This window comes from Gardnerella sp. Marseille-Q9185 (genome assembly GCF_046508745.1).
GTDB lineage: Bacteria > Actinomycetota > Actinomycetes > Actinomycetales > Bifidobacteriaceae > Bifidobacterium > Bifidobacterium greenwoodii.
The window spans coordinates 1-46390 of sequence record NZ_JBKFWK010000008.1; the positions used below are offsets into that span (position 1 = coordinate 1).

General features: G+C 40.4%; 53 protein-coding genes and 1 pseudogene. 52 read left to right on the top strand and 2 right to left on the bottom strand.

The genetic code is table 11. The annotated features are described in order from the left end of the window. The 3 genes from ACLD5M_RS05870 to ACLD5M_RS05880 all read left to right on the top strand — a co-directional run. Positions 1 to 500 (top strand): ABC transporter ATP-binding protein (locus tag ACLD5M_RS05870; protein WP_410314792.1); only part of this gene is annotated, 500 nt, incomplete at its 5' end. Positions 501 to 697: 197 nt separating this feature from the next. Then, a complete protein-coding gene (locus tag ACLD5M_RS05875; protein ID WP_410314793.1) occupies positions 698 to 967 on the top strand; it encodes a type II toxin-antitoxin system RelB/DinJ family antitoxin in 270 nt (89 codons plus the stop codon). Beyond that, entirely contained in the window at positions 960 to 1235 is a 276-nt protein-coding gene (locus ACLD5M_RS05880; protein ID WP_012913985.1) for a type II toxin-antitoxin system YafQ family toxin, read from the top strand. The genes ACLD5M_RS05875 and ACLD5M_RS05880 overlap by 8 nt, the downstream gene beginning before the upstream one ends. A 39-nt stretch (positions 1236 to 1274) precedes the next feature. On the opposite strand, the pseudogene ACLD5M_RS05885 reads toward ACLD5M_RS05880, so the two are convergent. After that, positions 1275 to 1793, bottom strand: a pseudogene (locus tag ACLD5M_RS05885) (IS3 family transposase); the annotation flags it as partial. Between the two features lie 611 nt (positions 1794 to 2404). Between ACLD5M_RS05885 and ACLD5M_RS05890 the strand changes: the two are divergent. The 13 genes from ACLD5M_RS05890 to ACLD5M_RS05950 all read left to right on the top strand — a co-directional run bounded on the left by ACLD5M_RS05890 (position 2405) and on the right by ACLD5M_RS05950 (position 16947). Continuing rightward, positions 2405 to 3037: a sigma-70 family RNA polymerase sigma factor gene (locus ACLD5M_RS05890; RefSeq protein WP_410314794.1), complete on the top strand. Its 633-nt coding sequence runs from the start codon at positions 2405 to 2407 to the stop codon at positions 3035 to 3037. A 59-nt stretch (positions 3038 to 3096) separates the two neighbouring features. Then, positions 3097 to 3318: a hypothetical protein gene (locus ACLD5M_RS05895; protein ID WP_016815920.1), complete on the top strand. Its 222-nt coding sequence runs from the start codon at positions 3097 to 3099 to the stop codon at positions 3316 to 3318. Between the two features lie 26 nt (positions 3319 to 3344). Beyond that, positions 3345 to 3638 (top strand): hypothetical protein, encoded by a 294-nt coding sequence (locus ACLD5M_RS05900; RefSeq protein WP_410314816.1) that lies wholly within the window; start codon positions 3345 to 3347, stop codon positions 3636 to 3638. Further along, positions 3631 to 4761 (top strand): DUF2800 domain-containing protein, encoded by a 1131-nt coding sequence (locus tag ACLD5M_RS05905; protein WP_410314795.1) that lies wholly within the window; start codon positions 3631 to 3633, stop codon positions 4759 to 4761. The genes ACLD5M_RS05900 and ACLD5M_RS05905 overlap by 8 nt, the downstream gene beginning before the upstream one ends. A 1-nt stretch (position 4762) precedes the next feature. Further along, the gene (locus tag ACLD5M_RS05910; protein ID WP_410314796.1) at positions 4763 to 5311 is read left to right on the top strand and encodes a DUF2815 family protein; all 549 of its coding nucleotides are present in this window, start codon (positions 4763 to 4765) and stop codon (positions 5309 to 5311) included. A 226-nt stretch (positions 5312 to 5537) separates the two neighbouring features. After that, positions 5538 to 8441 (top strand): DNA polymerase, encoded by a 2904-nt coding sequence (locus ACLD5M_RS05915; protein ID WP_410314797.1) that lies wholly within the window; start codon positions 5538 to 5540, stop codon positions 8439 to 8441. A gap of 96 nt (positions 8442 to 8537) precedes the next feature. Continuing rightward, positions 8538 to 9335 (top strand): phage antirepressor, encoded by a 798-nt coding sequence (locus tag ACLD5M_RS05920; protein ID WP_410314798.1) that lies wholly within the window; start codon positions 8538 to 8540, stop codon positions 9333 to 9335. Continuing rightward, positions 9328 to 9702: a hypothetical protein gene (locus ACLD5M_RS05925; protein WP_410314799.1), complete on the top strand. Its 375-nt coding sequence runs from the start codon at positions 9328 to 9330 to the stop codon at positions 9700 to 9702. Before ACLD5M_RS05920 ends, ACLD5M_RS05925 begins: the two co-directional genes overlap by 8 nt. Beyond that, entirely contained in the window at positions 9695 to 12022 is a 2328-nt protein-coding gene (locus ACLD5M_RS05930; protein ID WP_410314800.1) for a VapE domain-containing protein, read from the top strand. The genes ACLD5M_RS05925 and ACLD5M_RS05930 overlap by 8 nt, the downstream gene beginning before the upstream one ends. 311 nt (positions 12023 to 12333) lie before the next feature. Next, positions 12334 to 12558, top strand: coding sequence for a VRR-NUC domain-containing protein (locus ACLD5M_RS05935; protein WP_410314817.1), 225 nt, complete (start codon positions 12334 to 12336; stop codon positions 12556 to 12558). Beyond that, on the top strand, positions 12539 to 13978 hold the full coding sequence (locus tag ACLD5M_RS05940) for an SNF2-related protein (RefSeq protein ID WP_410314801.1): 1440 nt from the start codon (positions 12539 to 12541) through the stop codon (positions 13976 to 13978). The genes ACLD5M_RS05935 and ACLD5M_RS05940 overlap by 20 nt, the downstream gene beginning before the upstream one ends. Continuing rightward, positions 13938 to 14366: a sigma factor-like helix-turn-helix DNA-binding protein gene (locus ACLD5M_RS05945; protein WP_410314802.1), complete on the top strand. Its 429-nt coding sequence runs from the start codon at positions 13938 to 13940 to the stop codon at positions 14364 to 14366. Before ACLD5M_RS05940 ends, ACLD5M_RS05945 begins: the two co-directional genes overlap by 41 nt. Before the next feature lie 142 nt (positions 14367 to 14508). Next, the gene (locus ACLD5M_RS05950) at positions 14509 to 16947 is read left to right on the top strand and encodes a glycoside hydrolase domain-containing protein (protein ID WP_020757790.1); all 2439 of its coding nucleotides are present in this window, start codon (positions 14509 to 14511) and stop codon (positions 16945 to 16947) included. Between the two features lie 59 nt (positions 16948 to 17006). On the opposite strand, the gene ACLD5M_RS05955 is transcribed toward ACLD5M_RS05950, so the two are convergent. Further along, positions 17007 to 17420, bottom strand: coding sequence for a hypothetical protein (locus ACLD5M_RS05955; protein WP_020757789.1), 414 nt, complete (start codon positions 17418 to 17420; stop codon positions 17007 to 17009). A 108-nt stretch (positions 17421 to 17528) separates the two neighbouring features. On the opposite strand from ACLD5M_RS05955, the gene ACLD5M_RS05960 reads away from it, so the two are divergent. The 36 genes from ACLD5M_RS05960 to ACLD5M_RS06135 all read left to right on the top strand — a co-directional run. Continuing rightward, positions 17529 to 17888: an HNH endonuclease gene (locus tag ACLD5M_RS05960; RefSeq protein WP_020757788.1), complete on the top strand. Its 360-nt coding sequence runs from the start codon at positions 17529 to 17531 to the stop codon at positions 17886 to 17888. 159 nt (positions 17889 to 18047) lie between these two features. Next, entirely contained in the window at positions 18048 to 18599 is a 552-nt protein-coding gene (locus ACLD5M_RS05965) for a P27 family phage terminase small subunit (protein WP_032819291.1), read from the top strand. A 10-nt stretch (positions 18600 to 18609) separates the two neighbouring features. Next, positions 18610 to 19113, top strand: coding sequence for an NUMOD4 domain-containing protein (locus ACLD5M_RS05970; RefSeq protein ID WP_004125754.1), 504 nt, complete (start codon positions 18610 to 18612; stop codon positions 19111 to 19113). Beyond that, positions 19106 to 19891, top strand: a complete 786-nt coding sequence (locus ACLD5M_RS05975) for an S-adenosylmethionine synthetase N-terminal domain-containing protein (RefSeq protein ID WP_410314803.1) — start codon at positions 19106 to 19108, stop codon at positions 19889 to 19891. Before ACLD5M_RS05970 ends, ACLD5M_RS05975 begins: the two co-directional genes overlap by 8 nt. 14 nt (positions 19892 to 19905) lie before the next feature. After that, complete coding sequence (locus ACLD5M_RS05980; RefSeq protein WP_410314804.1) at positions 19906 to 21141, top strand: site-specific DNA-methyltransferase; 1236 nt, start codon at positions 19906 to 19908, stop codon at positions 21139 to 21141. A 98-nt stretch (positions 21142 to 21239) separates the two neighbouring features. Further along, the gene (locus ACLD5M_RS05985; RefSeq protein ID WP_032819288.1) at positions 21240 to 21890 is read left to right on the top strand and encodes a hypothetical protein; all 651 of its coding nucleotides are present in this window, start codon (positions 21240 to 21242) and stop codon (positions 21888 to 21890) included. Beyond that, the gene (locus ACLD5M_RS05990; protein ID WP_020757783.1) at positions 21874 to 22038 is read left to right on the top strand and encodes a hypothetical protein; all 165 of its coding nucleotides are present in this window, start codon (positions 21874 to 21876) and stop codon (positions 22036 to 22038) included. The genes ACLD5M_RS05985 and ACLD5M_RS05990 overlap by 17 nt, the downstream gene beginning before the upstream one ends. A gap of 160 nt (positions 22039 to 22198) precedes the next feature. After that, entirely contained in the window at positions 22199 to 22483 is a 285-nt protein-coding gene (locus tag ACLD5M_RS05995; RefSeq protein ID WP_075523005.1) for a transcriptional regulator, read from the top strand. Between the two features lie 150 nt (positions 22484 to 22633). Then, positions 22634 to 22858: a hypothetical protein gene (locus tag ACLD5M_RS06000; protein WP_075523004.1), complete on the top strand. Its 225-nt coding sequence runs from the start codon at positions 22634 to 22636 to the stop codon at positions 22856 to 22858. Between the two features lie 126 nt (positions 22859 to 22984). Further along, positions 22985 to 24577 (top strand): terminase large subunit, encoded by a 1593-nt coding sequence (locus ACLD5M_RS06005; RefSeq protein ID WP_075523003.1) that lies wholly within the window; start codon positions 22985 to 22987, stop codon positions 24575 to 24577. A 9-nt stretch (positions 24578 to 24586) separates the two neighbouring features. Continuing rightward, positions 24587 to 25834 carry a phage portal protein gene (locus tag ACLD5M_RS06010; protein ID WP_410314805.1) on the top strand — a complete coding sequence of 416 codons (1248 nt, stop codon included), beginning with the start codon at positions 24587 to 24589 and terminating at the stop codon, positions 25832 to 25834. Positions 25835 to 26170: 336 nt separating this feature from the next. After that, on the top strand, positions 26171 to 26653 hold the full coding sequence (locus ACLD5M_RS06015) for a hypothetical protein (protein ID WP_112928567.1): 483 nt from the start codon (positions 26171 to 26173) through the stop codon (positions 26651 to 26653). 21 nt (positions 26654 to 26674) lie between these two features. After that, positions 26675 to 27442, top strand: a complete 768-nt coding sequence (locus ACLD5M_RS06020) for a hypothetical protein (protein ID WP_004104990.1) — start codon at positions 26675 to 26677, stop codon at positions 27440 to 27442. Positions 27443 to 27558: 116 nt separating this feature from the next. Beyond that, positions 27559 to 28302, top strand: coding sequence for a head maturation protease, ClpP-related (locus ACLD5M_RS06025; RefSeq protein ID WP_410314806.1), 744 nt, complete (start codon positions 27559 to 27561; stop codon positions 28300 to 28302). Between the two features lie 2 nt (positions 28303 to 28304). Next, entirely contained in the window at positions 28305 to 29489 is a 1185-nt protein-coding gene (locus ACLD5M_RS06030) for a phage major capsid protein (protein ID WP_410314807.1), read from the top strand. 26 nt (positions 29490 to 29515) lie between these two features. After that, positions 29516 to 29794: a head-tail connector protein gene (locus tag ACLD5M_RS06035; protein ID WP_410314808.1), complete on the top strand. Its 279-nt coding sequence runs from the start codon at positions 29516 to 29518 to the stop codon at positions 29792 to 29794. Next, entirely contained in the window at positions 29795 to 30127 is a 333-nt protein-coding gene (locus ACLD5M_RS06040) for a phage head closure protein (protein WP_410314809.1), read from the top strand. Further along, positions 30124 to 30504: an HK97 gp10 family phage protein gene (locus tag ACLD5M_RS06045; protein WP_410314810.1), complete on the top strand. Its 381-nt coding sequence runs from the start codon at positions 30124 to 30126 to the stop codon at positions 30502 to 30504. The genes ACLD5M_RS06040 and ACLD5M_RS06045 overlap by 4 nt, the downstream gene beginning before the upstream one ends. Further along, positions 30497 to 30835, top strand: a complete 339-nt coding sequence (locus ACLD5M_RS06050; RefSeq protein ID WP_103014101.1) for a hypothetical protein — start codon at positions 30497 to 30499, stop codon at positions 30833 to 30835. The genes ACLD5M_RS06045 and ACLD5M_RS06050 overlap by 8 nt, the downstream gene beginning before the upstream one ends. Further along, positions 30819 to 31391 (top strand): major tail protein, encoded by a 573-nt coding sequence (locus tag ACLD5M_RS06055; protein WP_014554473.1) that lies wholly within the window; start codon positions 30819 to 30821, stop codon positions 31389 to 31391. The genes ACLD5M_RS06050 and ACLD5M_RS06055 overlap by 17 nt, the downstream gene beginning before the upstream one ends. A 17-nt stretch (positions 31392 to 31408) precedes the next feature. Continuing rightward, positions 31409 to 31936: a hypothetical protein gene (locus tag ACLD5M_RS06060; RefSeq protein ID WP_410314820.1), complete on the top strand. Its 528-nt coding sequence runs from the start codon at positions 31409 to 31411 to the stop codon at positions 31934 to 31936. Positions 31937 to 32025: 89 nt separating this feature from the next. Then, on the top strand, positions 32026 to 34593 hold the full coding sequence (locus tag ACLD5M_RS06065) for a hypothetical protein (RefSeq protein WP_410314811.1): 2568 nt from the start codon (positions 32026 to 32028) through the stop codon (positions 34591 to 34593). Between the two features lie 11 nt (positions 34594 to 34604). Further along, positions 34605 to 35258 carry a hypothetical protein gene (locus ACLD5M_RS06070; protein ID WP_410314818.1) on the top strand — a complete coding sequence of 218 codons (654 nt, stop codon included), beginning with the start codon at positions 34605 to 34607 and terminating at the stop codon, positions 35256 to 35258. A 12-nt stretch (positions 35259 to 35270) separates the two neighbouring features. Continuing rightward, on the top strand, positions 35271 to 38078 hold the full coding sequence (locus tag ACLD5M_RS06075; RefSeq protein WP_410314819.1) for a phage tail spike protein: 2808 nt from the start codon (positions 35271 to 35273) through the stop codon (positions 38076 to 38078). Positions 38079 to 38190: 112 nt separating this feature from the next. Then, entirely contained in the window at positions 38191 to 38355 is a 165-nt protein-coding gene (locus ACLD5M_RS06080; protein WP_019260890.1) for a hypothetical protein, read from the top strand. Then, on the top strand, positions 38355 to 38687 hold the full coding sequence (locus tag ACLD5M_RS06085; protein ID WP_410314812.1) for a toxin: 333 nt from the start codon (positions 38355 to 38357) through the stop codon (positions 38685 to 38687). Before ACLD5M_RS06080 ends, ACLD5M_RS06085 begins: the two co-directional genes overlap by 1 nt. A 172-nt stretch (positions 38688 to 38859) precedes the next feature. Next, positions 38860 to 39279, top strand: coding sequence for a holin family protein (locus ACLD5M_RS06090; protein WP_410311444.1), 420 nt, complete (start codon positions 38860 to 38862; stop codon positions 39277 to 39279). Continuing rightward, positions 39272 to 40192 (top strand): GH25 family lysozyme, encoded by a 921-nt coding sequence (locus tag ACLD5M_RS06095; protein ID WP_410314813.1) that lies wholly within the window; start codon positions 39272 to 39274, stop codon positions 40190 to 40192. The genes ACLD5M_RS06090 and ACLD5M_RS06095 overlap by 8 nt, the downstream gene beginning before the upstream one ends. Positions 40193 to 40343: 151 nt before the next feature. Further along, positions 40344 to 40751: a LuxR C-terminal-related transcriptional regulator gene (locus ACLD5M_RS06100; RefSeq protein ID WP_410310414.1), complete on the top strand. Its 408-nt coding sequence runs from the start codon at positions 40344 to 40346 to the stop codon at positions 40749 to 40751. Next, complete coding sequence (locus ACLD5M_RS06105; RefSeq protein WP_004104948.1) at positions 40738 to 40950, top strand: SHOCT domain-containing protein; 213 nt, start codon at positions 40738 to 40740, stop codon at positions 40948 to 40950. Before ACLD5M_RS06100 ends, ACLD5M_RS06105 begins: the two co-directional genes overlap by 14 nt. Positions 40951 to 41011: 61 nt before the next feature. Continuing rightward, on the top strand, positions 41012 to 42607 hold the full coding sequence (locus tag ACLD5M_RS06110; protein ID WP_410314814.1) for a recombinase family protein: 1596 nt from the start codon (positions 41012 to 41014) through the stop codon (positions 42605 to 42607). Further along, positions 42577 to 42987 carry a hypothetical protein gene (locus tag ACLD5M_RS06115; RefSeq protein WP_019260896.1) on the top strand — a complete coding sequence of 137 codons (411 nt, stop codon included), beginning with the start codon at positions 42577 to 42579 and terminating at the stop codon, positions 42985 to 42987. The genes ACLD5M_RS06110 and ACLD5M_RS06115 overlap by 31 nt, the downstream gene beginning before the upstream one ends. 1 nt (position 42988) lies before the next feature. Then, positions 42989 to 44566 (top strand): recombinase family protein, encoded by a 1578-nt coding sequence (locus ACLD5M_RS06120; protein WP_410314815.1) that lies wholly within the window; start codon positions 42989 to 42991, stop codon positions 44564 to 44566. Positions 44567 to 45080: 514 nt separating this feature from the next. After that, on the top strand, positions 45081 to 45674 hold the full coding sequence (locus tag ACLD5M_RS06125) for a DUF4097 family beta strand repeat-containing protein (RefSeq protein ID WP_375168987.1): 594 nt from the start codon (positions 45081 to 45083) through the stop codon (positions 45672 to 45674). Positions 45675 to 45765: 91 nt separating this feature from the next. Then, positions 45766 to 46050 (top strand): hypothetical protein, encoded by a 285-nt coding sequence (locus tag ACLD5M_RS06130; protein ID WP_004114737.1) that lies wholly within the window; start codon positions 45766 to 45768, stop codon positions 46048 to 46050. A gap of 108 nt (positions 46051 to 46158) precedes the next feature. After that, positions 46159 to 46390, top strand: a 232-nt coding sequence (locus tag ACLD5M_RS06135) for an ATP-binding cassette domain-containing protein (protein ID WP_410314634.1), incomplete at its 3' end; no start/stop codon positions are given.

A 46390-nucleotide genomic window follows, 5' to 3' on the forward strand; every position in this document is an offset into this window, starting at 1 on the left:
TTGAAACCTATGATAAAGGTGAAATAAAGATTGCTGGCAAAAAACTTCCAGCTATTAATTCTGTTGCTGCTACTAAGTTACGTCGTTATCATATTAGCTATTTATTTCAATCGTTTGCATTGCTCAACAATCGAACTGTATTTGATAATTTGTGGATTGCAATGGCATATAATAAAGAGTCAAAGTCTGTTAAACACCAAATGATTGATGCAGTTCTTGCTGAACTCAATATTGAGTATGCTAAAAATGACCGTATTGCTGTACTTTCTGGTGGCGAACAGCAGCGAGTTGCGATTGCTCGCGCAATGCTGAAACCTGGCTCGTTGATTTTGGCAGATGAGCCGACGGGTTCACTTGATAGAGATCTTGCTGATAAAGTGTTTGCGCAATTGCAAGCGATGAATAAAGAATATAACAAGACATTGCTTGTAGTGACACATGATCCTTTGATTGCTCAGCGATGTGATCGTGTGTTGCATATTGAGGCGTTAGCTCGGTAGTTGCATTGCTTCTCTTCTCTTCGTTAAATTTCGGGTTATCGTGGCAAAATTCGCAAAATTGCCACGATAACTTGTGATTTAGTAATAATTGTGTACACAATGGTGCTACTTTGGTATTACGTTGGGTGCTACATGTCTGCTACAATAAAGCAAAGCATGAATAACAAATTTATGATTTTAAGCTTAAAGGAAACAACATGACTTCTACAAAAACAGCCAAAACAAGCAGATTAAGTGTAAGAGTTAACCCAGAAATACGAGATAGCGCATCGCAAGTTCTTGAACATTATGGTCTTGATATGAGTTCAGCAGTTAACCTATTTTTGTATCAGATTGTAAATACGCAACGTTTCCCATTTTCACTTGAAAGTTCTCCGTACGAGCGCGCTATTGATGAAGCTATGAAAGAAAAACCAATAGCTGCAGGTACTGTAGACGATTTTGCTGAGCTGATGCGCAATGCCTAAACCGCCATTTTATAGTCCAATCTATCTGCGAGATGTTAAGAAATATAAGCAGAAGCATTACGATATTGAGCAGGTAATCAATATTGTGAGACTTATTTGCAATGGTGCAGATTCTCGCGAGCTTGCAACTTATAGAGATCATATTCTTAAAGGCTCATACAAAGGCGTGCATGAATTGCATGTGTCTGCAGACGTTCTACTGTTGTATCAAGTTAAAGAAGATTGCATTATATTCCTACGCTTAGGATCTCACGACGACTTATTCTAGATAGCAAAAACTGCCACGATAACTTGCTTAAAAATATAGTTATACAAAAGGAATCACATTTTCAAGGGTAGTTGAAGAACTCTCTAACATTTCATCTACAAGACACTGATCTGGGTGGTTTGAAAGAGCGTAAGAGACCACTTTACCATCAAAACAGTCAATCATAGGGCTTAAATAGAGTTTTGACTCTTTTACTGAAAACTCAGTAATGTCTGTAAGCCAAATCTTATTAGGTGAATCTGCATGAAAATTATTGTTAACAATGTTACTACATGCAGGAGTAATTTCTCCTATGTAACTTGAATAGCGTCTTTTACGCCTGGCATATCTAACCTCAATTAACTCTTCTTTCATGAGCCGTCTTACTACTTTTTCAGATACTCTAATACCTTTAGTTCTCAACACTAACCATATTCTAAGAGAGCCATAAGTAAAGAAGTTTTCTTCTGCAATCTCGTGTATGCAGCCTCGTATATGTGCGTATTTGTCAGGTTTTTGAAGAGCCTTTTTAGCATAGTAATAACTTGAACGTTTTATCTGAAGTGTTTTAATCAGAAGCTCTAACGGTAATGCTAAAAGTAGTTAGGCCTATAACACTTTTTGCGGAGTGAGGATTTCTGATATTAATACGGTTGGGATTATATTAGATTTGTTGGGATTGTATTAAATACAGTTGGGACTTTATTAGCTACGGTTGGGACTCTATTAGAGCGTGGCTAATGCTCGTTTTGTTTTCTAAAACGAGTGTTGTTTAACGAGAAGGGGGGTGAAAACATTGTTAACGCTTAAACCTCAAAGCACGTAGCTTTCAAGGCAAGTGTGGTTTTTACATGTCAAACTGTTATAAAAACGAGATTATTCCACTCTTTTTTACACTCATGATACGGGTTTTAAGAAAGAGCGGGTAAATGTTATAAGAATTTTTGGAACAATTAACAAGATTGTGGTTAATGATTAATCAATAAGACACTACTAATAAACAGTTAAAGCCTGATTAGCTATAGGGCGATGAGATACGTCAATAGGATCCTCATGGTTTTTCATGACTCCTATGAAGTACCTCTATTCTACTATGGCTGTTTTTCAGGTATTAGAGTCGGTACTTCATAAAGTATCGGCTCTTTTTTGTATGTGTCTTCACCCTACCGCTGCAGGCGGGAAGGGTGAGCATGAGGACTCGCAAAACTAATAGCAACAATCGAGCAACATATAAGTATACAAGTTGTGTTCGTAATGAAGATGGTAGTTATAGTGAAGAAACTATCGAAATCAAGCCGGGCGAAAATGGTGTCACTCAAGCGGATATTAAAATGCTTCACTCAATGGATGACAGTGAGGTTTACTACAACAATAAGAATCTGCGTCCTACTAGAACTGCTGAAGAAAAAGCTGAGATTAAGGCTTGGAAAGAAGAATATATCCGGCTTTTTAATCTTAAGCATGGTTATGAGCCGAATAAAGATGACGTGGAGTATGCTGCTGAAGAGCATTTCCCGCGTAACTATAATCTTTCGCTTGACTTCGATGCAGATGGTGAGCTTGAGGTAGATAAAAGTTATATTGCTGAAGCTCTTAGTACTACTGATGATTATGGTTTTAGCGGTGATGATTATGGTTTTGAAATGTCAGAGAGAACAGAATCCATGCTTTCAGTGCTGACAGATAGGCAGAGTCAAGTAGTAAAACTGATGTTTTTTGGAGGATACACTCAGTCAGAGATTGCGAGCATGCTTGGTATCTCGTCTGCTGGTGTGAAAAAGCATCTGGATAAGGCTCTCGAAAAGCTTAGAAAAACGCGTTAAAAAATTCTAGAAATTTTATTTGGAGGAGGTTAAAAACTCCTCCTTTTTCTTTGCCTGTGATGTGTAAGGAAGAAACCCCTTATAGAAAGGAGGCAAAACTCGTGAAACACAAGATCGTTATTAACGTCACCGGTGAAAACGGTGAGAAGAAACAGGTTCTACGTGGAGCTGTGATGCGATTACCTCAACGGTTTATCCGCTGGCTGTTTGGTGATTACTCGCAAGTCTACCTATTAGATCCCGGGAAAAGTGTTCAGTCAGTTGATGTCAAAGAAGTTTAAGGAGGAAAACCGTGAAAAACGAAATCATGAAAGAAGTCATCAAAGACTTGGAAAACTTAACAGCTCATCTTAAAAAACTATTTGATGATGCCGGTGCTTCTGATGCTGGTTGTAAAGAAACAGCTTCTAATAATAAGGAGTCTGTTAAAAAGGTGAGTTTAGAGGATGTGCGAGCGGTTTTAGCAAAGCTTAGCCAACATGGTAAAACCGCGGAAGTAAAAGCGCTTATCGTCAAGTTCGGAGCTAACAGGCTTTCAGAACTTGATGAAAGTAAGTACGCTGAGCTTCTTGAAGAGGCGAAAGGTATGACAAGTGACTAAGCATGCTTTACTTTCCCCTTCTTCTGCTCATAGGTGGATTAAGTGTACTCCGAGTGCTGTTTTAGAAGAAAAGTTTGAAAACACTACTTCTGTGGCGGCTGAGGAAGGAACGGCGGCACACGCGTGGTGTGAGTACAAGCTGAATAAGCTTCTTAACCGTCCGTGTGAAAAACCGTCAACAGAGTATGACTCAAACGAGATGCAGGAATGCTCGGATGCTTACGTGGATTTCGTAATGGAAAAATACGAGCAGGCAAAACTTAACTGTCAAGATCCTATTCTTCTCATCGAGCAGAAAGTTGATTTTTCAGCTTACGTGCCTGACGGGTTTGGTACAGCGGACTGCATTATTGTAGGCGATAAAACGCTGCAGGTTATCGACTTTAAGTACGGTCAGGGCGTGCTGGTTGATGCTTACGAGAATCCTCAGATGAAATGCTACGCTCTTGGGGCTTTAACACTTTTCGACAGCTTGTACGAGATTCAAACTGTTGAGATGAGTATTTTTCAGCCGCGTCGTGACAACGTATCAACTTTCACACTACCTGTCACGGATCTTATCTCTTGGGCTGAAAAAGTGCTTAAACCTAAAGCAGGGCTTGCTATTAAAGGCGAAGGCGAATTTGAAGCCGGTGACTGGTGCAGGTTTTGCAGGGCAAAAGCCACGTGCCGTAAACGGGCGGAAGAAAACCTTAAACTCGCAGAACTTGAGTTCAAACCACCTTCGCTTCTAACAGATAGTGAGATTGAGGAAGTTCTTAAAACTATTCCAACTCTTACGAAGTGGGCTGATGATGTTTTAGCGTACGCCACAGATTCCGCTATTAACCACGGCAAAGAGTGGAGCGGTTTCAAACTCGTGGAAGGGCGTTCAGTTCGCAAGTTTAAGGACGAGACAGCGGTTATTGAGAAAGCAAAAGCTCATGGCTTTACCGACATTTTCAAAACTAGTCTTATCGGTTTAACAGAAATGCAAAAGCTGATGGGCAAGAAAAAATTTGAGGATATTCTGGGCGACCTCATTATAAAACCGTCCGGAAAACTTACGCTCGTACCAGACTCTGATAAGCGGGCAAAAGTTAACGTTCAAAATATTAATCAAGAATTTAAGGAGGAAAAGTAAAATGAACGGATTTAACAAAACTAAGGTTATTACAGGTAAGAACACGCGTCTTTCCTATTTCAACGGTTGGGAGCCAAAGTCTATTAACGGCGGTCCTGAAAAATATAGTGTTTCACTGCTTATCCCTAAAAGTGATGTTGAAACAGTAAACGCTATTGAGAAAGCTATTGACGCTGCGATTGAGGAAGGTGTCGGCAAGTTCGGCGGTAAAAAACCAAACAAGGCTGCTCTTAAAACACCACTCAGGGACGGGGATATTGAGCGTGATGATGAAGCGTATAAAGGACATTACTTCATTAACGCGAACTCAACCACGGCTCCGCAGATTGTAGACAAGCAGGTAAAACCAATCATGGACCGTAGCGAAGTGTATTCAGGCTGCTATGCGAGAGTTTCCATCAACTTCTACGCGTTTAACTCTAACGGTAATAAGGGTATCGCTTGCGGTCTTGGCAATATTCAAAAAATTCGAGACGGTGAGCCACTCGGCGGACGTAGCCTTGCAACCGATGATTTTACGACTTTAGAAGATGATGACTTTCTAGCATAAGGAGCGTGAGTTAATTATGGAAATTGTTATAGCGGTTTTTATTTCAGTGTTTATAGGAGTATTACTTCTTGATTTCACGGTAAAGAAACTCGTGAGTCTTTACGTTGATATTAAACACATTCTAAATAGGAATTAGAAGATTCCTGAAAAACAGGAATTAGAAGATTCTATAAGTGGGGTGGCAGGTTTTCTGTCACCTCTTTTATAAGCTTGGAGGTGATGTAATTTGAAAAATTTGAGTGTGGATTTGGAAACGTTTTCGAGTGTAAATCTTGGTAAATGTGGTGTTTACAAGTACGCAGAATCGGATGATTTTGAGATACTGCTTTTTGGCTACAGTGTGGACGGTAGTGAAGTTAAAGTCGTTGACTTAGCGCAAGGTGAAACCATACCCGAGGTTGTGCTTTCTGCTTTAACGGATGAAACAGTGACCAAGTGGGCGTTTAACGCTCAGTTTGAAAGAGTCTGCTTATCACGCTACCTGCGAGATAAAGGCATCAATGTTAACCCTGGTCAGGCAGTGAAAAGTGAAGGCTTGTTTTTAAACCCAAGCTCTTGGCATTGCACAATGATCTGGTCAGCCACCCTGGGGCTTCCCATGTCTTTGGAAAGCGTGGGAGCAGTATTGGGTCTTGATAAGCAGAAGCTCACTGAGGGTAAGAATCTTATTAAATATTTCTGCCTGCCGTGTAATCCTACGAAAGTAAACGGTGGAAGAACAAGAAACAAGTATTTCCACGATAAGGAAAAGTGGGATCTGTTTAAATCGTATAACAAGCGTGATGTTGAAGTTGAGATGAGTATTCAAGAAAAACTCTCACGCTTTCCCGTACCAGACTTTTTATGGCAGGAGTTTTATCTCGACCAAGAGATTAACGACCGTGGGATAGGAATAGATCCTCTTTTCGTTGAATCAGCCATAAAACTCGACCAGGAGGTGAAAACGCATCTTATGGATGAGCTTAAGCATGTTACAGGTTTAGAAAACCCGAACTCAGTGTTACAAATGCGCTCTTGGCTTAAAAAGCATGGGCTTGAAATGGAGTCGCTTGGTAAAAAAGAAGTCGCTAAAGAGCTTAAAACAGTGGGTAAAGAGTTGGCGGAAGTTTTACGGCTTCGTCAGCAGCTTGCTAAATCTTCGGTGAAAAAGTATACGGCGATGAAAAACGCTGCCTGTATGGATTGTCGGGAGCGTGGCATGTTTCGCTTCTATGGTGCAAATCGAACAGGAAGGTTTGCTGGAAGGCTCGTGCAATTACAAAACCTGCCACAAAACCATTTGCCTGATCTAGCTGAGGCTAGAAGTCTTGTTAAACAAGGAAATGTTGAAGCGTTGGAAATGCTTTATGAGGATATTCCGGATACCTTATCCCAGCTTATTCGCACTGCTTTTATTCCACGCACGGGATTGAAGTTTATTGTCGCAGACTTTTCAGCGATCGAAGCTAGAGTCCTTGCCTGGCTTGCAGGTGAAAAATGGCGTATGCGAGTATTCGAGGAAGGTAAAGACATTTACTGCTCGTCAGCATCTCAAATGTTTAGCGTACCTGTTGAAAAACACGGGGTAAACGGGCACCTGCGGCAGAAAGGTAAGATAGCGGAGCTCGCTTGTATTGCTGAAGGTGAACTTGTACTCACAGATGAAGGGCTTGTTCCAATTGAAGAAGTCACTACAAAACAAAAAGTGTGGGACGGAGAAAACTGGGTCAACCATAACGGAGTTGTTTTTAAGGGTGTAAAGGAGGTAATCGAGTATGAAGGACTTAGAGCAACACCAGACCATCTCGTCTGGGTTAAAGGGAAACCGAAGCCAATACGGTTTATTGAATCCGCCATCTGCAAAACACATCTCATACAAACCGGAGATGGTCGGAGAACAATACGGCTGGGTGAAAATCATAAGTGCAGAGAAACACTGGAATCAAAAGCAAAACCACTGTTATGTACTGACACAATGCGTAGGGTGTGGAAGCGTCCAATGGCAGGACTTAAACAGTCTAAAGTCGGGCAAATCAAAAGGGTGTCAAGCTTGCTCGCAGCCGAAACAAATACCAATATGGCTAGAAAAGCGGCTAAGTGCTGCAAAACAGCGATGTATCAATCCAAGAGATCCAAATTACAAAAACTATGGTGCAAGAGGGATAAAGTGGTGCTTCCATTCTGTTTTAGAAGCAGGTCTTTGGATTTTACAAGAGGTAGACAATGTGCAAAAAGACTGGGAATTAGATCGGATAAATACAAACGGCAACTACGAAAAAGGAAATATCCGCTTTGTTCCAAGAATAGTCAATCAAAACAACAAGCAGAACGCTATCCTAACACGGTGGGAGCAACAATATTGGCCATACGCAAGATCGGTAGTTACAAGAATGCTATCGAAAGGAATAGGCAGAGAAGAAATCATATCAAGAGCAAATACAGCTGTAGTACAACACAGAAAAAACTGGCGTTTAATCGAAGCAAGGCTCGAGTTTATGACATACGAAATGCCGGACCAAATCATCGTTTTACCGTATCGGGAAAGCTCGTGCATAACTGTGGCTACGGTGGTGCAGTAGGAGCATTAAAGGCAATGGGTGCTCTTGATATGGGTTTACATGAAGATGATTTGCAACAGTTGGTTAATGATTGGAGATCTGCTAATCCACATATTGTTTCATTGTGGTGGGATGTGGACAGGGCGGTAAAACAGTGTGTACACGAACACGTATCTGTTCGAACACACAATATTGTGTTCACTTACAAGAGTGGGTTTCTTATCATCAAACTGCCGTCTAAAAGATGCCTTTACTATGTGAAGCCACGTGTGGAAGAAAACAAGTACGGTGGTGAATCGGTCACCTATGAGGGTGTGGGATCTACTAAAAAATGGGAGCGGCTGGAAAGTTATGGTCCGAAATTCGTGGAAAACATTACGCAAGCTATAGCTCGTGACATTCTACTTTACGCCATGCAAACGCTGAAAGAATATCGCATCGTCGCTCACGTGCATGATGAAGCCATTATCGAAACCGATAAAAGCGTGAGTGTTCAAAGCGTGTGTGAGCTAATGGGAAGAACACCACCTTGGGCGGAAGGGCTTGTTTTACGAGCTGACGGCTACGAGTGCGAGTTTTACAAAAAAGATTAAAAAATTTTAGGAGCAGGGTTAAAAACCTGCTCTTTTTCTTTGCCTGTGATTTAGAAGGTAATACCGCCTTCAGAAAAAATCATAGGAGGTAATTTTATGAATGAATTACAAGTATTTAAGAATGTAGAGCTTGGCTCTGTTCGCACAACAGTAGTAGATGGTATCCCCTATTTCGTGGGCAAGGATGTAGCGGAGATTTTAGGCTACAGCAATCATCGTAAAGCATTAGCAGATCATGTGGATACGGAAGATAAAACAGATGGGGTAACGATTCGTGACTCCATCGGCAGAGAGCAAAATCCGATTTTAATCAATGAGTCTGGTTTATACAGTCTTATTCTTAGAAGTCAGCTACCTAAAGCGTGTCAGTTTAAACACTGGGTTACATCACAGGTTCTTCCAAGTATCCGTAAGCACGGTATGTATGCGACAGAGGAGCTTATCAACAACCCTGATATGGCTATCGCTGTTTTTAACGCATTGAAAGAAGAGCGTGCTAAAAGAGAAGCGTTAGAGCTTACGACTGCTATGCAAAAACAGCAGATAGCAGAGCTTAAACCGAAAGCCAGCTATTACGATGTTGTGCTTAAATGCAAAGACATAATCTCCATGCGTGTGATTGCAAAAGATTATGGCAAGTCAGCACAGTGGATGAATAACTTTTTGCATGACCTTGGTGTGCAATATAAGCAGTCTGATATCTGGCTTTTATATCAAAAGTATGCCAATCAGGAATATACGAAATCTCGCACAAATACCTACGAGGATTCTAATGGCGTTACACACTCAAAAATGCACACTTATTGGACTCAGAAAGGCAGGCTTTTCATCTATCACCTCATGACACAACACGGGATCTACCCCTTGATTGAACAGGAGGCTAAAGATGAGTAAGTCTTATAAAAAACATTTAGAAACAACACCGAACTTTAAGCCTATCGTCTACATTTGTGCTCCCTACCGTGGAGATAAGGAGAAAAACGTGCAACACGCTATTCGGTGTGCAGCTTACGCGTATTCACGCGGAGCAATCCCAATTACTCCACACCTGCTTTTCCCTTTCATGGATGATGAGAATCAAAAGCATAGAGGGGATGCAATGTTTATGGACATTATCCTCTTAGGTAAATGCAACGAACTATGGGTGTTCGGAGAAAAAATCACAGGCGGCATGCAAGTAGAAATTGATCTGGCTGAAAAACGCAGGCAGCCGATTAAGTATTTTACAGATAAGGATTTGGAGGTGAATATTGATGCGTAGTTTAGCTATCGCTTACGGTAACAACAGGCAGGCAAAAACATGGGTGAATAAGACCATCACTTATGATGAGCTGAAAGACCGTCTTAAAGTGACGATTCGCACCTCAGAGTCAGCGGAAGAGTATGCGAAAATGAAAAAAGCAGACCGTGATCTTGCAAAAGACCACGGTGGTTTCGTTGCAGGAGCGTTGGCTTATGGTAGACGAAAAGTCGACAGTGTTGAGTTTCGCTCCATGCTTGCCTTAGATGGTGACCACATAGAAAAAGACTTTATTGCGCACTATGAGAGTGTTGCTCCATACACGTCTTTTCTGTACACGACACACAGCCACACGCCTGATAATCCGAGGGTGAGAATTGTTTTTCCTTTAACGAGAAATGTAACACCTGACGAGTTTGTAGCAGTATCAAGGTATTTAGCTGACATGCTGGGTATTGACCAGTTTGATGAATGCTCTTACTTGCCTAACCAGCTCATGTACTGGCCGTCCACGCCACAAAACGGCGTGTACGAGTATAAAGAGGTTGAAAAAGACTGGCTTAATCCTGATGATATTTTATCCGCTCACCCTGAGTGGACAGATCCAACCAGGCTTCCGACCTCGTCTCGTGAGAGTAAAGCGAATCAGGTGCAGAAGCAGAAAGTGCAAGATCCACTCGCGAAAAATGGTGTGGTTGGATTGTTTAATCGAGTATTTAACCCAGTAACTCTTGCTTTAGAAAAGTTTTTAAGCGACGTGTATGAGCCGACTGATAACGAAAACCGATGGCATCTTATAGCCTCACACAGTATGGCAGGAGTTGAGATTATCGAAGACAAGTTCGTTTACTCTCATCATGCTAAAGACCCAGCGTATTTGAAACTGTGTAACGCTTTTGATATCGTTCGCACGCACAAATTCGCTAGCTTAGACGAGAAAGAGTCGTTCAAGAAAATGAGCGAGTTTGCTATGAGCCTTGATGAGGTAAAACTTCAAGCGGCAAACGAGAGACTCTCGGAAGCGGAAGATGATTTTGTTGACGGTGAGGATTGGAAGAAAAAACTACGCTACACGTCTAAAGGTGCGGTTTTAGAAAACTCGCTTTATAATGCGAAACTCATTATTAAACATGATCCTTTGCTTAAAGGAATCGTTTTTAACCAGCTGGCTGATGGTCTTGAAATTAAAGGCGATGTGCCTTGGCAGCATCCTGCGAAGTTTTGGAGGGATGCGGACGATGCTCAGCTTATCTGCTATGTGGACGACCATTATGGCTCGTTTTCACAGAGAAACTATGATATTGCTGTCACGAAAGTATCGGATGATAGAAGTTATCATCCGATAAGACGCTATTTTGAGAGTCTTCCTCAATGGGATGGTGTGAAACGTGTAGACACGCTTTTTATTGACTATCTTGGTGCTGAAGACAACGCGTATATTCGTGCAGTGTGTAGAAAAACACTGTGTGCAGCATACATGCGTATCTACCATCCCGGTATTAAATTTGACTACCTTCCTGTTTTTAACGGTGCGCAAGGTATCGGCAAGTCAACGTTTATAGCAAACCTTGGCATGGAATGGTTTTCAGATAGTCTCACGCTTTCAGACATGAACGATAAGACGGCGGCTGAAAAACTCCAAGGATATTGGATTCATGAAATCAGCGAGCTTGCGGGCATGAAAAAAGCTGACCTTGATAAGGTAAAAGCTTTTGTTTCAAGACGTGACGATAAGTATCGTGCTTCTTTTGGAAAACGTGTCTCCCCACACCCGAGGCAGTGCGTGTTCTTCGGTACAACGAATAGTGAAAACGGTTATTTAAGGGATGTTACGGGTAACCGGCGTTTTTGGAATGTGAAAGTGTCTGGAAACAGCAAGTATAAGCCTTGGGAAATGACACGAGAACTGGTTGACCAAATATGGGCGGAAACCATGTTTATTTCCAAAGCGGGTGAAGAACTGTTCCTTGACAAGAGCTTGGAAGCTTTCGCTAAAGAAGAACAGCGTGAAGCCATGCAGCAAGACGACCGTGAAGGCATTGTCAGAGAGTATCTTAACATGCTTCTACCCGATACTTGGGATGAAATGGATATTTACAGGCGGCGAGATTACTTCCGTGACATGAAGGATCCGACACGACCTAAAGGCACGATTAAACGCATGGAAGTATCCAACATTGAAATATGGTGCGAATGCTTCGGGAAAGCCAAAGAAGATATTAAGCCTATTGACAGTTACGCAATATCGGCGATTATGAAACGTTTGAAAGACTGGCAAAGATCTGACAATCGTAGAACCATGCCAATCTATGGAAGGCAAAGAATTTATACCAGAATTTGAGTGGACAAGCGGATAAAACAGGACAACTAAAAGTAGCTTGTCCTGACCTTGTCACTTGTCCCACCCACAACAACAAGCTTTGGACGAACAGGGACGGACAACACATGAAAATCTATATTAAATAAAATCTTTATTTATTACTTATAGCGTACACGTAACACGTGTATTCGCGCGTAAAGGGATTTTTAGCCATTTGTCCGTCCTTGTCCCGATAGAAAGGATAAGAAGCAGTGATAAGAAAACAAAAAATAATAGTAAGAGAACGGGAGGTTGAGCGAAAACTCGTCCGTGATGTTAAGGCTGCAGGAGGCATGGCTATTAAGCTTACGAGTCCTTCCGTTGACGGGCTTCCTGACAGGCTCGTTTTACTTAACGGCGGCAAGATTGGTTTTGTGGAGCTTAAAGCACCAGGTAAAAAGCCTAGAGTTTTACAGGTGAAACGGATGAAGGATTTACAGGATTTAGGTTTTAAGGTTTTCGTGGTGGATGACAAGAGTCAGATTGGAGGTGTGATTGATGCGATACGAGCCACATGAGTATCAAAAGTATGCGACTGATTTTATTATCACACACCCGGTTTCAGCGGTTTTGCTTGAAATGGGACTTGGTAAGAGTGTGATAAGTCTTACAGCGATTAACGACCTGATGCTTGACTCTTTTGATGTTTCCAGGACTCTGGTTATCGCTCCTCTTAGGGTTGCGAACACTACGTGGCCTTTAGAGTTAGAAAAGTGGAAGCATTTAAAACACCTGACTTATTCTGTTGTAACGGGCACAGAGAAGGAGCGGATTCAAGCACTAAAAACGCCTGCTCACGTTTATATTATTAACCGTGAAAACGTGGAGTGGCTGATAATGAAAAGCGGCCTGCCGTTTAATTTTGACATGGTTGTGATAGATGAGCTTTCAAGTTTTAAATCGTATCAGGCGAAACGTTTCAAAGCATTATTGAAGGCTAGACCGAAAGTTAAAAGGATTGTAGGTCTTACGGGTACGCCTTCTTCTAACGGGCTTATGGATTTGTGGGCTGAGTTTAGGCTACTTGATATGGGTGAAAGGCTAGGCCGCTATATTACGTATTATCGGCAGAACTTTTTTGATCCTGATAAGCGTAACCAGCATATGATTTTTTCTTATAAGCCTAAAGATGGTGCTGAGAGTTTAATCTATAAGCAGATATCTGATATTACGATTTCGATGAAGTCGAAAGACTATTTGAAAATGCCGGCGTGTGTGATAAACGAGGTGAAAGTAGAGTTATCCGGTAAGGAGCGAAAACTCTATGATGAGCTGAAACAGGATATGGTGGTGTCGTTGGAGGGTAAAGAGATTGATGCGATTAACGCAGCGTCTCTTTCAAATAAGCTTCTTCAAATGGCAGGCGGCGCGGTTTATAACGAGAAAAAAGAAAGCGTTCATATTCATGATCGTAAGCTTGATGCTTTAGAGGATTTAATCGAGGCTGCTAACGGTAAACCGGTGCTTGTAGCTTACTGGTTTAAGCATGATCTTGAGCGGATTAAGAATCGTTTTAACGTGCGTGAGATTAAAACGAGTGCTGATATTGCTGACTGGAATGCCGGCATGATTCCTGTAGCGCTAATTCACCCGGCTTCCGCAGGTCATGGTCTTAACCTACAGGCTGGCGGTTCTACTCTTATCTGGTTTTCCCTGACTTGGAGTTTAGAACTTTACCAACAAACAAACGCCAGGCTTAACCGTCAGGGTCAAACCAGCACGGTTGTAATCCATCACATCATCACTAAAGACACGATTGATGAGGATGTGATGAGGGCTTTAAGCATGAAGGCTAAAGTGCAGGATGCTTTAATCGAGTCGGTTAAAGCAAGACTATCAATTAACGAAGTGAGGGAAAGGGGTTCTAGAGAGAACTTACCTCAAAATGGAGGTAAGAATGAACAAAAAAGAATACTTACGGCAAGCCTATCTTCTTGATAAGCGGATTAAGGCTGACATGGATGAGATGGTAAGACTGCGTGAGCTTGCTACAAGTGTTTCTTCATTAAGATACGACAGAGAGTATGTGCAAACGACTCGAAGTATAGAAGCTCCGTTTGTGAAAGCTCTTATAAGGGTTATGGATTTAGAAGCCAAGATTAACACGGAGATTACGATGCTTATCAGTTTGAAAGAGCAGATTTTGGATGTGATTTCTAAACTTGAAAGCGTGGATGAGCAGATGATTTTACGCTACCGTTACATGAATAACATGACGTGGGAGGATATTGGTAAAGAACTCCATGCTAGCAGAATGACGATTATAAGATGGCATGGGAAAGCATTAGAGCACATGGTTTTACCAGATAATCTAATCCAAATCTAAAAAATGGTACGGTTTGGTACGCTCTGATACGAGATGACACTGCCTTCTATATGGTATTATAAACTTAGCAAAAATTATAAATACTAAGCCTTGGAAGAGTAATCTTTCAGGGCTTTTTTCATGCCTAAAAGGAGGGCACAACATGGATCAGATGGTATTACTAACACAGCAATGGTTAAACAAAACCTATGGTGATAAGCCTGGGTTTGGTTCAGTTATTACTGATGGGAATACTGGTTGGGATACAATTAATGGGCTTATTCGTGCTTTGCAGATTGAGCTTGGTATAACAGAAACGGCAAATAATTTTGGGAAAGGTACTCAGTCACGATTTAAGAAGCGCTGGCCAAATGGTATTGATCAGACAGATGAAAGTAATAATATTCATGGAATTATTCAGGGTGCTCTTTGGTGCAAAGGGTATGAGGCTGAATATGGAGGCATAACAGAAGAATTTACATATAATGTAGCAAACTCTATTTCTGATCTTAAAAGTGATATTGGTCTTTCAGATATTTCATCTACTGTGGATCTAGAACTAATGATGGTTCTTTTATCAATGAAACAATTCAAATTGTTATCGTTGTATGGAGGCAAAGAAGACATTCGTGTAACACAGCAGGCTGTTAACAGTAAATATAAGAATTATACTGGAATTATTCCAACAGACGGTCTGTATGGTCGTGAGATGAATACAGCATTGATTCAAGTGTTACAAGCTGTTGAAGGGTTTACTCCAGCTGAGGCTACTGGCAATTTTGGTAATGGCACACGATTACGTTTAAAGACAATTAGTGAGGGAACGAGTGAGTGGGTTTGGTTGGCAAGCGTAGCGCTCACATGTAATGGGTATTCGCTTACGCCAACTTCAACATGGAATAATGCAATAGTGTCGGCATTGTATAAGTTCCAAGCAGAGCATGTTATTCCTGTTACAGGTAAGGTTGATCCAACAACATGGATGAGCCTGTTAACTTCGAAAGGTGATCCTAATCGTTCTTGTGTAGCGTGTGATACACGTTTTGAGATTACTGACGAGTTTGCTGAGTGTTTGAAGGCTGATGGTTATAGGATTGTTGGTCGTTATTTGAGTGAACCTGATCAAAAAAACACTGCTGAAAAGGACTATTTTAAGGCATTGCGTACTGGAGAATTGGAAAGAATTGTGAGCCACGGTCTTCAATATTTCCCTATTTTTCAAGAGTATTCAACTGAATTACGTCATTTTACAGCAGAAAATGGAGCTCGTCATGCAAAAGAAGCGGTTGCTTCAGCTAAACGTCTTGGAGTTCCGCCAACAGTAATCTATTTTGCGGTTGATTATGATGCAACGAATCCGGAAATTAGTAGCAATATTTTGCCGTACTTCAAAGCTGTTAAAGAAAATATGCATGGTGGTTATCGGATTGGAATTTATGCATCTAGAAATATTTGTACTCGTGTTAGTAAAGCAGGATATGCGGTAGCATCATTTGTGTCTGATATGTCTACAGGTTTTAGTGGAAATCTAGGCTTTTCTATTCCAAGTAATTGGGCGTTTGATCAGTTCCATGAAATCCCTGGCTATAAAGGTAAATGGGATCTTGACAGAGTAGCATATTCTGGACGTTTTGGAGCGGTTGGAAGTGTAAATCATTCAACTGGCAATCCACAATCAAAGATTACTTATGTCGCTCCACCTAATCCAGATACGTCTCGTTTAACAAAAATTGAAAAAGTGATAGACCTCATTCAACAATTAGAAAGCGTGTATGATAAATGGCGAAAAGTATATCAAAAGTATGCGGTGGTTCTAGAGTATCATCCTTTAAGCGTGACTCAAGGTGTGATTAATTATCTAGCTAAGGCATATATGACGAATTGGAAATTTGCTATTGCTGGCGCGTTTGCAGATCCATTTTTCATAATATTCATGGAAAAAGAATATCCTGCATTAAAAGATAAGCTGGATACTTATATTGGTAATAAGCGTGACGAAGTTGCTGATATAAGTGGTGGTAAAAACGATATAGCACACTTTGCTTATACGCTTTATTGTTATGCTTATTCTAATTTAGCTCCAGATCATTGGACTGGTTGGGCAGGAGATCTTGCAACAGGCATGGATGACTTACATAAGTACCTGCAAAAGTATCCATCTCTTGATCGTATGAAAGCAGCATATGCTCTTATTGGTTCAGACAGTAGTGCACAGTCAGAGTATTTTAAAGCAAATCATGTCAGTAATAAACTTGGTATTCGCTGCAATTTTACAGATTTTTGTGATGATGCAGACGCTATCTATTTAGGAATGAATCTACGTAATGCTAGTGATGAAAATTTGCATACTTTAAGCGATATGATGACAACTTATTATAGTAGTATTACTGCTCAAAAGAGATATACTGCTTATGCTCAAGATGGGTTAGATTTCAGTTCATTTAAAGCACTGGAAAATTCTATTAAAGCAAAAATGTATGGATGTCTGGAACAAATTATAGGACTTGGATTGCTATCACGGCTTGCTGGCGAATCAACTGATGAAGAACGAGATGCATGCTGTATTGCTATGGCTCATTATTTGCTGGCAAAATCAAAATAATCATAGAGTTAAATTATTGAGATAACAGGTCACGGAGGTGATTGAGGGTGTCTTTATTCTCAATCACCTTTGTGCTTTTGGTTTCTTCTTCGTAAAAACTCTTTAACAATGATTGGAATTATAGTTGGAATACATTCAAGAGTAACAAAAAATGTAATGTACAGATAAGTCCATCTACTACCCAATTGTTGAGGAGACTCTTGTAATATCAATAAATCAATGGCTGGTGCGATAAGCGCTATGGCAATGGTTTTACAAACTCCTAAGTTTTCGAGTGTTTTTTGATTGACGATGATTGAGTAAAGTACAAGTCTTGTTAAACCAAATACGTGAGCTATAACAATGAGTAAAAAGGGTGAGTCATAAACAATTTCCCAACTGAGTGATTTAAGAGAGTTAATAATAAGACCTAAAAGAGGTAATAATAATGAAAAAAGGAATAATCGTATAGCTTGATACACAGATTTTTTCATACTAGCCTCCTTAAATTTATATAGCCAAGCAGATGACTACTTTCATAGCCGGACTATTTTTCACTCATTTTACGTTAATTTATCTTACTTGGAAAGGGAGGATGAGTCTTGCCAAGAAAACCTAAAAGACCGTGTTCTTATCAAGGCTGTCCGAACCTAACTGACGGCAGGTTTTGTGAGAAACACTTAAAACAAGAGAACAGGCGCTACGAAAAATACGAGCGTCCTTATGATGCTCACAAGCGTTACGGCAGAGCATGGCAGAAAGTCAGGGACTCTTATGTGAAAGAGCATCCTTTCTGTGAGCTTTGCTTTAAGAATCGTGTGCTTGTGCCTGTTGAGCAGGTTCATCATATTAAACCGATTGCTGAAGGCGGAACGCATGAGAGGAATAATCTTATTTCTCTATGCAAATCCTGTCACTCTAAAATTCACGCTAAGCGTGGAGATCGCTGGCATAACAAATAACCCACCCCCTAGGGGGGTTTAAATCTCTACGAGCCTACCCCATGGGGAACGGGCGCAGGGTATTTTGCGTAAAAACAGCGAATTCAAAAGGGTAATAGGCAAAATCAGACACAAAAATTTTTTAATAGTTAAAACTCACGTGGGAAGGAGGCGAAAAGTTTGCCTACAAAATCAAATAATATCGGCGGTCGTGGCGGCAGACGCGTGGGTGCCGGGCGTAAAAAGAAAGCGGTTGTTGAAAAAGCGAGTGAAGGAAACCCTGGTGGCAGGCCTTTAAGCGTGCTTGATATTCCGGAGCTTGAAGGTGCTGAAATGCCTGTTCCTCACGAGTTTTTATCCGCCACGCAAAAAGACGGTACTCAGCTTCAGGCTAAAGAAATTTTCGCTGAAACATGGAAGTGGCTAAAAGACATTGGTGTTAGCAGTAAAGTCCCGTCTCCTCTTATTGAACGGTATGCGATGAGCTGTGCTCGTTGGATTCAATGCGAGGAAGTAACCAGTAAACTCGGGTTTCTTTCCAAGCATCCGACCACGGGTAAACCGATACCTTCGCCTTTTATCAACATTGGTATTAACTACATGAATCAGGCGGTCAGGCTTTGGAATGAGATTTTCCAGATTGTGAAAGAAAACTGTTCGACTGAGTTTGATGGTGTTTCACCTCAAAACGATTTAATGGAACGCCTGCTTTTAACACGTAAAAACATTTAGGAGAAAAAATGTGGAAGTATGGAAAGATATTCCTGAATATGAAGGTCATTACCAAGCTTCTAATTTAGGGAAAATTAGAAGCATAAAACGTAGCACTCAAATTCTTAAAGGTGATTATCAGCGTAATGGTTATAAAAGGGTGTATTTATGGAAGAACGGAAACAAGAGAAACCTACTTGTTCATAGACTTGTGGCATTAACTTTTCTACCTAATCCTAATGATTATTCTGACATAAACCATATTGACGAAGATAAAAGTAACAACAGAATCGATAATTTGGAATGGTGTAGCAGAAGATACAACATGAATTATGGTCAGGTTAAAGAAAAGATTTCTATAGCCAATAGAGGAAGAAAGCCACATAAGAATCAGTTGATAAAGCTGAGTAATAGCTCAAAAAACAGAAAATGGATAAGCAAAGGGAATGTAGAGAAATTTATCAAAATTTCGAACATTCCTTTTTTTATTGCAGCTGGTTGGAAAATCGGAAGGAAGGAAAAGAACCATGATTGAAAAAGTAAACCCGTCACATGTCGACAAGATTGCGGATCGTATTGCTGGAGCAATTGTTGATCTGGCTTACAAGCTGGATGAGAATCCAAAGATCGCTGTTGAAGTGATGCTCGGGCATGGTAAGTGTGCCGTGTGTATTGAAAGCACGGTGATGTTTAAGTTTAAGGATATTAAAAATATTATCCACCGTTTAAGCCCTGGGAAAATAAAGATTGATATTACGGTCGTGCCGCAGGATAAGCATTTAAGCCGAAACCAGAATGGCATGGTTCGTTGCGGTGATAACGGGATTTTTAAAGGCGTACCACTAACAGACGAACAGAGGAAGCTTTCTACTATTGCTCGAAAGGTTTATGAAAAGTATCCGTATGACGGCAAGTATGTTCTTGATGGTGAAAAGCTTATCATCTGCCAGTCTCACGCTAAACGAGAAGACGTATTGAAAGACTATCCGAATGCGTTTGTTAATCCTTTAGGCGACTGGACGGGTGGTATCAACGTGGATACGGGAGCGGTTAACCGAAAACTCGGATCAGACATGGCTGATTCTGTAACGGGCGGCGGTCTTCATGGTAAGGATCTTACGAAAGCTGACGTGTCGGTTAACATTTACGCGTTTTTGAAAGCGCAGGAAACCGGTCGGGTGGTTGAGTTTTCTTGCGCTATCGGGGACGAAATGGTTGATGGTAAACCGTATGCGCAGATTGTGAAAATTGCGAAAGATTACATTGACTCGGTGGGTGGTTTTGAAAAATTCGCTTGCTGGGGTCTTTTCTAACGGGAGGAAAGCTTATGGAAAAAGAAATGCAGTATTATTTGGCTGACGTAAGTGAGCTTATCCCGTATGTAAGAAATGCTCGCACGCACTCGGAGGTGCAAGTAGCTCAGATAGCGGCAAGTATTCGCGAGTTTGGTTTTCTATCCCCAATTCTAGTGGCTGAGGATAATACGATTCTCGCGGGGCACGGCAGGCTTGCCGCGGCATTAAAACTGGGTCTTAAAAAAGTTCCGTGCGTGAAAGAAAATCATTTAACTGAAACACAAAAGCGTGCTTATATTATCGCGGATAATAAGCTTTCACTTAACGCCGGCTGGGATAGTGAGCTTTTAGCTGTTGAATTGTCGGAGCTTGAAGGGGCTGATTTTAATCTTGATCTTCTCGGGTTTGACGAGGCGGAGCTGTCCGGTATTTTTGATGCTGATAAAGACGTGAGTGATGATGATTTTGATGTTGAAAAAGAGCTGGAAGAACCGTGTTTTTCTAAAACAGGTGACATGTGGACGCTTGGTAAGCATCGTGTTATTTGCGGTGATGCTACTAAGTTAGAAACATTTAAGACGCTTCTTGAGGATACTAAGGTGAATCTGGTGGTTACTGATCCGCCTTATAACGTGAACTATGAGGGTTCTGCTGGGAAAATTAAAAACGATAATATGGAGGATGATAAGTTTTACCAGTTTCTTTTCAACTCGTTCGTGAACATGGAGCAGGCGATGGCAGATGATGCGTCTATCTACGTGTTTCATGCTGACACGGAGGGTTTGAATTTTAGAAAAGCATTCCAGGACGCGGGGTTTTATCTTTCAGGTTGTTGTATTTGGAAGAAACCGTCGCTGGTGTTGGGTAGAAGCCCTTACCAGTGGCAGCATGAACCGTGTTTGTATGGGTGGAAGAAAAAAGGTAAACACAAGTGGTATGCGGGTAGGAAAGAAACTTCAGTTTGGGAGTTTGAAAAGTCTAAGAAAAACGCTGATCATCCAACCATGAAACCAATAGCTCTTTTAGCGTATCCGATTAAAAACTCGAGTATGACGAACTCGCTTGTGTTAGATCCGTTTGCTGGAAGTGGTAGCACGCTTATAGCCTGCGAGCAGACTGGTAGAATCTGCTACGCTATCGAGCTTGACGAGAAATATTGTGACGTGATTGTGAAACGTTATATTGAGCAGGTTGGAAATGATAAGAGTGTGAAAGTTTTAAGAGGCGGTAAAGAATACTCGTTTACTGAAGTATGTGCTAACGAGTAAGACTCGTATTTTATATGAAAAATAGTTTGCAAACGCTTGCTATAAGCCTTCTTTAGAGTGATTTATATATGTACCCGAAAAAATCTAAAGGAGGCAAAATGGAATTAAAATACGGGTTAAAAGGAAAAGATAGGCAGCCGCTTATTAAAGCTATAGAGGATTCTACGGGAGTAAAGGCTGTTTACTTAAAAACTCCGAGTATGTCTTACAAGATAGGTGTTTTCAACATTAGTAAAGATGGTACGGTCACGTGTAGTAGTGAAGAGAACTTAGATGATTTGAAAAACATGTTAGACGTTGACTATGGTATAAGTCTTCCAGTCTGCGCGTGTGATGGTACGCAATGTTTTAGTGTTGAGTTTCCTAAAGATAAGGCTGATGTGGTAAAGCTTAGGAAAATTCTTGATAATAAGGGTGATCTTATTAAAAAAGCGTTAGGAGTGAACAGTCTTAATATTAAGGAAGAAGATGATAAGCTTATTTTTCCTTGGTTTGAGCAGGCTAACCAACCAGGCTTGGCATCCTATGCGAAGTTTATAAACAGTCTTTGTAAAATGAGCGTGGAAATTAAACGCGTAAATAATAGTAAGCGTGAGACGGTTAACGATAAGTATGCTTTCAGATGTTTTCTTCTTAGACTCGGGTTTATAGGAGACGAGTTTAAACAAGACAGGAAAATTATGCTTTCCCGTTTAGAAGGGTCCTGTGCTTTTAGAAACGGGGGTGAGCGTAATGCTGTATTCGAGTGAAGACCAGGCGTACGTGTTGAGTGAAGACTGTACTACAGGTTCTTTGGTTGAAGAAATTTTCGCGATTTTAGAGCAAGAGAACGAGGTTTTTGTAAAAGCATGTTTGACTGTGGTAGATGATTTTTGGGTGATGATTATTTCCGCATGATTTTAGAAACGTTTAACGGTTTTTAAGAGTAAAAAAATTAGCGAAAACTGGGGGAAAAACGTGTAAATACCCGGTGTTTCTTGGCTTAAAAGCTTGCTATTGCGCGCTTTTAGAGTGATATATAGTACTAGCAAAAACACGTGCGCAAAGGAGAAAACCTGTGAAAAAAGAAATTTTACAAAACCTCGCAAACGAAGTTAAAACATGCAGACGCTACGCACTAAACGCAGTCAAAAAAGCTGAAGAAGGGAAAATTAGTTCGGCTATCAGCATGCTCGACATCGCGCAAACAGCAAAAACCTGCGCCAGTAAAGCTCACGAGGAGCTTTGGAAGGCAAGCGAAGGAAAACTAAACGATACGGAGTTTCAACTGTTTGCGGATGCTGAAACCTTGGACAAGGATATTCAAAAAGCGTATCAAGCGATTCAACAAGAAAGAAGCTAAAAGAAAGGGGGGATAGTCAGCCATAGGGTTGGAAGGCTGGAGAAAAATCGTGGAATTATCCGCGATTTTTTCTCGTTTATGGCTTGCTATTATGTGCTTTTAGAGTGATATATAGTATCAGCAAAAAACACAGAAAAAGGAGAAAAAATCATGTGGGAACAAGATACGCTTAAAGTTGAAGATCAGGTTGTAAGCTACAGTATGAAGGTTTTTGAAGAGCCAAGCGAATATGGGATTAACCAAGGGCGAATTTCCAAGCTTACTTTGAAAAACAATAACAAGGTTATCGCAAACTATGATAGAGGCTGGGATATGATGCCAACAAGCAAGCTTGCAAACGAGGCTTTAGAAATGATCCTTGACGCAAGAAACTAAAAACTTTAAGTTTAGTTAAAAGTAGCAGGGCTTTTAAGGCCCTGTTTCTCGTAGGAAAGATAAGGAAATGATGTGGGCGCAAGCAGGCGTCTCTTTTTTTATGCCTAAAGAAAGGAGGAGCTTAAGTTGGAAAAATACGAGGTTACTAAGTTTAAAAAAGAAGATTCAACGTATAGTAAGGATTTAGCGGATTATGCCGTGAGTTTTATCGAATGTTTAACACACACGAAAGGAACGTGGGCTGGTAAGCCTTTTAAGCTCCTAGCCTGGCAGGAGCAGATTATCAGGGACTTGTTTGGCGTGGTGAAACCGAATGGTTACCGTCAGTTTAATACCGCGTATATTGAGATACCTAAGAAAATGGGTAAAAGTGAGCTTGCTGCTGCAGTAGCCTTGCTTTTATGCTGTGGGGATAATGAGGAGCGTGCCGAGGTTTATGGTTGTGCGGCGGACCGTCAGCAGGCAACGATCGTGTTTGATGTGGCGGCGGACATGGTTAGAATGTGTCCGGCTCTTAATCGTAGGGTTAAAATTTTAGCTTCGCAAAAACGTATTATTTTCCTACCAACTAACAGTTTCTACCAAGTGTTGTCGGCTGAAGCGTACTCTAAACACGGGTTTAACATTCACGGTGTCGTGTTTGATGAGCTTCACACGCAGCCAAACCGTAAACTTTTTGACGTGATGACTAAAGGCTCCGGGGACGCTCGCATGCAGCCACTGTATTTTCTGATTACCACGGCTGGTACGGATACGCATTCGATCTGCTATGAGACGCATCAGAAAGCAGTGGATATTCTCGAGGGCAGGAAAATTGATCCAACTTTTTACCCCGTGATTTATGGTGCAAAAGATTCGGATGATTGGACGGATCCTAAGGTGTGGAAGAAAGCTAATCCTTCTCTTGGAGTGACGGTTCAAATGGAGAAAGTTAAAGCTGCTTTCGAGTCAGCCCGGCAAAATCCTGGTGAAGAGAATGCTTTCCGTCAGCTTCGTCTTAACCAGTGGGTGAAACAGTCTATTCGTTGGATGCCGATGGAAAAATGGGATGCTTGCGGTTTTCAGGTGAACGAGGAAGAACTTGAGGGCAGGGTTTGCTACGGGGGTCTTGACCTTTCAAGCACTACCGATCTTACGGCTTTTTCGCTTGTGTTTCCGCCTTTAGATGAGTCGGATAAGTTTCGTATCCTACCTTATTTTTGGGTGCCTGAAGACACACTTACCCTTCGAGTGAATCGTGATCATGTGCCTTATGACGTGTGGGAAAAACAAGGGTTTATTAAGACTACGGAAGGAAACGTTGTTCACTATGGGTTTATTGAAAAATTCATCGAAACTTTAGGTGAACGTTTCAATATTCGTGAGATTGCTTTCGACCGTTGGGGTGCGGTGCAAATGGTGCAAAACCTTGAAAACATGGGGTTTACCGTGGTTCCGTTCGGACAAGGGTTCAAGGATATGAGTCCGCCTACCAAGGAGCTTATGAAGCTTGTGCTCGAGCAGAAAATCGCACACGCAGGGCATCCGGTGCTTCGCTGGAATATGGATAACATTTTCATCCGCACTGATCCTGCAGGAAACATTAAATGCGATAAGGAAAAATCAACCGAGAAAATCGATGGTGCTATAGCCACCATTATGGCGCTTGACCGTGCTATAAGATGCGGTAACGCGAACACTCAAAGCGTGTATGACAATCGCGGGATTTTGTTTATGTAGGAGGTGACAATGAACATTTTTAGCAGACTATTTAAATCAAGAGATAAGCCTGAAAACAGGATGTTAGGCGGTGGTTATCGTTTCTTAATGGGTACGTCCTCGTCGGGTAAGAGGGTGAATGAGCGTTCGGCGATGCAGATGACGGCAGTTTACTCGTGTGTGCGTATCCTGTCTGAAGCGGTGGCGAGTCTGCCGCTTCACGTGTATGAGCGGACGAGTACGGGTACGGCTAAAGCGATTAAACATCCTTTATATAAGGTGCTTCATGATGAGCCGAATCTTGAAATGACAAGCTTCGTGTTTAGAGAAACTTTGATGACGCATCTACTGTTATGGGGTAATGCTTACGCGCAGATTATTCGAAACGGTAAAGGCGAGGTTTTAGGCTTATACCCTTTAATGCCTTATCGTATGAGAGTTGACCGGGATGAGAGTGGTCAAATTTTTTACGAGTATACGTTAAATGATAGTGATGTTTTAGCGGGTAAAGAAACGAGTGTGAAACTTAAACCTTTTGACGTGCTTCATATTCCCGGTCTTGGTTTTGACGGTCTTGTTGGCTATTCGCCTATTGCGATGGCAAAAAACGCTATCGGTATGGCGATAGCTACGGAAGAGTATGGTGCATCGTTTTTCGCTAACGGTGCTACACCAAGTGGAATCTTGGAATACCCCGGTACAGTGAAAGATCCTCAAAGTATGAGGGATAGTTGGAATAAGGGGTTCTCGGGTTCTAACTCGCATAAGATAGCGATTTTAGAGGAAGGCATGAAGTATACGCCTATTTCTATTTCGCCTAACGAAGCACAGTTTCTTGAAACTCGTAAGTTTCAGATTAACGAGATTGCTCGTATTTTTAGAGTCCCACCACACATGGTTGGTGATTTAGAAAAGTCGAGTTTTTCTAATATTGAGCAGCAGTCGTTGGAGTTTGTGAAATACACGCTGGATCCTTGGGTGGCGCGTTTTGAACAGTCTATTACGAGGCGGCTTTTTACTGATAAGGAGAAAGAAACTTATTATGTGAAGTTTAACGTGGATGGTCTTCTTCGAGGAGACTATCAGAGTCGTATGAATGGTTATGCTACCGCTCGTCAAAACGGTTGGATGAGCGCGAACGATATTAGACAGTTAGAAAACTTGGATAAGATTCCCGCCTGTGAGGGTGGTGACTTGTATTTGATTAACGGTAACATGCTCCCGCTTAACCGTGCTGGAGCGTTCACTGTAATTGGTAGAAATAAGTTAGGTGATTAAGATGAATTTGTGTCTTGATAATATTAATATAACATGTTATATTAATATTATTATAGTATAACTGTTTAGACAGTGGATGAATCATTTAGGCAACGAAGACATAACGAATTATCTTAACGTTAAGCGAAAAATAGAATTTAATCTCTATGGATACTTAGCTAAGATAATATCCTACACTATGAGAGTATACAACAAATTAATAATAGCAGAAAGGATGGAATAATTTATGTGACATTATAAAAATCATAAAATGTACAAGAATAGTGATCATTCGAGATAAAAGCTGATTAATCTCAATCTTAGTTAAAGATGTTGTTTTTAAGGATGTGCTTACAAATGATTAGAAAAAGAAAGATGTTATCAGCAATAACCACTTATGTAATGGTTGTTGGAATGTTGTTTTTCACATCCAATTCTGTTGCTTATGCGTATACTTTATCTCAACCAAAATCGTTTTATGATAGTATTTCATGGACATGGTTTTATAGCGATAAGGCTACGCCAGCATATAATTGTCTAGGATTTGCAACTGGTAGTATGACGTACGAATGGCCTAGTGACTTTGGTGATGATGCTGCTACTAAAGCGCAATTGGATAATTATCTGGCAAAGAAAGGTTATAGACCTTATAAATATGATCCATTTATTCTAGCGTATGGTCATTCTCCTGATAAAATTGTTCATTTTGCAAAAGTTACTGGTCTTAAGTGGTGCCGTGCTAAATGGGGACAATTGGAGCTGTTTAACCATGGTAGTCATGATCCTTATTACCCTAATTCTGTTTATGGTTCTTTGCAACACAAATACACTGCGAATTAGAATTCTAGGAGGTGTAATACTATGTCTAAGAAAAAAATGTATATTTCGCTAGGAACTTTACTTTTATTGGTTCTATTTGTATTTACTGGAATTTTTATTATTGGAAATAATCCAGCATCAAAGAATAGTGGGAATATAGCTCATAAATTGATGCCAGTAAACGTAGCTTATGCTGAAACGTTAGATGATATAAAGGGATCCATGAATAAGTTGATGGTGGAATTAGAAACTGAGACGAAGACTAATCCACAAGTGGCTATGCAGGCACATCCAGGAAAGTTTATTAGGAATTCTAAAAACTATCAAAGAATATTGAAACTGGGACTGAAGGCAATTAAACCTCTTTACGATGCTATTTATGATAGTAGAGATGCTGGATGCTATGAATATATTCTAGCTATGGCTATTGAAGACATAACTGGCGAAAAGTTTGTTTACAATTCTGACTATGGTTGGAAAAATTCGTTAGAGTTTAGGATGGCTTATGACGAAAAAGTAAACAATACAAGGTTTAATGTTGAAAGAATCAGTAATAATGAAACTTTGAATGATCATGACCGAACTCAGAAATTTAAGGAATTAGGGATTTTTGCAGTTTCTGATTTAATTAAAGAGTATAGGAAAAGTGATTCCAAAGTTTCTAAACCATCGATATTAGAAGCTGTTAAGGGAATTACTAGTAAGTATAAAGAACTTGCAATAACGGAAAGAACTCCAACTGAGAGTATTCTAGATGAAACACAATTATTTGATTCTCTAGTTTCCTTAAATGGAAGAGCATACAAGTAAGGTGGATTATCTAACTGTAAAGCTAGTTCTTTAGGTATTATATGAGTGTTATACGAACATGAAGCGACCAAGAAAATCTTGGTCGCTTCTTTATATAAGAGAGGAGGAAAAAGGTAATGAGGAAGTTTTGGCAGTGGAAAAACCAAAAGGAAAACAATGAGACTAATGAGAATAATGAGATTTTTGAGAGGACACTGTTTCTTAACGGTACGATTGCTGAAGAATCATGGTTTGATGATGATATTACACCACAACTTTTTAAAGACGAGTTAAACGCTGGCAGTGGAAATATTACCGTGTGGATTAACTCTCCCGGCGGCGATTGTGTGGCTGCGGCACAAATCTATAACATGCTCATAGATTACAAGGGTTGCGTGACGGTCAAAATTGACGGTATAGCAGCAAGTGCTGCCTCGGTTATTGCGATGGCTGGCACAAAGGTTTATATGAGCCCGGTGTCAATGCTTATGATTCATAATCCTATGACTGTTGCTTTTGGAAACAGAAACGAAATGGAAAAAGCAATATCAATGCTTGATGAGGTCAAAGAGTCCATTATTAACGCTTACGAGATTAAAACAGGGCTTAACCGTGTGAAACTCTCGCATTTAATGGATTCGGAAACGTGGATGGATGCTAACAAGGCGGTAGAACTCGGGTTCGCGGACGGTGTTTTAACTAGAGGTGAAACCACTGATATTGGCATACCACAGGTTTCAACATTGTATTCGAAAGCAAGCGTGCAAAACACGTTATTAGAAAAAATATCTAAAGCCTGCCGGATAAGCGGTAAGGAAACAAACAATATTAGTGCAGACGATCTTATGGATCGTCTTTTTTTAATCAAAAATTGGAGGTAAACATGATGAACACTATTTCAAACATGGTTGAGAAACGTAACAAGGCTTGGCAGGGTGCGAAAGCTTTCCTTGAGTCTAAACGTGACAAGGACGGGCTTATTTCAGAAGAAGACGCGAAAACCTATGATGAGATGGAAGCGAAAGTGAAAGCTTACAGTACGGAAATTGAACGTTTAGAGCAGATGGAAGTAATGGATAAGGAGCTTTCAAAACCAACATCTGAAGCGATTGTTGCAAAACCTATGAAAACAGGTGTTAACCTTGAAAAACAAGGGCGTGCGCGTGACGAGTATAAGCAGGCAATGCTTACAGCTCTTAGAAGTAATTTTAAACGAGTCGATAACGTGTTGCAGGAAGGCGTGGACGCTGACGGCGGGTATCTTGTGCCGGAAGAATACGATAATCGTCTGATTGAAACGTTGAAAGAAGAAAACATTATTCGCTCTCTTGCTACCACGATTACTACTAGTGGCGAGCATAAGATTAATGTTGCGATGAGTGATCCTGCGGCGGCTTGGATTGAAGAAGGCGCAAGCCTTAACTTTGGGGATTCCAAGTTTGCGCAAATACTGCTTGACGCTCATAAGCTTCACGTTGCGGTAAAAGTTACTGAAGAACTCTTGTATGATAATGCGTTTAACCTCGAGAATCATCTTCTCACATCCTTCGGCATGGCGTTAGCTAACGCTGAGGAAGACGCTTTTCTTAACGGTGATGGTGTGGGAAAACCGACTGGTATTTTCAACAAGAAAGACGGCGGCACGTTCCTTAAAGAAACTACCGGTATTAAAACCGATGATCTGATTGATCTTATTCACGCTTTGAGGCGACCATACCGTAAAAACGCGAGTTTTATTATGAACGATAAAACAGTCGCGAGCATACGAAAACTTAAAGACAATAATGGCGCGTACGTTTGGCAGCCTTCATACCAGGATGATGAGCCGAACAGGATTCTCGGATACCCGGTATACACGTCTGCTTACGCGCCTGAAAACATGGTGGCTTTTGGCGACTACTCGTACTACAACATTGGCGACCGTGGTTCACGCTCGTTTAAAGAACTTACCGAACTTTTCGCTGGAAACGGCATGATAGGTTTCGTCGCTAAAGAGCGTGTAGACGGCAAACTCGTGCTTAAAGAAGCAGTGCAGATTCTGCCCGTTAAAACAAGCGTAGCAGCCTAAAAAAGATGGTTTAAGGAGGGGTGTTGATGATAGTTACGATTGAGGAAGCAAAAAACTATCTTAGGGTGGATAGTAGAGAAGATGATGAGCTTATCAACACCCTTATTCATTCTGCTGAAAAACTCTGCCAGGGAGTAGCTCGTAAAAACGATACTAGTTTGATTAGTGAAAACTTTGACGAGTATCGGCTCGCAGTCTTATACGCTACAGGATACTTGTATGAGCATCGGGAAGAAGCCGACCACCACGCGCTAACTCTCACCTTACGTTCGATGCTTTTTACTGTTAGAAAAACGGGGTTTTAAATGAGAATAGGTTTATTAAACGAGCGTATTGTGCTGCTTAAAAACAGTGTTGAAATTGATGAGGTTGGTAACCATAAGATTAAGTGGAGTAAATATTACGAGTGTTACGCCACGGTGAGTGCTGAAAGTCCAATGGAGCAGACTTCTGCGGGAAACGTGTGGGATGAGTCAAAAATAGATTTTACTATCCGATATTCGAAAGAAACAGCCGTAGTCTCATCGCTTGGTTACAGGATTATTTTCCGTGATACGGTTTATGAGATTTTAGGTGTTGACCACATGAATTATAAGAAGAAAAGCCTGAAACTTCACTGTAAGAGGTGTAAAAAGTGAGCAAAGTAAGTATTGGCAGCCTCTCTAAAGAAGTTATTAGAGAGCTTAAAACTTACGCGAAAGTTACAACCGGGAAAGTAAAAGAAGCAGTAAAAACCGCTGGTAAAACAGCAAAAGAAGAAATTAACGTGACAGCTCCTAAACGAACTGGAGCGTATGCGAAAAGTTGGGCTGTTAAAACATTAAACGAAACAGGCAGCAGACTAGTTCTCGTAGTGCATTCTAGAAACAAGTATCAGCTTACACACTTGTTAGAGTACGGTCATGCTAAACGAGGCGGCGGACGCGTGGAAGCAAGAGCACACATTGCTGAGGCTGAAAGTAAAGCAGTACGAAATTTTGAAAAAGAAATAGAAGAGGCGGTTAAAAATGGGTAATCTTTTAAACATTATGAGAGAGATAGGTTTTCCTTTCGCATACCATCATTTTGCTGAAGGAGAATCCCCTAATCCGCCTTTCCTCCTGTTTCTTACGCCTGCGAGCAGTAATTTCGCGGCAGACGGGAAAACATATTTTAAAGCAAACGAAGTTCATATTGAACTATACGCAGACTATAAGAACCCCGTGCTGGAAGAACAAGTTGAAGCCGTGCTTGATAGGCACGGCATTTTTTATAACAAAACAGAAACGTTCATAGAGTCGGAACAGCTTTATGAAACACTCTACATTTTTGAAATGGAGGTAACAATAAATGGGAAACAAGGTTAAATACAATCTTAAAAACGTGTACGCGGCAAAACTTAAAAAAGATTCGAGTGGTTTCTCCTACGATGAGCCTAAGCCGATTCCGGGGGCGGTGAGTATAAGCCTTGAGGCTGAGGGTGAATCCTCACCGTTTTACGCTGACGGGATTGTTTACTTCAGGTCGACTGCGAACAACGGTTACAGTGGCGACTTGGAAATTGCTCTTATACCTGAATGGTTTAGAACGGAAATACTACGAGAAGAACTAGATAAAAACGGTGTGCTGGTAGAAAACGCGAAGATTAGCGAAACAGAAAAATTCGCGCTCCTGTTTGAGTTTGATGGTGACGTGAACGCGATCAGACACGTTTTATATAACTGTTCAGCAACACGACCGTCTATCGAGTCAGAAACTAAGGAAGACACTATAGAACCGGGTACGGAAACTTTATCGCTCACGGCTGATCCTAGAGAAGATGGTTTAGTGAAATCTAGGAGTGGTGACACTACTTCAAAAGAAACCTATGAGAAATGGTATAAGAGCGTGTACGTTCCGCAAGTTAACACGGAAATCAAATAAGTTTTAAAGGAGTAAACGTGTTAGAAAAAACAGTAAAAGTAAATGGTAAAGACGTGAAGTTTCGTTCTTCCGCCACTATTCCAAGACTGTATCGTATTAAATTCAAGCGTGATATTTTCAAAGACCTATCAAAATTAGAGCAGTCTTTCAAAAACAACGAGGGTGTTTTTGAAATAGCAGATCTTGAAATTTTTGAAAACGTAGCCTATATCATGGCTTATCACGCGGATAATAGTATTCCAGCAAGTATTGATGAGTGGCTTGACGAGTTTGAAATGTTTTCTATCTACGAGATTCTTCCTGAAATTCTAGAACTTTGGGGAGCAAACTTGGAAACTGAAGTAAAATCTAAAAAAAAATTTAAAGCAACAACACGGCAAATGACAACCGCGTTGTTTCTTCTTAGATGCACCGAAATCGGGATTAGTATTTGCGAACTGGATCTTTTAACCATCGGCATGATTTTAGACATGTGGACGGAGAAAGCAAACGATAATGTGAAATACGATAAGCTCGCAAGCCAAACAGAATTCGATAGGTTCTAGACTAGAACCAAACATTCTCACATTGCGGTATTAAACAGAAAATCTGAATTTTTTCACGCGTAAATTAAGAGAAAAAGGGAGGTGAAGTTATGGCAAGCAGGATTAAAGGTATTACTGTTGAAATTGGTGGGGATACTACAGGCTTAGATAAGTCTTTACAACAGGTGAATTCGACTATTCGCTCAACCGAGCAGTCGCTTCGTGATGTTAATAGGCTTTTGAAACTTGATCCGACAAGCACGCAGCTTCTAAGCCAAAAGCAGGCTTTTTTGCAGAAAGAAATCCAAGAAACGTCTAATAAGCTTAACGTTTTGAAACAGGCGGATAAGCAGGCTAAAGTACAGTTGGAAAACGGGGAGCTTGGTAAAGACAAGTATGATGCGTTGCAGCGTGAGATTGTTGAAACAGAAAATAATCTTGATAGTTTAAAAGAAAAATTAAAACAGGTAGGTAGTGTTAGTTTAACCAAGCTTAGTAGCCAGTTTGATAGTACGAGCAAAAAGATAAAGAAACTAGGAGATGGTATGTCATCTCTTGGTCAAAGTTTAAGCACGAAAGTTACGCTGCCGATTGCTGCTATTGGTACTGCTGGTTTTACTGCTGCAGCAGACTTACAGGATGCTATGGGTGCGACAGAGCAGATTTACGGTAAGTCTGCTAACAAGATGCTTAAATGGTCAGGAAGTTTGAAATCCTATTATGGTATTGCTCAAGGTCAAGCTTTAGAGTATGCGAATACTATGGGCGCGATGTTGAAAAATATTGGTGGGAAAAGTGATGCTGAAGCAGCCGAGATGAGTCAGAAGCTGGTTGCTCTTGCAGGCGACTTGTCTGCTATGTTTGGTGGAACAACCGAGTCTGCTGTTCTTGCTTTAACAGGCGCGCTTAAAGGTAATAATGCGATGCTTGACAATTATGGTATGGGTGTTAACGAGGCGACTATTAAAGCTAAAGCTCTTGCTATGGGTTTGCATGATGGTAGAGGCGCGATGAGCTTGCAAGCGAAACAGGCTGCTACTTTGGCTCTTATTATGGAGCAGACTGCTGACGCTCAAGGGCAGGCTGGGCGTGAAGCCGCGGGCGCTTCGGGTTCTATGAAGATTCTAAAAACAGAGTTGCAGAATATTGCTGCGACTATTGGTAATGTTTTACTTCCCGTCATAACACCATTAATGCAGAAAATATCAGCATGGCTTTCTAAATTTAAACAGCTTTCTCCAGAAAGCCAAAAACTTATAGTGACACTTGGGCTGATTGCTGCGGCAGTCGGCCCTTTTTTAGTGGTTCTTGGAACGTGTATTTCTAAAATAGGTGTTGCTATACAAGGTTTTTCTAAACTAGCTTTGTTTATAGGTAAAATGTTCGCAAGTTTTACTTCCGGATCTAGTATTCTTGAAGGGTTAGGCGCTGTTTTAGGTGGAGTGTCCGCGCCAATACTCGCGGTTGTTGCGGTTATTGGTGTTCTGGTAGCAGCTTTTGTAACCTTATGGAACACTAACGAAGAGTTTAGAAACAGTGTTATTGCTGTTTGGGAGAAAATTAAGGAAACTTTCACCGGTTTTGTTAATGGTGTTAAAGAAAAACTGTCAAGCCTTGGTATTGATTTCACGAGTATTGTTGAAGGGCTTAAAACAGTGTGGAATGGTTTGTGTGCTATTCTAGCTCCACTGTTTGAAGGCGCTTTAAATTTAAGTTTTACTAGTTTCAAAACCGTTCTTGATTTAATCACAGGCGTTTTAGACGTTTTTATAGGATTGTTCACCGGTAACTGGTCTCAGCTTTGGAATGGTGTAAAAGAAATTTTTACCGCTGTTTGGAACGCGGTTAAAAACACGTTCATAACGGTATTTAACACGTTAAAAAACGTTTTTAACGTGTTTTTGTCTTTCTTTGGCACTAGTTGGAACAAACTGTGGTCGAGTGTGAAAAACTTTTTCATGAATGTTTGGAATGGTATCGTATCGTTTTTCACTAACGTTTTAAACGGTATTAAAAACACTGCAACAAGTGTTTGGAATGGTATTAAAACTGCGATCATGAGCGTGGTAAACGGTATTAAAACAAGCATTTCAACAGTGTTTAATTCAGTAGCAAACATGGTTAAGTCTGTGTTTAACGGTATTAAAAACACGGTTGTGTCAGTTTGGAATGGTATTAAAAACGCTATCATCACTCCGATTGAGGCGGCGAAAAACAAGGTTAAAGCAGTAATCGACGCTATAACAGGGTTTTTCTCTGGCATAAAACTTAGTCTTCCTCATATTAAACTGCCTCATTTTAGTATTAAAGGACAATTCTCTCTTACGCCACCGTCTGTACCGTATCTTGCTATCGACTGGTATAAGAAAGCAATGAACAAGCCAATGCTGTTAAACGGGGCGACTATTTTCGGTGAGAAAAACGGGCGTATGCTTGGCGGCGGTGAAAAAGGCCCGGAAGTGATCATGGGGCTTGATACTTTGCAGAATATGAGCGCGGGAGCGAACACGCAAATGCTTAGTGTTATGAACCAGATTCTAGCGATTATGGACGCGTATTTCCCACAGTTTTCCAACCAGAGTATTGTGCTCGACACTGGCGAACTAGTGGGTGGTATCGCGCACAGGATGGACAGTGAGCTTTTTAAGCTTCAAACAAGAAAAGCAAGGGGGTGGTAAAAGTGTATGGGATGCTAATAAACGGGTTGCATAGTTTTAACGATCTAGGGCTGGTTGCTACAAGCCGTCCACGCATTCAACTTCCAGAACCTAAATTAGAGTATTTGCAAATACCAGGCAGGCAGGAAAGTATTGATATTAGTGAAAGTCTTGCCGGTGAAGTGTTATACGAGATGCGTGAAGGCTGTTTTGAATTCATTGTCGCAAACAAAAACAAGTGGAATGAAACATGCCATAGTGTTAAAACGTTAATCCACGGCAAGAGTGTGAAACTGTCTCTTGATGATGAACCATTGTTCTACTATCAGGGTCGAGTGTGGGTTAGTGATTTTAAATCGGATAAAAACTATTCAACTCTCACACTCAACTATAAGCTGCAACCATATAAGTATAGTGTAGATGATTCGGATGGGATTCACACAATATGGGGTATGCAAGTAGATGATAAGCGTGAAATAACACTCGTTCACGATTTTGACATGACACTGATCCCAGAATTTAACAACCTGTCATCTAACAGTATGCTACTGGATTCTAATGGTAAAAACTATGAGATTAAAACAGGCGTTAACCGTTTCCCACAGCTTCGTTCAAAAACAAACATGAGTTTAACATTCGTTGGAAACGGGATGGTAAATATTTCCTATAAAAGGGGGTGGTTGTGAGTGTACAGGATCATGCTTGATGATAATACGATTTACTATCCAAATGATGACAAAGCGGTACTTGATGATATCACGTTAAATTTGGAGCTTAATACTGCAGGAACGTTAACGTTTACTTGCCCTAGTCAAAACCCTTGCTATGAGCTTATTAAAAACCGGAAATCAATAGTAAGCGTGTGGCGTGACGATGAGGAGATTTTCTTCGGCGAGGTTAGAGAACAAGTAAAAGACTTGTATGGTAGTAAGAAAGTAACTTGCGTAGGGTTGTTAACTTACTTAGCTGATAGTATTCAACCTCAGAAAGAATACCATGATCAGAGTTCCTACCAGCTTTTAGAAAAACTTTTACAAGCTCATAACAGTCAAGTAGATGATTATAAGAAAATAAGAATTGGTTTCGTAACCGTATCTGACTCGAATGATTCACTCTACAGGTTTACTAATTTTGAAACCACGCTTGAAGCGATCATGGGAAAAATGGTTGAAAAACTTGGCGGATATTTGCGGCTTAGGAAAGAAGACGGGAAACTTTACTTAGACTACCTACGTTTAGAAGAAATAGGTAAAGCTACAAGCCAGCATATTAGTTTCGGTTTAAACCTGCTTGAATACGCGGAAAACCTTTCAGCAGAGGATGTTACTACAGCGGTTATTCCTCTCGGCAAAGAGTTGGAAAACGAGAATGGTGAAAACGAGGTTCTTAAAAAGCATGTTGATATTACTTCAATAAACAATGGGAAAAACTATATAGTATCTCGTGAAGCGCAAAAAACATTCGGCTGGGTTTGTAAAGTTATTAATTTTAATAATGTGACAGTCCCAACTAATCTTATGCGTAAAGCTACTAAATGGTTACAGGATAACCAGTTTGAAAGGGTAGAAATAAGCCTTAGCGCGGTTGACTTATCCGCGTTAGGTTTATATTATGCGACGATTAAGTGTGGGGATAGGGTTCGTTGCCTCGCTCCACAATTTGGCATGGACCGAGTGTTTCCTGTAGTAAAAAAGACTATACCGATTCAAAAACCAGGCGAAGTTAGAATCGTGCTTGCGAGCAGGATTTCTAAAGGGTATGTGCAAAACGTGTCGCATGCTGTTCAAACGTTAAAAGAAGAAACGGTTGAAGCTAGAAAAATTGATAACGAGCGTGTTAAAGCTGCGATCGATAATATTAAAGCGCAAATGGGTAATTCTCAAAGCGGCTATAAGATAAGCGAATACGATAGTAAAGGCATGTGGGTTCGTGACCTTTACATGGATACGCCTGATAAGAACACTGCTACGAAAGTGTTACAGGTTAACATGAATGGTATTGCTGGAAGCCATAACGGTTTTTCAGGGCCTTACAATACTGCGATGACTCTTGACGGCATGGTGTATGGTGACAGGATTATCGGGCATTCGATTGACGCGGAAAAACTTTCAGTTTCTTACACTTCCCAGGTAGAAAAGCAGATTAGTAAAGCAAAAAACGAGGCTATAAAAGACACTGGTAGGAGGCTTGAAAACTATTACACGATAAGTGAAATCAACACGAAACTGAATGTTACAGACGGTAAGATTGAGGCTGGTGTTGAAAGCGTTAACCATAGTCTTAAACAGAAAAACGGTAACTATTACGGTTCGTATACTCCAAGCCATTTTAACGCTCCTATGAGCTTGTGGCTGACTGATAGTGAAAAAATGCAGCATGTTGGTGATTTTTTCTACGACACGTCAACCGGCTACGCTTACAGGCTTATTGTTAAGCAGGAAAGTTTAGCCGTAAAATTTAATGAGAAGTCGCACACGGAATCAGCTTTTGACGATTTTGTAGACATTTTTTACAAGTATAAGGATAAAATTTACGCTATACCGGGTTTAACTGGTGAAAAAATTTCTGGCGCAACAGTGTTTGTTCCATCAAACGAGTTTTGGCTACATTTTAGAACTAACTGGTCTCCGTTTGACAATTATGGTTTTAAGATTGATAGCATTACAAAAGAGTATTCAGGAGAAATTTCAGGATACGTGTCTAAACTGCCTGAAGATATTAACATTATTGAGGTTAAAGGTGAAAATTATCCTGAGTCTGAACACCCGTATAAAGCTGGGACAAGCAAACTATGGCATTACGTTTCCGCTGACAGTATAAGTAGTTTTAGAACGTTCGATTGGATCAGAGTTAAAGATAAAGACATTGAGGCTGCTAAATCCACGGCTGATAAGGCTATTTCTAAACTAACCATAGTAGAAGATTCCATATCTTCAATGGTTAAAAAAGGTGATTTTGGTAGTTTCATGCAGCAAAACTATAACAGTTTCCTTCTCGGGTTTAACCATTCGAGTAAATACGTGCAAATAACACCCGGGCAGATAGAACTTTACGATGGTGAAGTTGACGAGGATCATAAAAGAGCTGTTTTTGATAAAAACGGAAACAACTTCTACCGTAACGGCGTGTATATTGGCTATGTTGGAACCGGCGAGTGGGAAGAAGATAATTCTCACAAGGGTCTAGTTTTTCATCTTACTAACGACGGAAAGTATATGGCTTTCGCGCAACGTAAATCAGCTGATGAAGAAACATACGCTACTATGCTGTGTTTTTCACGTTCGCAAAGCATTTATAAAGAGTATGGTATTCACGCTGGATGCAACTTTTACATGCACGGTAACAAGATTATAGATCCTGTTTGGCAAGACGGTGCAGGAGTAGACGCGGATATTAACTATGTGCAGATTATTGAAATGAACCAGGATGGGAAAGCTTCAAAATGGGGTTCTAACGCTCACATGGTGTTTAAAAACGGGATACTCATGAAAGTTAAATACTATTAAAAACGCGGAAGTGAACGCGGAAGTAAACGTTGGCGGAAGTGAACGTTGGCGGAAGCGTTAAGTGAAGCGTTGAGGAGAATTTGTTATAGGGAGAATATAGGGAGAATTTGTTATGGAAAAACTAATTATTCACACAAACAAAATAGTGGCTAATAAGGGCACGCGCTTAAAAGATGTGACAGAAAGTATTACAACACCCGTAGTTGATAATACGAAAATTTTATGCGAAATCAGCCACAAGCTGGATATTATTCTAAAAAAGATTGGAGGAGAGTAGTGGTAAAACCGACAATTAGCTACGCGGTAGCTGTGCAAAAATATAAGGCTGAGTTAAACGAAAAAATAGTCGAGTTGAATAAGCAAATACCAATACCTACTTACATGATAGAAGGCATTGTTGCAAGCGTATTATCTGATATGCGTTCGGCAGTGATCGCGGAAAACTCGATGGAATATGAAGCGTATGTGAAACAGTTAGAAGACTATTTTAATTCTAGAGAACGCGAACTTAACGACGAGATTTTGAAAATAAAAGCCGAAAAAGACGAAAAAACTGAAAAAGATGAAGCGGCTGGGAAAGGTGAAGATGCTGAAGAATGTGTTAAGTAGTAGTCATGTGTTGAAAAATAATATCAGTTGAAATACTGAAATGCTGAAATGCTGAAATGCTGAAATGTTAGGGCAGGTGTGGTTTAAACCATACCTGCCATTTTTTATTACTTTTTACTTTTTGTTTTTATAAGAGTACTGGCAAATGTTAGGAAAACTTGTAAGGAGAATTATGAGAGGATTTTGGAATAGTGCTCAACTGGCTTTCACACTGGTAGGCGGCTGGCTGGGATACTTTTTAGGCGGATGCGACGGGCTGATCCTCGCGCTCGTTTTATTTGTGGTTGCGGATTATATTACAGGCGTGATGTGTGCTGTTACGGATAAGAAACTGTCTAGCAGCATTGGTTTTAAGGGCATTTTTAGAAAGGTGCTCATTTTTATGCTTGTTGGTATAGCAAACATTATAGATTTTCATGTTTTGAAGCAAGGAAGCGTGATGAGAACCGCAGTAATTTTCTTCTACCTATCTAACGAAGGATTATCTTTAACCGAAAACGCGGCTCACCTGGGGCTTCCCGTGCCTGAGAAATTAAAAAACGTTTTAGAACAATTACACGACAAGAACAGGAAGGACAATACTCATGAGTAAAAAAGGAATAGACGTATCAGAATGGCAGGGTGACATTGATTTCAACGCGGTGAAAGCATCCGGCGTCGAGTTTGTGATCATTCGAGCAGGATACGGTATCGGATGCAAAGACAAGTGGTTTGAACAGAACTATCGTAAAGCAAAAACATGCGGTCTTGACGTGGGAGCCTACTGGTATTCGTACGCAAACTCTGCAGGCGAAGCGTCTGAGGAAGCTCAAAGCTGTGTGAACATGCTTTCAGGTAAGAGTTTTGAGTATCCTGTTTACTTTGATTTAGAAGAAAAAAGCCAGCTTAACCGTGGGCGAGCTTTCTGCGATTCGCTGATTACCAGTTTTTGCAATAAGCTGGAAACTTGCGGGTATTATGCAGGTTTTTACACTTCGCTTTCAACTGCTAATAATCTTGTGTCCGCTCATGTTAGAAACCGTTACGCTTTGTGGATAGCACAGTGGAACACGCACTGCAGTTATCAAGGTTCGTATGGTCTTTGGCAATACTCGTCAAGTGGCAGTGTGCCTGGAGTAGCCGGCAGAGTTGACATGGATTATGCTTACGTGGATTATCCGAGCATTATTAAAAACGCTGGCCTAAACGGGTGTAAAAACGGTGGCTCTGACCAAGCTGCGCGCACGTCAAGTATTGATGAGGTGGCGCGAGAAGTTATTAACGGCGCTTGGGGTAACGGAAATGAGCGTAAACAGCGTTTAACTTCTGCCGGATACGATTATGCGAGCGTGCAAAATAAGGTTAATGAGCTTCTTGGTGTTAAAGCTTATAGAAAGTCGGTTGATGAGCTTGCACGTGAAGTAATCCGAGGTGCGTGGGGTAACGGAAATGAGCGTAAACAGCGTCTAACTCAAGCCGGATACGATTATGATACGGTACAAAAACGAGTAAACGAACTCTTGTAAAACAGTTTGAAACTTGTAAAGCCCGAGGCTTGTTCCTACATTGGAGCAATCCTCGGGCTTTTTTTATTTTTTTTTTAAGGTTAAATTGTCAAGTCAATAGGTTAAAAAACACTGTTTTTTCTTTGCCTGTGATGTAAGGAGGCACAGGCAAATGAATATAAAAGAAAAACAGCAAGTAATGAAACTTCGTAGTGAAGGCTTGGGTTATACGAAAATAGCTAAACAGTTAAATCTTTCAGTTGATACGGTTAAAAGCTACTGTAAGCGCAACAATCTTGGCGGCGTAAATGTTGGCAATAGCGTTCAATTATGTGATTTATGCGCTAAGCCTGTTAAACAGAATGCTGGTCGTAAAGTTAAACGTTTCTGCTCTGACGCGTGTAGAAACACGTGGTGGAGTAAGCATACACAGTTGGTAAAAAGACAGGCAAACTATGAGTGTGTCTGTTGTAACTGTGGTGAAAGTTTTACATCCTACGGTAATAAGACTCGAAAATACTGCTGCCACGCCTGCTATATAGAACATCGTTTTGGAGGTGAGCATCATGCAAATAAGTAATGATGCTCACGGGCTAAAGGATGTTAAAGCTAGAGCTTGGACAAAAGAGAGTATGCAGGCGGATTTTCGTTTTGAAATAGCCGAAAAACTTACCGCTTCACTCTTTAAAAAAGGGCTTATCAGCGAGCAAGAAAAAGAAAAAATAAGCCGTCTTAACAGGGAAAAATTTCACCCGTTTTACAAAGAATTATTGGGTTAAAAGCTTGATAAACACTGCTTTTAGAGTGATGAATAGTATTAGCTGAAAGTGAGGGGAAATAGTGAAAGAAATAATAAAAATAGACTCTACAATGCGAAAAACTGGTTTTGAGAAAAAGACGCGGGTTGCAGCGTATGCGAGAGTTTCTAGTGATAGTGATGAGCAGCTTCTCAGTCTAGAAGTGCAGAAGGAGCATTACGAAAACTATATTAAGTCTAATCCATGCTGGGAGTATGCGGGGCTTTACTTTGACGAGGGTATTAGCGGCACGAAAATCGGTAAGCGTGAAAGTCTTAAACAACTGCTTAAAGACTGTCAGAGCGGTCAGATAGACAGGATTATTACAAAGTCTATTAGTAGGCTTGCAAGAAACACGGTTGACTGTCTTGAAATAGTTAGAAAACTTACCGGTCTTGGTATTTATTTGTATTTTGAGAAAGAAAACATTGATACCGAGCATATGAGTTCGGAGCTTATGCTTTCTATCCTGAGTTCTATTGCGCAAAGCGAGTCAAGATCTATCTCGGAAAACAGCATGTGGGCAATTCAAAAAAGGTTCGAAAATGGAAGCTTCGTCATTTCCTGCCCTGCGTATGGGTATAAAAACGAGAATAAGAAAATGATTATAGTTCCAGAGCAAGCCAGGGTAGTAAAAGAAATTTTCAACATGGCTCTTTCCGGCATGGGTGGAGAAGCAATAGCACGAGTATTGACCGATAAAAAGATTCCAACTAAAAAGGGCGGAAGTTGGACTTCAAGTACCGTGAACGCTGTTTTGACTAATAAAACATACACAGGGGATGTGATTTTTCAGAAAACATACACGGATGATAGTTTTAACCGTCATAAAAACTGTGGCGAGAAAAAACAGTATGTTATTGAAAACCATCACGAGGCTATCATCAGTCATGAAACTTTTAATCTTGTAAAAGAGATTATCGCGTGGAGAAGAAGTGAAAATAACATAGTATGTGGTAGTGGTAAGTACAATAAGCTTTATGCGTTTTCAGGTAAAATTCGTTGTGGTGAGTGTGGAAGCAAGTGTAAAAGACGAATAATTTATCAACATAATAAGGCGTATGGCATATGGGTTTGTATAACGCATCTTGAAGATATTCATGCTTGTTCACAAAAGTCTGTTATGGAAAGTTATCTTAAAATTTCTTTCCTGCAAATGTTAAACAAGTTAAAAGCAGGATACGTTCAAATATTAACGCCTTTCATAAAAAGCTTAAGAAACGTGAATAGTAAAGACGGTTTGAACAAGGTTATCGAACTCGAAGAAAAAATAGCTAAATTGCAAGAACAAGAGCAAGTACTCAGTAAGCTTTTCGCCGGTGGTTACATTGAGATGGATTCCTACTATCTGGAAAGTAATCAGCTTAAAGCGGAAATTGATACTTGTCTTAAGGAAAAACTTCAGCTTTCTAACAGTTTAAACGGTAACTTAACGCACTTAAACGAGGCGCAAAAACTTCAACGGTTCGTCAGCGTCACAGAAGTATTTAGTGAGTTTAAGGATGAGGATTTTCTGGATTTTGTAGACGATGTCGTAGTTAAAAGCAGAACAAGATTTCTTTTTATTTTGAAATGCGGATTGGAATTAGAAGAAGAGGTGAAAGAAACATGGCACGCATCCCATATGGTTACCGAATAGTAGACGGTAAAGCGGTTATAGATGAAGTAAAAGCTCAAGAAGTAAGAGAGTTTTTTCGTTTCTATCTTGAATTTAAAAATATTTCTCAAGCTGCTAAAAAATCAGGTATAAAAAGGGCTTGGCCAGTCACGGGCAAAATTCTTAGCAAGAAATTGTATTTAGGAACAGAGTTTTATCCTCAGATTATCGATGAGGATATGTTTAGACAAGTGCAACAAATAAGGCATGAGAATGCTATCAGGAATCATCGTTATAAAGAGCCTAAGCCAATAAAGGAAATTCGGCTTATTACAAGCTACCAGTTAGAAAAGGTAGAAAAGAAATATGATGATCCTTATCGGCAAGCAGCATACGCGTACAGTCAAATCAAGGAGGTGTAAAATGAGTGCCAACGTTATAATTATTCCACCAAGAAAAATAGCGGGGAATACGGTAGATAAGCATGAAGATAAGCCGAGGTTAAGAGTAGTAGCGTATTGTCGTGTCAGTACTGACAGTGAAGAACAGGCAACAAGTTATGATACGCAAGTTCAGCATTATACGGATTATATTTCAAGAAATCCTCTCTGGGAGTTTGCTGGCATTTACGCTGATGACGGTATTTCAGGAACCAGCACGAAAAAACGTGTCGGTTTCAACGACATGATCCACGATTGCATGAGTGGCAAAGTAGACATGGTTATCACTAAGTCGATTAGCCGTTTTGCGAGAAACACTATCGACTGTTTAAAGTTTGTTAGACAGTTGAAAGACAAAAACATTCCGATCATTTTTGAAAAAGAAAACATCAACACCATGGAAGCAAGCGGAGAACTATTGCTTACTATCATGGCTTCTTTAGCTCAACAGGAATCCGCGTCACTTTCTCAGAATGTGAAGCTTGGACTTAAGTTCCGCTACCAGGAAGGCAAAGTGCAAATCAACCATAACTGGTTTTTAGGATACACAAAAGACGATGAGGGGAATCTTGTAATTCTTGAACAGGAAGCAAAAGTCGTAAGAAGAATTTATAGAGAATATTTAGAAGGAGCAAGCCTTAGAGACATAGCGGAGGGCCTTGAAAAAGACGGCATTAAAAACGGTGCCGGGCATTTAAAATGGAATTTATCTAATATTAAAGGCATCTTGCAAAACGAAAAATATATTGGTGATGCTCTTTTACAAAAAACCATCACGACAGATTTTATTAACCATGTTCGTATAAAAAATGATGGAACAGAACCACAGTATTATGTAAAAGATAGCCACACGCCTATTATTCCAAGAGATATTTTCTTTAAAGTTCAAGAAGAAATGTTAAGACGAGCCAACATGTTTAGTGGTGAGGAGAACAAAAAAAGGAGAGTTTATTCCAGTAAGTACGCTTTATCCAGCCTATGTGTTTGTGCTAAATGCGGGGATGTTTACAGAAGAATTGCTTGGAACAACCGAGGAGTGCGTTCTGTTGTTTGGCGTTGTTGCACCAGAGTGGAAAACGGTCCTAGTGCTTGCGATGCTCCGACAGTACAAGAGAACGAACTGCAATCTGCCATAGTGAAAGCCATAAACAAGGTGTTTAGTATATCGGATGAAGTATTGGATACGTTGAAGAATAATATTAGAGAAATTATCGCGGGCAACAACTTAAGTGATCTTGAAACGGTTGATAAAAGAATTGCAGATAAACAAGCGATACTATTAACCTTGCTTAAAGCTAAAAAAGACTACACGAAAACTGCCAACGAGATTGATGAGCTTAAAGGTAAGAAACAGCAGCTTCTTATAGAAAAAGCAGGTCAAGAAGATGCTAAAAGACGAATCAGAGAAATGGAAGATTTTCTGAAAAGTGAGCGTCACGATATTAGTGAGTATGACGAGAAGCTGGTAAGAAAGTACATCAAGAAAATAAAAGTTTGCGATTACAAGTTCAGTATAACTTTTAAATCAGAGATTAGTGTTGATGTTGAAAGGGCATCGTAAAAGCCAAAAGAATGTGAGCGTTTGAAATGTTACAAAAGTCAGCCTAGGTGGTGAATCCTCTCTAGGCTGTTTTTATGCTCAAAAATCAAGCTATTAAGCCAATCTTAAACCTTTTAACGATAGCTTTTCCTATCGTTAAAAAGTGCACCCACTATCCATAGTGTGCACTCAAAAAAGTGTAGCTATACTTGGAGTTCTCTCAATCCACGTCGAGACTGTCGTATTGATGTCAAAGGCTGATTAGGTGGGTGCAAGTTTGCCCTTGTGTAGCAAGGCTTAGCGAGGGCTATCGTTAAAAGGTTTAATGTGCGGCGGCTTTAAGCTGGGTTCTCGTGATTTTTGAGTGCAGTTTGGCTGTTTGAGGGAAGATGTCGACGCTCTAGGGTTGAGTGCACAGGATGTTAACGTTAAAAGGTGCACACACTTTGCACCCACCCTGTGAAGTGGGAAAATATAGCTCAAAAGGTAAAATGAAACCTGATTATTAGTATGTGCACGAGGAGGTGCTTAAGGAATGGATAATAAGAAGTTTATCGCAGAGACGAAAGATGTTCGTTTAACGGTGAAACGTGCTGATACCTTTGGTGTGAGCTTTGTTAACTGTGAACAAGATATATTGAGGGTTGAGGAAGCGCAAAATGTTATAAGGCTTATTCAAACTAAAAAAGTCTCAGCTTCGAATTGGTTGAGGTGGTTTACTCAGGGTATGCCTGAAATTGTTGTGAGTTTGCCACATGATGTGGAAGTTTGTGAGGTTGAATCTGATTCTAATCAAGTGCTCATCACGGATATTGAGATTGGTAAGCTTTATGTAGAAGTGAACAATGGCAAGGTAGAAGTTGTTAATTTGAAGGCGGATGATGTCTTTCTTAAATGTTATAATGGGTCGGCTTCAGCAACAAACGTAGAAGTAACTCATGTTTGTACGCTTGATACGTTAAATGGCATGAGTATTTTAGAAGGAACAATCACCAAGGATGCAAGCCTTGAAGTAGATTGTGAGAATGGTGTCACCGAGGTTTCAGATAAGAAGAAGGTAAATTGTAAAAACGATGGATTTGCGCATTACATGGTGCACTGTCTTAATGGGAAAGCTATTGCGAAGTAGCAGACATATAGATCAAAAAAGAAGCAATAAAACTTGATATAAGTTGGAATTAGAGCGTATATAGACATACCGATAAAGGAGGAAGCCGTATATGCTCTATGTAAAATTTGATGATTTCGAAGATGTTAGCGTCATGGGAAATGAGAAAGATCATGGAATGTTTATTCCGATTAAGGATGGGAATGTGTATGCTGAGTGCGAACGGTGCGGTGTAGTTGAAAGGATCACCTCACCATGCGAATTCATTGCTAGCACATTTAGGTCAAGAGTGAACTTCAATGAAGGTTATGAACTTTGCGAGAAGTGCTTGCAAGAGGTTGAGTTTGTTACTGTTGCTTTGAGAACTGGAAAATTACCTAATCGAGAATTGAAATAACTGAAAAAGCAAAGCAGTGATAACCGTAGTAATACAGGAAAAACTAAACGTTAAAAGGTGCACACACTTTGCACCCGGGCGGTAAATGATAATTTAGGGAGGCGTTTTATGTCAGTAATTAAAATTGAAAACCTCACTTTCTCATATTATGGATATGTAAAACCCATATTTAAAAATGTATCGTTTTCCTTTGATACAAACTGGAAAACGGGATTGATAGGAAGAAATGGAATCGGTAAATCAACTCTATTTAAGTTACTTTTAAATCAAGAAACTTATCAAGGTAAAATAAGCAAGGATGTTGAATTTATTAAATTTCCACCAAATATAAGCGATACTT

What these genes read in the sequence shown, in the direction of transcription:
- ACLD5M_RS05975 (WP_410314803.1), top strand. Translation starts at nt 19,106, where the DNA reads ATGATTGAAAAAGTAAACCCGTCACATGTCGACAAGATTGCGGATCGT.
- ACLD5M_RS06120 (WP_410314815.1), top strand. Translation starts at nt 42,989, where the DNA reads ATGAGTGCCAACGTTATAATTATTCCACCAAGAAAAATAGCGGGGAAT.
- ACLD5M_RS06055 (WP_014554473.1), top strand. Translation starts at nt 30,819, where the DNA reads ATGGGAAACAAGGTTAAATACAATCTTAAAAACGTGTACGCGGCAAAA.
- ACLD5M_RS05930 (WP_410314800.1), top strand. Translation starts at nt 9,695, where the DNA reads ATGCGTAGTTTAGCTATCGCTTACGGTAACAACAGGCAGGCAAAAACA.
- ACLD5M_RS06050 (WP_103014101.1), top strand. Translation starts at nt 30,497, where the DNA reads ATGGGTAATCTTTTAAACATTATGAGAGAGATAGGTTTTCCTTTCGCA.
- ACLD5M_RS06070 (WP_410314818.1), top strand. Translation starts at nt 34,605, where the DNA reads ATGCTAATAAACGGGTTGCATAGTTTTAACGATCTAGGGCTGGTTGCT.
- ACLD5M_RS06030 (WP_410314807.1), top strand. Translation starts at nt 28,305, where the DNA reads ATGATGAACACTATTTCAAACATGGTTGAGAAACGTAACAAGGCTTGG.
- ACLD5M_RS06095 (WP_410314813.1), top strand. Translation starts at nt 39,272, where the DNA reads ATGAGTAAAAAAGGAATAGACGTATCAGAATGGCAGGGTGACATTGAT.
- ACLD5M_RS05875 (WP_410314793.1), top strand. Translation starts at nt 698, where the DNA reads ATGACTTCTACAAAAACAGCCAAAACAAGCAGATTAAGTGTAAGAGTT.
- ACLD5M_RS05890 (WP_410314794.1), top strand. Translation starts at nt 2,405, where the DNA reads ATGAGGACTCGCAAAACTAATAGCAACAATCGAGCAACATATAAGTAT.
- ACLD5M_RS05925 (WP_410314799.1), top strand. Translation starts at nt 9,328, where the DNA reads ATGAGTAAGTCTTATAAAAAACATTTAGAAACAACACCGAACTTTAAG.
- ACLD5M_RS06100 (WP_410310414.1), top strand. Translation starts at nt 40,344, where the DNA reads ATGAATATAAAAGAAAAACAGCAAGTAATGAAACTTCGTAGTGAAGGC.
- ACLD5M_RS06020 (WP_004104990.1), top strand. Translation starts at nt 26,675, where the DNA reads ATGTCTAAGAAAAAAATGTATATTTCGCTAGGAACTTTACTTTTATTG.
- ACLD5M_RS06065 (WP_410314811.1), top strand. Translation starts at nt 32,026, where the DNA reads ATGGCAAGCAGGATTAAAGGTATTACTGTTGAAATTGGTGGGGATACT.
- ACLD5M_RS05945 (WP_410314802.1), top strand. Translation starts at nt 13,938, where the DNA reads ATGAACAAAAAAGAATACTTACGGCAAGCCTATCTTCTTGATAAGCGG.
- ACLD5M_RS05935 (WP_410314817.1), top strand. Translation starts at nt 12,334, where the DNA reads ATGGCTATTAAGCTTACGAGTCCTTCCGTTGACGGGCTTCCTGACAGG.
- ACLD5M_RS06000 (WP_075523004.1), top strand. Translation starts at nt 22,634, where the DNA reads ATGTGGGAACAAGATACGCTTAAAGTTGAAGATCAGGTTGTAAGCTAC.
- ACLD5M_RS06105 (WP_004104948.1), top strand. Translation starts at nt 40,738, where the DNA reads ATGCAAATAAGTAATGATGCTCACGGGCTAAAGGATGTTAAAGCTAGA.
- ACLD5M_RS06125 (WP_375168987.1), top strand. Translation starts at nt 45,081, where the DNA reads ATGGATAATAAGAAGTTTATCGCAGAGACGAAAGATGTTCGTTTAACG.
- ACLD5M_RS05990 (WP_020757783.1), top strand. Translation starts at nt 21,874, where the DNA reads ATGCTGTATTCGAGTGAAGACCAGGCGTACGTGTTGAGTGAAGACTGT.
- ACLD5M_RS05980 (WP_410314804.1), top strand. Translation starts at nt 19,906, where the DNA reads ATGGAAAAAGAAATGCAGTATTATTTGGCTGACGTAAGTGAGCTTATC.
- ACLD5M_RS05880 (WP_012913985.1), top strand. Translation starts at nt 960, where the DNA reads ATGCCTAAACCGCCATTTTATAGTCCAATCTATCTGCGAGATGTTAAG.
- ACLD5M_RS05985 (WP_032819288.1), top strand. Translation starts at nt 21,240, where the DNA reads ATGGAATTAAAATACGGGTTAAAAGGAAAAGATAGGCAGCCGCTTATT.
- ACLD5M_RS06040 (WP_410314809.1), top strand. Translation starts at nt 29,795, where the DNA reads ATGAGAATAGGTTTATTAAACGAGCGTATTGTGCTGCTTAAAAACAGT.
- ACLD5M_RS06035 (WP_410314808.1), top strand. Translation starts at nt 29,516, where the DNA reads ATGATAGTTACGATTGAGGAAGCAAAAAACTATCTTAGGGTGGATAGT.
- ACLD5M_RS06010 (WP_410314805.1), top strand. Translation starts at nt 24,587, where the DNA reads ATGAACATTTTTAGCAGACTATTTAAATCAAGAGATAAGCCTGAAAAC.
- ACLD5M_RS06075 (WP_410314819.1), top strand. Translation starts at nt 35,271, where the DNA reads ATGCTTGATGATAATACGATTTACTATCCAAATGATGACAAAGCGGTA.
- ACLD5M_RS06115 (WP_019260896.1), top strand. Translation starts at nt 42,577, where the DNA reads ATGGCACGCATCCCATATGGTTACCGAATAGTAGACGGTAAAGCGGTT.
- ACLD5M_RS06090 (WP_410311444.1), top strand. Translation starts at nt 38,860, where the DNA reads ATGAGAGGATTTTGGAATAGTGCTCAACTGGCTTTCACACTGGTAGGC.
- ACLD5M_RS05950 (WP_020757790.1), top strand. Translation starts at nt 14,509, where the DNA reads ATGGATCAGATGGTATTACTAACACAGCAATGGTTAAACAAAACCTAT.
- ACLD5M_RS05910 (WP_410314796.1), top strand. Translation starts at nt 4,763, where the DNA reads ATGAACGGATTTAACAAAACTAAGGTTATTACAGGTAAGAACACGCGT.
- ACLD5M_RS05920 (WP_410314798.1), top strand. Translation starts at nt 8,538, where the DNA reads ATGAATGAATTACAAGTATTTAAGAATGTAGAGCTTGGCTCTGTTCGC.
- ACLD5M_RS05955 (WP_020757789.1), bottom strand. Translation starts at nt 17,420, where the DNA reads ATGAAAAAATCTGTGTATCAAGCTATACGATTATTCCTTTTTTCATTA.
- ACLD5M_RS06015 (WP_112928567.1), top strand. Translation starts at nt 26,171, where the DNA reads ATGATTAGAAAAAGAAAGATGTTATCAGCAATAACCACTTATGTAATG.
- ACLD5M_RS05900 (WP_410314816.1), top strand. Translation starts at nt 3,345, where the DNA reads ATGAAAGAAGTCATCAAAGACTTGGAAAACTTAACAGCTCATCTTAAA.
- ACLD5M_RS05895 (WP_016815920.1), top strand. Translation starts at nt 3,097, where the DNA reads ATGTGTAAGGAAGAAACCCCTTATAGAAAGGAGGCAAAACTCGTGAAA.
- ACLD5M_RS06025 (WP_410314806.1), top strand. Translation starts at nt 27,559, where the DNA reads ATGAGGAAGTTTTGGCAGTGGAAAAACCAAAAGGAAAACAATGAGACT.
- ACLD5M_RS05940 (WP_410314801.1), top strand. Translation starts at nt 12,539, where the DNA reads ATGCGATACGAGCCACATGAGTATCAAAAGTATGCGACTGATTTTATT.
- ACLD5M_RS06130 (WP_004114737.1), top strand. Translation starts at nt 45,766, where the DNA reads ATGCTCTATGTAAAATTTGATGATTTCGAAGATGTTAGCGTCATGGGA.
- ACLD5M_RS06080 (WP_019260890.1), top strand. Translation starts at nt 38,191, where the DNA reads ATGGAAAAACTAATTATTCACACAAACAAAATAGTGGCTAATAAGGGC.